The organism is Streptomyces sp. NPDC001204 (assembly GCF_053598035.1).
Genome location: NZ_JBSFJL010000010.1, coordinates 136673 through 193799, shown reverse-complemented (window position 1 = coordinate 193799; position 57127 = coordinate 136673). Strand labels below are relative to the sequence as shown.

Below are 57127 nucleotides of genomic sequence, written 5' to 3'. Positions count from 1 at the left end.
CAAGGGCCGCGGCCCTCGGAGGAGGTCACGTCATGTCCACCTCGGCAAGCCCCGCCTTCGACACCGACACGCTGCGCCGCGGCATCGAAGGAGACACGGCGGACACGCTGCTGTCGCTCTACGCGGACGACGCGGAGATCCGCATCGTCGACCGCGACACCCAGCCCAGCAACCCCAAGGTCCTGCACGGCCGGGACGAGATCGGCACCATGCTCCAGGACGTCTACGGCCGCGACATGACGCACCGGCTGGAGCAGTGCGTCGTGCAGGGCGACCATGCGGCGTACGTGGAGTCCTGCCAGTACGCGGACGGCGGCCGTGTCCTCGCGGAGTCCATGGTCTCGCTGCGCGACGGCAGGATCGCCGAGCAGATACTGATCCAGGCATGGGACGAATAGGCGGGAGAGCCGCGAGATTCCAGGTCAGCTCCCGTCTGACCTGGACCTTCTCGGCCGGCACCGGCCTGGGCCGGTCCCGCTCGGCCCGGTCGCGCCTGCCGGGCCCCACGACCGCGGTGTCCCGCCCGGCGTCCGCCGCGGCGCTCCGCTCGCTGCTGCGGGCGGCACGGCCGCGTCCGGGCCGTACGGCGGTGCGCGGCCTTCGACCGCGGCGGGCCGTGTCGGTTAGGGTGAGGCGGGGCCGTGACTGGCGCTGAGGTGGAGCACCACCGGGGAGCGGTCCACGCAGAGTCGTGAGCCGCGCGCCTGGGCAATTCCCCGAACGCCCAGGAGTGGACCATGTCCCAGGCCCGTCCGATGGACGGCACCGCGCTCGCCCGCCGTGTCGTCGAGGAGACCGCGCGGAAGGCCGCCGCACTCACCGAGCGCACCGGTACGACGCCCTGTCTGGCGACCGTGCTGGTCGGTGAGGACCCCGCCTCCGTCACCTACGTACGGATGAAGCAGAACCGCTGCCGCAAGGCCGGTATCGACTCCCGCCATGTGGCACTGCCGGCCGCGACCACCACCGAGGAACTGGTCGACACGCTGCGGTCGCTGTCCAAGGATCCCGCCGTGCACGGCATCCTGCTCCAGCACCCCGTCGGCGAGCACATCGACGAGCGGGCCGCGTTCGAGGCGATCGCGCCCGAGAAGGACGTCGACGGGGTCACCTGTGCCTCGTTCGCCGCGATGAGCTTCGGTCTGCCGGGGTTCGTGTCCTGCACGCCCGGCGGCATCCTGCGGCTGCTGGACGCGTACGACGTCGAGCTGCGCGGCCGGCGTGCCGTCGTGGTGGGCCGCAGCGCGATCCTCGGCAAGCCCGTGGGGATGCTGCTGCTCGCCCGGGACGCGACGGTGACGTACTGCCACTCGCGGACCGCGGACCTGCCGGCCGCCGTGCGCGAGGCGGACGTCGTGGTCGCCGCGGTGGGCCGGCCCCGGCTCATCCGCGGCGAGGACGTCAAGCCCGGCGCCGTGGTGATCGACGCGGGCTACAACCCGGGCAACGTCGGCGACGTCGACTTCGACTCCGCCGCGGAGCGGGCCTCACTGATCACTCCGGTGCCCGGTGGGGTGGGCCCGATGACGATCGCCACGCTGCTGGAGCAGACCGTCACGGCCGCCGCCCGGCAGCTCGGGGTATGACCGGCGTACCCGGACCGGAGCAGGGGTGCGACACCCCTCGGGTCGTTCACCGGTGGCGGGCGGCCGCGCGGCCATACTGGCCGTCGTGCGCGTAGCGATCATGACGGCGGGATCCCGGGGCGACGTCGCCCCCTTCACCGGACTGGGGCACGGCCTGGCTCTCGCGGGTCATGAGGTCACCCTGGTCACGCACGGATGCTTCGAACCGCTGGTCGCGGGCTCGGGCCTCGGTTTCCACCCGCTGCCGGTGGACCCGCGGGCCGAGTTGGAGTCCTCGCGCGGCCGGGGACTCCACCGCAGCGCCACCGGCCCGGGCAAAATGCTGCGGGCCGTGGGGCTGGTGCGCGCGGCCATCGCCCGGATGACGGACGATCTGATCGCGGCGGCCGAGAAGAGCGACCTGCTGCTGCTGGCAGGCTCGCTCGGGCCGGTCGGGCACGCCATCGCCGAGGCGCTGAACCTGCCCAGTGTGGGCGCCCATCTGCAACCCCTCTCCCCCACAAGGGAGTTCGCCCCTCCGCTGCTGGGCGGCGGACACTGGGGCGGAGCTGCGAACCGCCTCGCCGGGCACGGCGTGGACCTGGCCGTGGAGCGGGTCTTCTCGGCGGCCGTACCCGCCGTGCGGACCCGGCTGGGGCTGCCCGCCCGGGCGGTCACCGGCCGCCGCGTCCGCCAGGGGCAGCGCGGGCCGGTGTACCACGGCTTCAGCCCGCTCGTGGTGCCCAGGCCCCGCGACTGGCGCAGCGCGCTCCATGTGTGCGGGTACTGGTGGCCGTACGACCGTTACACCCAACTCCCCGAAGGCCTGTGGGACTTCCTCGACGCTGGTCCTCCGCCGGTCTACGTGGGGCTGGGCAGCGCCACCGTGCCCGACCCCGGGCGGCTCAGCGACACCATCGTGCGCGCGCTGCGCCGGGCCGGACTGCGCGGTGTGGTCCAGCGGGGCTGGGCGGGGCTGGAGGCGTCCGGCGAGGACATGCTGACCATCGGCGAGGTCCCGCACTCGGCCCTGTTCCCGCGGCTGGCGGGCGTGGTGCACCACGCCGGGGCGGGCACGACCGCGGCCGGGCTGCGGGCGGGCGTCCCCGCGGTGCCCGTGCCCGTCCAGTTCGACGAGGGCTTCTGGGCCGATCGTCTCGTCGGCCTCGGCGTGGCACCCTGCTCGGTTCCGCTGCGTGGCCTCACCGCGGACAACCTCGCCGCTGCCCTGGTCCGCGCCACCCGTGGCCACGGACACCGGGAACGGGCACGGTCCCTGGGCGCCCGGATCCGCGAGGAGAACGGCCTGGCACCGGTCCTGAACGCGGTCGAACAACTCGCCCGTTAGGTTCTGTCGCCGCATTCCCGTCGTCCGCCCGGAGGGCGGGCCGCGCGGCGTCCGGCGCGTGCGATCGCAAGGCGCCGGAGCGCCCTCGTGGCGGAGCCACGTCAGCGGTTCGGCAACGCGGCTGAGGGTCCCCCGGGTCCCCCTGCTCGAAGAGCTTGGCGGAGGGCGTGCCAGGCGTCGCACGGCGGACGGGAATGTGACGACAGGGCCTGGGGCCGCCGCCCTCCACCCGCCCCGGAGCTCCCCGGACGCCCGGCGGCAGGCGGCAGGCGGCCGCCCCGTCCGGGGTACGTCGCGACCCGGCGGGTACTCCGGCAGCGCCGAAGGCCGCCGGCGCTGCGGGCGGCCTCCGCGGCGTGACGCGGCGGCACGGGGCGCCACCTCTCCGCCCGCGCCCGAACCGCCACCACCGTGCCGCCCACCGCGTCCCGGACCCCGGCGGGTGGGTGCAGGATCGTGGGCGACGGCGGGCGGGCGGCCGTCATCGTCCCACCCGCTGTGTCAGGTTGAGCAGGTACTGCTTGCGGTCCAGTGGGTTGTGGTCGGTGCGTGGGCGTTCGGGGACCGTGTCGCCCGTGACCGGCGCGTAGTGGTCGAAGGCGCTCTCCAGGTCCCCCTCGCCGCGGGTCAGCCCCGGCAGGCGCTGCTCCAGCGCGTGCACCCGGGCGGCCGGGACGCCGCCCTCCAGGAGGCACACGGATCCGCGGGTGACGGTCGTCCGCGGCACGGCTCGCAGTGCGGACAGCACCGGCAGCATGGCGCCGAGCGTGTCCGCCGGGACCTCGGCGCGGAAGCGGTGCACCGGTTCGTGGACCAGCGTGCCGGCACGGCGCAGCGCCTCGATCAGCACCAGCGGGGTCAGGCCCCGGAAGTCGGCCCCGGTGCTGGACATGCTCTTGTCGAAGCCCTGGTGGGCGTGGCTCTGCCGGGGCGAGTAGCCGCAGTGGGTCAGGGTGACCGTGCAGTCGGTGACCTGCCAGCCGTGCAGCCCCTGCCCGAGGGTCTCGCGCACGGTGTCCTCCACCGCCTTGAAGAAGGCGTACGGCATCGAGCCCAGCTCGACCTCCAGACGGAAGTCCACCCCGGAGCCGGCCGGCGCGGGGTCGACGCGCAGCCCGACGGTGGCCAGGAAGGGGTTGCCGTCCTTCTTGTTGAACTCCGCGGCCGCACCCGTGCCCACCGGCCGCTCGACGCACAGCGGGGTGGTCTCCCGGAAGGTGACACACAGCCCGAACTCGTCGGCGAGCGTGGCCTGGAGGACCTCCTTCTGCACCTCCCCGTACAGGGACACGGAGGTCTCCTGCCGCGCCTCGTCGTGGCGGAGCCCGATCAGCGGGTCCTGTTCGGCCAGCCGGGTGAGTGCGAGGTGCAGGGTCCCGCCGCCCACGCCGGGGCCCGGTACGACGACGGTCTCCAGGGTCGGCGGCGCGAAGAAGTGCTCGTAGGCCTTGCCGGGCTCGCCGACCGTGTCGCCGATCCGGATGTCGGCCAGGCCCCGCAGTCTGGCGATGCGGCCCGCGGACACGGCGTCGGCGCGGACGTCCGTGCCGTGGTCGAACACGCCGATCGCGGTGACCCTGCCCTCCGTGCGGGCGTCGCCGTAGGGGACGCGGTCGCGTACCCGGAGGGTGCCGGAGAACATCCGCGCGTACGCCACCTTCTCCCCCGCGAGACCCCGCTCGACCTTGAACACGGTGGCCGAGACGGGCCCGTCGGGGTCGCCGCCCGCGGCGGGCAGCAGTTCCTTGACACCGCCGATCAGCGCGTCGACCCCGGCACCGGTGATCGCGGAGCCGAAGTACACCGGGTGCACGAGGGCCTGCCCGGTCTGGGCGGCGAGGGCGGCGCGCAGGCGGTCGGCGCGCAGGGTGCCGTCGACGTACGCGGCCAGCAGGCCGTCGTCGTGCTCGGCGAGGACATCCGGCGCGGACGGGCCGAGGCCGGGCACGAAGCGGGCCTCGCGGGCGCCGATTCCCGTCACCCGCCCCATGGGCACGACGGCCGGTGTGAGCCGCCGGGCGACGGCACTCAGCAGTTCCTCCTGCCGGGCGCCCCGCCGGTCGATCTTGTTGACGAAGAGCAGGGTCGGGATGCGCAGCCGCCGCAGGGTGCGCATCAGGACGCGCGTCTGCGCCTGGACGCCCTCGACGGCGGAGACCACGAGCACCGCGCCGTCGAGCACGCCCAGCACCCGCTCCACCTCGGCGATGAAGTCGGGGTGGCCGGGGGTGTCGATGAGGTTGACGGTCACGTCGTCGACCGGGAAGGAGACGACGGCGGACTTGATGGTGATGCCGCGCTGCCGCTCCAGCGCGAGGGTGTCGGTCCGCGTACTGCCGGCGTCGACGCTGCCGAGCGCGTCGATCACCCCCGCGGAGTGCAGCAGCCGTTCGGTCAGACTGGTCTTACCCGCGTCGACGTGCGCGAGGATGCCGAGATTGAGCAAGTGCACTGGGCGTCATGTCCTTCTTGATGGCGGGGATTCCTTCCGGGGTGGACATGGACGCTGTGCGCATGGGTGCTCCTCGTTCGGTGACGACGTGGTGACGTGCAGTGCAGCAGAGCCGAAGCGCCGGGGCAATGGATTAACGGTCAACGACGCCTGTCGCACCACTCGCCCCCGCTCTGACACGGTCATAGAGTGACGTACACCACACGGTCGACGATATTTCGCCCACCCACGCCCATACGGCCCCGGAGGGAACATGACCCATATCTCGGTCACGGTGGACGGCACGGCCTACGAGGACGACGTGGAACCCCGTCTGCTCCTGGTCCACTATCTGCGTGACCGCCTCGGACTGACCGGTACCCCGATCGGCTGCGACACCTCGAACTGCGGAGCCTGCACGGTCGAGTTGGACGGCGCGAGCGTCAAGAGCTGCACGGTGCTGGCCGTCCAGGCGGACGGCGGCGAGGTGACCACGGTGCAGGGACTGGCCAGGGACGGCGAGTGGACGGAGCTGCAGCGCGCGTTCCACGAGCGGCACGCGCTGCAGTGCGGCTACTGCACCCCCGGGATGATCATGGCCGCGCGCGATCTGCTGCGGGAGAACCCGCACCCCGGCTCCGACGAGGTGCGCAAGGCGCTGGAGGGCAACCTGTGCCGGTGCACCGGCTACCAGAACATCGTCCGCGCGGTGCTCGCCGTCGCCGAGGGGAAGACGGCCGCGGGCGAGCGGACCGGGTCCGCCCAGGAGGTGACGGCATGACCGACCAGGCCGTCGATCGCGAGGTGGGCAGGGCCCGGCTCCGCAAGGAGGACGCGCGGCTGATCACCGGACAGACCAACTGGACCGACAACATCACCGTCACCGGACTGCTGCACCTGGCCATCCTGCGGAGCCCCATGGCGCACGCCCGCATCGAACACATCGACGTCTCCCCCGCCCTCGAACGCCCCGGCGTCGTCGCCGCCTTCAGCGGCCGCGACCTCGCCGGGGCACTGGGGTCGCTGCCCTGCGCCTGGCCGGTCACCGAGGACATGGTGCTGCCGGACCATCCGCCGGTCGCGGTCGACGAGGTGCGCCACGCCGGTGACCCGGTGGCGGTCGTGGTGGCCCGTGACCGGTACGCGGCGGCCGACGCGCTGGAGGCGATCGAGGTCGACTACGAGCCCCTGCCGCCGGTCCTGGACCTGGAGGAGGCGCTCGCCGAGGACGCCCCGCTGGTCCACGCCGGCAAGGGCACCAACCGCGCCTATGTGTGGCCGCTGAGGACCGGCGAGGACTTCGAGGCGGTCGAGCAGCGCGCCGACATCGTCCTGCGCCGCCGCTACCGGCAGCAGCGCCTCATCCCCAACGCCATGGAGCCGCGCGCGGTCGTCGTCACCCCGCTGGCCGCCTCCGGGGAGTTCACGGTGTACTCGGCGACGCAGATCCCGCACATCCTGCGGATCATGCTCTCGGTGGTCACCGGCGTGCCCGAGCACAAGCTGCGGGTGATCGCCCCCGACGTCGGCGGCGGCTTCGGCTCCAAGCTCCAGGTGTACGGCGAGGAGGCCATCGCGGTCGAGGTCGCGCGCAGGCTGGGTCGACCGGTGAAGTGGACCGAGTCCCGCTCCGAGGGCTATCTGGCCACCCACCACGGCCGCGGCATGATCCAGGACATCGAGATCGCCGCGACCCGCGAGGGCCGGCTGCTCGGTCTCAAGGTGGACCTGATCGCCGACATGGGCGCCTATCTGATGCTCGTCACTCCCGGCATCCCGATCCTGGGCGCCTTCATGTACCCGGGGATCTACAAGATGGACTCCTACGAGTTCAACTGCACCGGCGTGTTCACCACCCGCACCCCGACCGACGCCTACCGCGGCGCCGGGCGCCCGGAGGCCACGTACGCCATCGAGCGGGCCATGGACGAACTCGCCGCAGAGGTCGGTCTCGACCCGGTGGAGGTGCGGCGGCGGAACTGGATCCGGCACGAGGAGTTCCCGTACGTCTCCATCGCGGGCCTGACCTACGACAGCGGTGACTACGAGGCGGCGACCGAGAAGGCGCTCGCCCTGTTCGGCTACGACGACCTGCGCGCCGAGCAGCAGAAGCGCAACGAGCGCGGGGACGGCGTGCGCCTGGGCATCGGCGTGTCGACGTACACGGAGATGTGCGGGCTGGCGCCGAGCCGGGTGCTGCGGGACCTGAGGTACTCGGCCGGCGGCTGGGAGGCGGCGAGCATCCGCATGCTGCCCACCGGCAAGGTCGAGGTGGTCACCGGTACCAGCCCGCACGGGCAGGGGCACGTGACCTGCTGGAGCCAGATCGCCGCGGACGTGCTGGGTGTGCCGTTCGAGGACGTCGAGGTGCTGCACGGCGACACCCTGGCGGCGCCGCAGGGCATGGACACCTACGGCTCGCGCTCGCTGGTCGTGGGCGGGTCGGCGGTGCACCGCGCCGCCGAGAAGGTGGTGGACAAGGCGCGGAAGGTCGCGGCGCACCTGCTGGAGGCGAGCGAGGACGACCTGGAGTTCAAGGGCGGCGTGTTCTCGGTGAAGGGCTCGCCGGAGGCGCGCAGGACCATCCAGGAGGTCGCCTTCGAGACGTTCACCTCGCACGACGTGCCCGACGGCATGGAACCCACCCTCAACTCCGAGTACCTGCTCGACCCGGAGAACTTCTCCTACCCGCACGGCACCCATCTGTGCGCGGTCGAGGTCGACACCGAGACCGGACAGACCCGTATCCGCTCCTACGTCTGCGTGGACGACGTGGGCCGGGTGATCAACCCGGTGATCGTCGAGGGGCAGGTGCACGGCGGACTGGCCCAGGGCATCGCGCAGGCTCTGTACGAGGAGGCCGTGTACGACGCGGAGGGCAACCTGGTCTCCGGCACGATGGCCGACTACCTGGTGCCGTCGGCGGCGGACCTCCCCGACTTCGTGACCGACCGGACCGAGACGCCCGCGGTCTCCAACCCGCTCGGGGCCAAGGGCGTCGGCGAGGCGGGCACGATCGCCTCGACGCCCGCCGTCGTCAACGCGATCGTGGACGCGCTGCGCCCGCTGGGCGTGCACGACGTACGGATGCCGTGCACCCCCGAGCGGGTCTGGGAGGCCGTGCGGTCGGCGCAGGCGCGGTCTGCGCAGAAGGAGGCCTCGGCATGATTCCCCCCGCATTCGACTACGCCCGCCCGGCCAGCGTCGACGAGGCCGTGCGCACCCTCGCCGACGCGGGCGAGGACGCGAAGGTGCTGGCCGGCGGGCAGAGCCTGCTGCCGCTGCTGAGGCTGCGGCTGGCCTTTCCCGAACTCGTCGTCGACATCGGACGGATCCCCGGGCTGCGCGGGGTCCGTGAGGACGGCGGCACGCTCTCCATCGGCGCGCTGACCACGCACCACGACGTCGTCCACGACCCGCTGGTGCGGCGGTACGCGGGCCTGCTGGCCCAGGCCACCGAGACGGTCGCGGATCCCGCCGTACGGCACCGGGGCACCCTCGGCGGCTCGCTCGCGCACGCCGACCCGGCCGGGGACCTGCCCGCGGTGGCGCTGGCGCTGGACGCCGAACTGGTCGCCGAGGGGCCGGGCGGGCGGCGCGCGATCCCGGCGCGCGAGTTCTTCGCCGACTATCTGCAGACCGCGCTGGCCCCCGACGAGCTCCTGGTGGAGGTCCGGGTGCCCAAGCGGGAGGGCTGGGGCTACCGGTACGAGAAGTTCCACCGGGTGGCGCAGTCCTGGGCCATGGTCGGTGTCGCGGCGCTGGTGCGGCGCGACGACGGGCGCATCGCGCAGGCGCGGATCGGGCTGACCAACATGGGCGCGACCCCGCTGCGGGCCGCCGCGGCGGAGGAGGCGCTGGCCGGTGCCGGGGACGCCGACGCGGTGGCGCGGGCGGCCCGGTCCGCGGCCGAGGGCACCCGGCCCTCGCGGGACGCGTCGGCCTCGCCCGAGTACCGGGCGCACCTAGCGCGGGTGCTGACCAAGCGGGCGGTCCTGGCCGCCGCCGGGATGGGGTGAGCGCCGATCACTTCCATCAACAGCCCGGAGCAGGTGCGCTCCCGTCTGGAGGAGACCGGCTACCTCGTCGACGACGGGCTCGCCATCGCCTGCTTCCTGGCGCTGCGGCTGCACCGGCCGGTCTTCTGCGAGGGCGACGCGGGCGTCGGCAAGACGGCGCTCGCCTCCGCCCTCGCCGAGGCGCTCGACGCGCCTCTGATCCGGCTCCAGTGCCACGAGGGGATCGACGCCTCGCAGGCGCTGTACGACTGGGACTTCCCCCGTCAGCTGCTGCATCTGCGGGCCGCCGAGGCCGCCGGGGTCAGGGACGCGGAGCGGCTGGAGCGCGAGCTGTACGACCGGCGGTTCCTGGTCGCCCGGCCGCTGCTGCGGGCCCTGCAGACCCAGCCGTCGGTGCTGCTGGTCGACGAGATCGACCGGGCCGACGACGAGTTCGAGGCGTTCCTGCTGGAGCTGCTGTCGGAGTTCCAGGTGACGATTCCGGAGCTGGGCACGCTGCGGGCCGAGGTGCCGCCGGTGGTCGTCCTGACCTCCAACCGCACCCGCGAGGTGCACGACGCGCTCAAGCGGCGGTGCCTGTACCACTGGTTCGACCATCCCGGCTTCGGCCGCGAACTCGCCATCGTCCGGCGCAGGTTGCCGCAGGTGTCGGCGCGGCTCGCGGAGCAGGTGACCTCGCTGGTGCAGGCCCTGCGCGCCGAGGACCTGCTCAAGCCGCCGGGCGTGGCCGAGACCCTGGACTGGGCGCGCGCCCTGGACGCCCTCGGGGCGAACGAGGTGGACGCGGAGCTGGCGGTGGCCACCCTGGGATCGGTGCTGAAGTACCGCGAGGACACGGACCGGGCCCGCGGCCTGGACTTCGCCGCGGTCCTCGCGGGACGGGGAGCGTGATCGCCGTGGCCGGGGAACGACGAGGACACCGCGAGGTACACGGAGCGGACGCCGCGGGACGCGGCACGGACACCGGGGCGGGCGGGCGCGGCGAAGACGTCGGTCCCGACGGGCCCGGCAGCCGAAGCGACGCGCCGGCCCCGCGGAAGCACCGGCCCAACACCCGCACCGACGGCCGCCGCCGCGCAGGGCACAGCACGGACACCGGGACCGGCAGGCATGGTGAAGGGCGTCGGCCGGAGGGCGATGCCGCGTTGCTGGGGTTCGCGCGGGCGTTGCGGGCTGCCGGGGTCGCGGCGGGCACCGAACGGCTGCACGCCTTCCTGCGGGCGGTGGACGCCCTGCGCCCCGGGCTGCGGACGGACGTGTACTGGGCGGGCCGGGTGACACTGTGCGGGGACCGGGACGACCTGGAACGCTACGAGCGGGTGTTCGCCGCGTACTTCGGCACCGACGGGACACCGGCCCGCCCGGCCCGGACCGCTCCCCCGCCCCGGCCGCGACCGGTCCTGCGGGAGGCGCCCGCCGGGTCGCGCTCCGGCCCGCCCGGAGAGCAGCGGCAGGGGCCGCCCACCGCAACGCTCGCCGGCTCCGCCGAGGTGCTGCGCCACCGCGACGTGGCGGAGCTGGACCCCGCGGAACGCGCACAGGTGCGCCGGCTGCTCGCCGCGTTCGCGCTGCGCGGGCAGCCGCGGCGCACCGCGCGGCGACGGCCGGCCCGGCGCGGGGACGTGGACCCGCACCGCACCGTGCGGGAACTGCTCCGGCTGGGCGGCGAGCCGGCGCGGCTGCGGCGGCACGCGCGCGAGGAGCGGCCGCGGCGGGTGGTGCTGCTGGTCGACGTCAGCGGATCCATGGGGCCCTACGCCGACGCCCTCCTGCGCTTCGCGCACGCCGCCGCCCGGGGGCGGCGCACGGAGGTGTTCACCATCGGCACCCGGCTGACCCGGGTGACCCGGGAGCTGTCGCACCGGGACCCGGACCTGGCCATGGCCGCGGTCGCCGAGGCCGTACCGGACTGGCGCGGCGGCACCCGCCTGGGTGAGTTGCTGCGGGAGTTCCTCGACCGCTGGGGCCAGCGGGGCATGGCGCGCGGCGCCGTCGTGGTACTGCTGTCCGACGGATGGGAGCGCGGCGACCCGCGCCTGCTCGCCGCCCAGATGCGGCGCCTGCACCGGCTCGCGCACCGGGTGATCTGGTCCAACCCCCGCAAGGCGCGCCCGGGCTACGCGCCGCTGGCCGCCGGCATGGCGGCGGCGCTGCCCAGCGTGGACGACTTCGTCGAGGGTCACAGCCTGGCCGCGCTGGAGCGTCTGGCGGCGGTGGTGCAGGGCGCCGGCACGGACGCGGCCGGCCAGGTGCCGGGGTCGTGGGAGAGGAGCTGAGCGTGCGGGACATTCTTCCGGTACTGGAGCGGTGGTACGCGGCGCGGGTGCCGTTCGGCCTCGCCACCGTCGTCACGGTCAGTCGCAGCGCGCCGCGCGACCCCGGTGCGGCGATGGCCGTGGGGCCGGACGACGAGGTGGTGGGGAGCGTGTCCGGCGGGTGCGTGGAGGGGGCGGTGTTCGACCTGGCCCAGGAGGTCGCGGCCGGCGGCGAGGCACGGGTGGCGACGTTCGGCTACAGCGACGAGGACGCGTTCGCGGTGGGGCTCACCTGCGGTGGTGAGATCTCCGTGCTGGTCAGGCAGGTGACCCAGGAGTCCGACCCGGCCTTCGGCGCGGTCGCCGCGTCCGTCGCCTCGGGCGACCCGGTGACCGTGGCGACCGTGGTGGACGGACCCGCCCCGCGCGGGGCGACGCTCGCGGTGTGGCCCGGCACGGTGGCGGGCACGCTGGGCGCGGCCGGCCTGGACGTGGCGGTGACCGCCGACGCCCGCGGCGAACTCGCCCTGGGCGCCACCGGGCTCAGGCACTACGGTGCGCGCGGCGAGCGCCGCGAGGACGCCGTCACGGTGTTCCTGCACTCCTTCGCCCCGCCGCCGCGGATGCTGGTGTTCGGCGCGATCGACTACGCGGCCGCGGTGGCCCGTATCGGCGCCTTCCTCGGCTACCGCGTCACGGTGTGCGACGCCCGCCCGGTGTTCGCCACGCCGAAACGCTTCCCGGACGGCGTGGAGGTGGTCGTGGACTGGCCGCACCGCTATCTGCACGGCACGGACACCGACGAGCGCACGGTGATCTGCGTCCTGACCCACGACCCGAAGTTCGACGTGCCGCTGCTGGAGGAGGCGCTGCGCCGGCCCGCCGCCTACATCGGCGCGATGGGGAGCCGCCGTACCCACCACGACCGGCTGGAGCGGCTGATCGACGCCGGCCTGACGGACGACGAACTCGCCCGGCTGCGCTCCCCGGTGGGCCTCGACCTCGGCGCCCGCACGCCGGAGGAGGTGGCCGTGTCCGTCGCGGCCGAGATCGTCGCGCTGCGCTGGGGCGGCACCGGTACGCCCCTGACCGCGACCGCCGGAGCCATCCACGCGACCGGCTCCGCCTGAGTACGAGGAGAAGTCATGGAACTGAACCACGAGTTCACCGTCCCCGTGCCGGTCGACGACGCCTGGCGGGCGCTCCTGGACATCGAGCGCGTGGCACCGTGCCTGCCGGGGGCCACCGTGCAGGAGTACGACGGCAGGACCGTGACCGGTTCGGTCAAGGTCAGGCTGGGGCCGATCACGGTGACGTACAAGGGGACGGCGGTCTTCGAGGAGCAGGACGAGGCGGCGCACCGGATGGTCCTCGTCGCCAGCGGCCGGGAGACGCGCGGGCAGGGCACGGCGCGGGCCACCGTCACGGGCACGCTTCAGGAGGGTGACGGCGGCACGGCGGTGGCGGTGCGGACCGATCTGACGGTGACCGGCCGTCCGGCGCAGTTCGGACGCGGGGTGCTGGCGGAGGTGGGGGACCGGCTGGTGGGGCAGTTCGCCGACTGTCTTTCGCAGCGGCTCGCCGAGACGCCGCCCGTGGGCGCCGGGGGCGCCGGGACGGAGGTGCGCGAGGAGCACGCGGCCCGGTACGCGGAGCCGGAGCCGGAGCCGCTGGATCTGCTGCGCACCGCCGGGGTACCGGTCGCCAAGCGTGCCGCCGTGGCGGTCGGCGCGGCCCTGGCGGTGGCGCTGCTGATCGTGGGCGTCCGCCGGCTCCGGCGCCGCTGACCGGACGCCACCGGGTGCGGTGCGGAGGGTGCCCGTGAGCCTCGATCAGTCCCTCGTTGCCACTGTGACCTGCTGTTCCAACTTGTTCCGGGTTTCTCGCGGGTTTTGCGGATTCGGTGGTGTGAGGCCGTGCGGGAGGGGTACGCGCGCCATCAACGGATGAGGCATGCATGGCCTCCGCAGCGCATGTGCCGCGCATCCCAGTGGGAAGGAGGTCCGTGAAAGCGCACACTCGTAGCGCCCGGGCCGCCGCCACGCATCGAGCGGCCCGGATCTCGCCGAGAAGTCGGAAACGAGAAAGGGAAGAGTGACCCCGGGGCAGCCCCTGAGTCAGGGGCTGCCCTCCTGTGTGGTCACGCCGTCCCACGCCATCGCGTGGCACGGGTACGTCACGGGGTGCGGCGTGGCAGCCGGTGCAGTTCTACGTCGGTCAGGCGGCCGCTGGTGACGGTCGCGGTCATGTAGGTGCAGTGGGGCTGGCGGCGGCGATCGGTCGGGGAGCCCGGGTTGAGCAGGCGCAGACCGGAGGGCGCGGTGGTGTCCCAGGGGATGTGGCTGTGGCCGAAGACCAGGACGTCGAGGCCGGGGAAGCGGGCGGCGCAGCGGGCCTCACGGCCCTGGGCCGGTCCGGTCTCGTGCACGACGCCGAAGCGCAGCCCGTCCAGGTCGGCCTCGGCCACCTCGGGAAGTCGGGCGCGCAGTTCGGGGCCGTCGTTGTTGCCGTAGACGCCGATCAGGCGGCGGCTGCGGCTCTCCAGCAGGTCGAGCGTGGCGGCGTCGACCCAGTCCCCGGCGTGGAGGACGACGTCGGCGTGCGGGAGTTCGGCGAGCAACCGCGGGGGCAGTTCCTTGGCGCGCTTGGGCAGATGGGTGTCGGACATCAGCAGCAGACGCACCAGGTCAGCGTACTGCGGGGCGCCGCGGCGGCGAACCGGCACGGATCTTCAGCCAAAACTGTTCAGTCCAGACTGGACAGTTCCGTCCGGTCGGCTCTACGGTGCTGTCATGGATCACAAGGCCGGCGAGGTACCGCCGGGCATCTCCGCCTCCGCCGCGCACGCCGCCCGCGACCTGCGGGTGGTGTTCAGCCGGTTGCGGCGCCGGATCCGTGAGGTCGCGCGGGACGAGGACCTGACCCCGCCGCAGGTGTCGGCGCTCACCCTGGTCGGCAAGCACGGCGCGGCCACGGCCAGCGCGCTGGCCGCCACCGAGGGGGTCCGGCCGCAGTCCATGGCCGCCACGCTCGCCGCCCTGGAGCGGCACGGGCTCATCCGGCGCAGCCCCGACCCCGAGGACGGACGGCGCCAGCTCGTCACCCTGACCGAGGGTGGCAGCGAGCGCATCGCGGGCGACCGGCAGAGCCGCGGGGAGTGGCTGACGCGGGCCCTGCAGGACCGTTACACCGAGGCCGAACGGGAGACGCTCCTGGAGGCCTTCGCCCTGCTGGAACGGCTGACCCGGCCCTGACAAGCACCACAGCCAGAAAAGCTCACCCCCGAAAGGCCTGCCCCCATGGCACTCACCGCACTCGACCCGCGCACCGCACTCGTCGTGATCGACCTCCAGGCCGGCATCGTCGGCGCGCCCACCGCCCCGCACTCCAGCGCCGAGGTGCTCTCCCGCGCGGTGGGGCTCGCCGACGCGTTCCGCGCCAGGAACCTGCCCGTCGTCCTGGTCCGGGTCTCCTTCGCCGCCGACTTCGGCGACGTGCCGCCCGGCCGCACCGAGGCGGTGCGCCCCGGTGGTGGCGCCCGTCCCGAGGGCTGGGACGTGATCGTTCCCGAGCTGGCGGGACACCCGGGCGACATCACCGTCACCAAGCACAACTGGGGCGCCTTCCACGGCACCGACCTCGATGTGCAGCTGCGCCGCCGCGGGGTGACGCAGATGGTGCTGGCCGGCATCGCCACCAGCATCGGCGTGGAGTCCACCGCCCGCGCCGCCCACGAGCACGGCTACCACGTCACCCTGGCCACCGACGCCATGAGCGACATGGACGCCGAGGCCCATCGGGGCAGTGTCGAGCGGATCTTCCCGCGCCTGGGCGAGACCGGCACCACCGCCGAGGTCCTCGAACTGCTGGCCAAGACGCACGGCTGACGCGGCGAGGCACCTCGCGCCGCCTCACCGACCGTCTCCCCGGGCCCATGACCCGGCGCTCGCCCGGACCCGGCGGTTCAGTCCTCACCCCGCACTATGTTCGACTCGTTGCCCGTGCGGTCCTTCTGGGGGCCGCCGCGGTCCTCGAGCGCGGGGAGGCAGGTGCGCACGCCCTCCTCCCGCGGACGGCGGGCCTGCGCCCAGCCCGTCTCGGGGTGCCGGACAAGGTGCTTCTCGCTGGTGTGCGCGGTCACGACGCCTCATCTTCCTTCTGCGTCAGGTGCTGTGGAGCGGCTCCCTCCGGAACACCGTGCTCCAAACGGTCCGAGTCCCCGGAACCGGTCCCGGCAAACCCTGGCCGGCACCCTGGCCCTGGTCACCCCCCGCCGGAGCCCCCACTGCCGAACGAACCGGCGGAGCCCCCGTCCCAGCGCGGGCGGGTCTGGTCCTCGCTGCGCCTGCTGCCGGACGAGCCGAGTTCGTGCGGGGTCAGCCGGCGGCCGGTCTCCTCGGCGCGGGGCACCTCGGCCGGCTCACGCCGCTGGCGCACCTCGTGGACCGGCCCGGACTCCGGCAGCGTCGGATGCTCGCCGCCCCGGGGAGTCCTCGACTCGCCCTGTTCGACCCTGATGCCCAGCCGGACGGCCCACACCAGGACCGCCGCGATCACCAGACCGCCGACGACGACGACGGCGATCCCGGCGGCCGAGCCGGCGCCGGCTGCTTCGTACCAGGTGGCGTTCATCGCGGGCGGGTACCCGGCCCCGCCGGGCCGATGCGTGCCGAGCCGGCGAGGGCGTGGCGCGGACCCGGTCGCGCGGCAGGGCGGTAGCCTCGCCGCCGATGACCGATACGTCCGCAACATCCGCATCCGCCGCCGAGCGGCCCGCCGCCCCCTCCCGCTCCTTCGGCCGGAAGCTGTTGGAGTGGGCCTCGACGACCGATCACAAGGTGATCGGCAGGCTCTACATGGTCACGGCGTTCGGCTTCTTCCTGCTGGCCGGTCTGCTGGCGATGGGGATGCGCGCCGAACTCGCCCGGCCCGGCCTGCAGTTCATGAACCAGCAGACCTACAACGAGCTCTTCACGATCCACGGCACGATCATGATGCTGCTCTTCGCCACGCCCATGTTCGCGGGCTTCACCAACGCGGTGATGCCGCTTCAGATCGGCGCCCCGGACGTGGCCTTCCCCCGTCTGAACGCCCTGTCGTACTGGATGTACCTCTTCGGCGGGCTCATGGTCGTCTCGGGGTTCCTCGTGCCCGGCGGCTCGGCGGCCTTCGGCTGGTTCGCCTACGCGCCGCTCAACAGCGCCTACTACTCCCCCGGCGCGGGCGGCGACCTGTGGGTGATGGGGCTGGTCGTGACGGGTGTGTCGACGACGCTCGGCGCGGTCAACTTCATCACCACGATCACCACCCTGCGCGCGCCGGGGATGACGATGTTCCGGATGCCGATCTTCACCTGGAACGTGCTGTTCACCTCGATCCTGGTGCTGCCGGCCTTCCCGGTGCTGACCGCGGCGCTGCTGGCCCTGGAGGCGGACCGGAAGTTCGGGGCGCACGTCTTCGACGCGGCGAACGGCGGGGCGCTGCTGTGGCAGCACCTGTTCTGGTTCTTCGGCCACCCGGAGGTCTACATCGTCGCGCTGCCGTTCTTCGGGATCGTCAGCGAGATCGTCCCGGTCTTCTCCCGCAAGCCGCAGTTCGGGTACCTGCCGATGATCGGGGCGACCATCGCGATCACCATGCTGTCCGCGGTGGTGTGGGCGCACCACATGTTCGCCACGGGCGCGGTGCTGCTGCCGTTCTTCTCGATCATGTCGTTCCTGATCGCGGTGCCCACCGGGATCAAGTTCTTCGCCTGGATCGGGACGATGCGGGGCGGCTCGCTGTCGTTCGAGACGCCGATGCTGTGGTCGTCCGGCTTCCTGGTGTCGTTCCTGCTGGGCGGGCTCAGCGGGGTGCTGATCGCCTCGCCGCCGCTGGACTTCCACGTGACCGACTCGTACTTCATCGTGGCGCACCTGCACTACGTGCTGTTCGGCACCGTGGTGTTCGCGATGTTCGCCGGCTTCTACTTCTGGTGGCCCAAGCTCACCGGGAAGATGCTGGACGAACGGCTCGGCAAGGTCCATTTCTGGCTGCTGTTCCCCGGCTTCCAGCTGACGTTCCTGGTGCAGCACTGGCTCGGCGCGGAGGGGATGCCCCGCCGGTACGCCGACTACCTGCCCGCCGACGGCTTCACCCTCCTCAACACGCTCTCCTCGGCGGGGGCGTTCCTTCTCGGCGTGTCCACCCTGCCCTTCCTCTACAACGTCTGGCACACCTCGCGCCATGGACGGCAGGTCACCGTGAACGACCCCTGGGGGTACGGGCGCGCCCTGGAGTGGGCGACCTCCTGCCCGCCGCCGCGGCACAACTTCGACGCCCTGCCCCGGATCCGCTCCGAGGCCCCCGCCTTCGACCTGCACCACCCCGACATCGTCCAGCGGGCGGAACTGGAGGGACGCCGATGAAGGTGGAAGCCCTGCTCTTCGGCGGCGTGGCACTCTTCTTCGGCGGCAGCGCCGCCCTGTACGGCGTCTGGTCGGGCGAGCCGGCCGGCACGGCGGCGCTGGTCATCGCATGCGGAATGGCGGCGCTGGTCTCCTTCTTCTGCCTGGTCCAGTACCGGCGCAAGGGGGTGCGCCCGCAGGACCGCCGTGAGGCCGAGGTCGCCGACGCCGCCGGACCGCTGGAGTTCTTCCCGCCCGAGAGCACCTGGCCGATCGTCACCGCGCTGGGCTTCTCGGTCAGCGCGCTGGGCGTGGTCTACGGGGTGTGGCTGTTCCTCATCGGTCTCGGGGTGCTGGTGCGGGGGGTGGCGGGGATGGCGTTCCAGTACGTGCACCGGGGCGAGTGACGACCGGTGCCGCCGGGGCTCCGGGACGGCGCGACCCGACGGCGCGGTGGTCGCTCTCGTAGCCCCCGGCGATGGACTGCCGCACCTCACCGGTCTCCTCGCCCTCGGCGAGGACCTCCTGTTCCCTGGCCAGCAGGGCGTGGCACAGGGCCCGGGTGACCAGGAAGGCGGCGACGGGGGCCAGCACGAGCGCGATCCGCAGCACCCAGGTGATCGTGTTCACGGAGACCCGGAAGGCGGCCGCGATGACGTCGTTGCCGCCCTCCAGCAGCAGCACGCCGTAGAACACGAGCCCGGACACGCCGAGGCCGGTGCGGACGGGGCGCTCCCGCGGCCGGTCGCACAGGTGCTGTTCCTGGTGCCACTCCCCCGTCAGCCACTGCTCGGCGAACGGGTACGCGTACAGGACGGCGAACAGCAGCCCCGGCAGGACCACCGCCGGCAGGAAGGCGTTCCACATGATCGTGTGCCCGGCCACGTTCGTCTCCCAGGCCGGCATCAGCCGCAGCGAGCCCTCCAGGAACCCGACGTACCAGTCCGGCTGGGAGCCCGTGGACGCCTGGTCCGGCTGGTAGGGGCCGTACGTCCACACCGGGTTGATCTGGGCGATCCCGGCGAGCAGGACCAGCACGCCGAAGACGGTGAACTGCAGGCCCAGCGAGGAGGCGGTGAACTGGGGGAAGAGCGGTTTGCCGCGCACGTTGCGGCCGCCGCGGCCCGGGCCGCGCCACTGGGTGTGCTTCAGGTAGAAGACGAGGATCAGGTGCACGACGACCAGCCCGATCAGGACGCCCGGCAGCAGCAGGATGTGCAGGCTGTAGAGGCGGGGGATGATCTCGTGCCCCGGGAACTGGCCGCCGAACACGAAGAAACTGGCGTAGGTGCCGATCACCGGCAGGGACAGCACGATCGCCTGGGCGATGCGCAGCCCGGTGCCGGAGAGCAGGTCGTCGGGCAGGGAGTAGCCCGCGAAGCCCTCGGCGATGGCCAGGGCGAACAGCGTGACCCCGATGACCCAGTTGATCTCCCTGGGCCTGCGGAAGGCGCCGGTGAAGAAGATCCGCAGCAGGTGCGCGCCGATCGCGGCGACGAAGACGAGCGCCGCCCAGTGGTGGGCCTGGCGCAGCAGCAGCCCGCCGCGGATGTCGAAGCTGATGCGCAGGGTGGAGTCGAACGCCTCCGACATGAGCACCCCGCGCAGCGGCGCGTACGACCCGGAGTAGGCGACCTCGCGCATGCCGGGCTGGAAGAACAGCGTCAGCCATACGCCGGTCAGGACCAGCAGGACCAGGCTGTACAGAGCGAGTTCGCCGAGCAGGAACGACCAGTGCTCGGGGAACGCCTTGCGCATCAGCCCGCCACCCTCGGACAGCGGCAGCCGGGCGTCCAGGAAGCCGGTGAACCGCTCACCGGGTCCGGCGCCGCGTGCGGGGCGCCCACGCCGTGCCGGGCTCACGGCTCCTCCGCTCCGCCGCCCTCGTCCCGGCCGCCTTCGCCCGCCTCCGGGGCCGACCGCGCGGCCCTCTCCACTTCGGTCTCGATCTCGGTGCGCGGCTTGCCCTCGTCGCTCGCGTACTCGCTCAGGGCGGCCTGGAGATCACGGGCCAGGTCGCGCCAGGCCCGCCAGGCCGTCTCGTACGTCTCGCTCTGCGTTCCGGTCCACTGCGCCTGCGCGGGCGGTCCGTAGTTCTGCCGCAGCTGCTCGACCCGGTCGTGTGCCTCGTCGGCCGCCCGCTGCTTGGCCACGAGCTCTTCGAAGGTGTGTGACACAGCCCAGGACCCTAAGCACGACCGGCGCACGCGGCAGTCCCGACCTGCCGGGCGGGGGCGCGGCGCACCCGTGTGGCGGGTCGCGGCGCCGCGTACGGTCTCACAGCGCCAGCTCGCTCCACACCTGCTTGCCGCCGCCGGCCGGCACGGTGCCCCAGGCCGCCGACATGGCCTCGACGAGGAGGATGCCCCGGCCGCCGGTGGCCTGCCAGCCGATGCTGGTCGGCTTGACCGGGGTGCGGGGCGAGGCGTCGGCGACGGCGACGCGCAGCCGCCGGTTGACCAGGGTGAGGTCCAGGCGAACCTGGCCGTCGGTGTGCACGAGGGCGTTGGTGACCAGCTCGGACACCACGAGGAGCACGGCGTCGGTGTCCTCCGTGACGCCCCAGGAACGCAGGGTGCGCCGGGTGAAGCGGCGGGCGTGCCGGACCGCTTCGGGCACCCGCCACACCGACCAGCTCTCCCTGAGCGGGCGTACGGCCATGCCGTCGTAGCGCATCAGCAGCAGCGCGATGTCGTCGTCGCGGCCCGCGCCGGTCAGCAGGACGTCGGCGACCAGGCCGAGGTGGGAGGGGTCGGCGGCGGCCAGGTCGTGGGCGAGTCGGGCCATGCCCACGTCGATGTCGGCGTCCGCGGACTCCACCAGGCCGTCGGTGGTCAGGGCGAGCACCGTGCCGGGTTGCAGCCGCAGCGGGGTCATCGGGAAGTCGGCCTGCGTCAGTACGCCGAGCGGGGGCCCGCCCTCGGCCTCCGCGATCTCGGTGCGGCCGTCCGGGTGGCGCAGCACCGGCGGAGGGTGTCCGGCGCGTACGCACCAGGCGGAGCCCTGCTCCATGTCGACCTCGACGTAGACGCAGGTGGCGAACAGGTCGGTCTCCATCTCCAGCAGGAGGCGGTTGGCGTGCGAGACCACCACGTCCGGCGGGTGGCCCTCGGCTGCGTAGGCGCGCAGGGCGGTGCGCATCTGGCCCATCAGGGTGGCGGCGCCCGCGTTGTGGCCCTGCACGTCGCCGATGACGAGGGCCACGTGGTGGTCGGGCAGCGGGATCACGTCGTACCAGTCGCCGCCGACCTCCAGTCCGGCGGTGGCCGGCAGATAGCGGGCCACCGCCTCGGCACCGGGCAGTTGCGGCAGACGGCTGGGGAGCAGGGTGCGCTGGAGCATGCCGACGAGTTCGTGCTCGGCGTCGAAGGCGCGGGCGCGCAGCAGGGCCTGCCCGGCCAGGCCGGCCGAGGCGGTGAGCAGGGCGCGTTCGTCGGGGCCGAAGTCGTGCGGGGTGTCCCAGCCGATCAGGCAGGCGCCCGCCATGCGGCCGGCCGCGGGCAGCGGCAGCACCGCGAGGCCGCCCGGACCGACGTCGGCGAGGGCCGGTTCGAGGGTGGCCCCGGCGGGCCAGATCTGGGCACGGCCCTCGCGCAGCGCGGCGGCCAGGGTGGGCATGGCCCGCACCGGCGCGTCCGGCCACTCGGTGCGCCACTGCAGGCGCCACAGCTCGGGCCAGGCGTCCGGTTCGGGCGGGTCGAGGACGGTGACGACGAGCCGGTCGTTCTCCAGCTCGGCGAGCGCGATCCGGTCGGCCCGCAGCGGTGCGCGCAGCGCGGCCACCACCGCCTGGCCGACGTCCCGGACGGTGCCCGCGGTCGCCAGGGCGGCGGCGAGCCGCTGGACGCGGGCGACGTCGTTGACGCCGGGGCGCAGCGTGGAGGCGTCGGCGACGGTGCCGACCAGGCGGGCCGGACGGCCCTCGCCGCCGGGCAGCAGCCGTCCGCGCAGCCGCAGCCACCTGGGCTGGCCGCCCGGTCGCAGGGCGCGGAACTCCAGCTCGCGCTCGCCGATGGACATGTGGTCGGCCTCGACCACGGACATCAGGGACGGCAGGTCCTCCGGCACGGTCAGCGCGAGCAGTGTCTCCACCTTGCCGTCGAAGCCGGGCCGGCCGATGCCGAACAGGTCCAGGATGCGGTCGCCGACCTCCACTCTCCCGCTGTCCATGGCGAGGCTGAACGCGTCCGGCGGCAGCTCCTCGCCCTGGGCGGCCTCCGCGGCGTCGGGGCACGCGACGGCCTCGGCGATCAGTTCGAGGCACGCGCGGCCCTCGTCGCCGAAGCCGCCCGGCCCGTCGGTGACGGCGAGCAGCACGCCGCCGTCCGGCCCGCGCAGGGGTAACGCGGCCAGGGAGAAGGCGTCTCCGGCCGGCATCCGCCGGGCGTCGGCGCAGCCGGCGAGTTCCTCGGGTCGCAGCCACACGGGCCGGCCGGAGCGGCGGGCGTCAGCCACGGGGGACCGTCCGGCCAAGGGGTAGCTGTCCCGCAGCCCGTACAGGGTCCGCGGGACGCCGACCGACTCGGACAGGCACAGCAGCTCGCCCGTCGCGGCACGGACGTAGACGCCGGCGAACGCGGCCCCGGTGAAGACCAGGGCCTGCTCCAGCACGCGGCGCAGCCGGTCGGCGGTCGCCGGTGCGGAGGTGAGCGTTCTGAGAGCGAGTTCGGCCCGCGGGGTTGTCGTTCTTCGTGCAGTAGCGCCCTCACTGACCACATTGGTCATTACAGCGTGTATCGGACGATTACGCAGCCCCTGTGACAGGTCCGGGAGTTCCGGGGTGGACGACGCCCGAAAGGTTCGAACGTGTGGCGGAGCGCGCGGTGGAGGGCGCGGCCGCCCGACGACCGATCGGCCCGGCCCTCCGCCGGGAGGGCCGGGCCGATCCACTGACCGGCGGGCACCGCCGGCCCGGCAGGCCGGTCGGTGGCGTGGGGGGAGCCGGTCAGCGGCCCGGGGCGAGCGGCTCAGGGGGTAGCCGCCCGGGGGCCGTTCAGGGGGTCCGGGTGCGTCCGGAGCCGTACGCGGGGCCGGAGTTGTGGCCGCCCGCGCCGGAATGGCGGTCACCCGCACCGGACGGGTCGGTGCCGGGCTGGCCGGCGTCGGGCTGCTGGTCGCCTGCGTCTCCGGCGTCGCCGGCCGCGTCCTCGCCGCCGCCGTCGCCCGCGCCGAGCGTCGCGCCCGTCGCCTGGAGCGCGGTGGTGACCGGCTGGAAGAAGGTCTCGCCGCCCCGGGTGCAGTCGCCGCTGCCGCCCGAGGTGAGGCCGACCGCGCCGCCGTCCTGTGTGAACAGGGGGCCGCCGCTGTCGCCGGGCTCGGCGCAGACGTTGGTCTGGATGAGGCCCGTGACGGTGTCGACACCGCCGGTCTCGCTCTGGAAGTTGACGGTGGCGTCGAGGCCGGTGACCGTGCCGTTGTGCAGTCCGGTGGTGCTGCCCATGCGGAACACCGTCGCGCCGACGGTGGCCTCGGCCGCCCCGGTGATCTCGACGCTCTGCCCGTTGCCGACGTCGACCGTGCTCGGCGCCTGCGTGTCCGGGTCGTCGTACTTGACGAGGGCGAGGTCGCTGCCGGGGAAGGTGGCCTGGTCGACGGTGGCCACCGGCGCGCCGTTCTGGGAGTCGGACCACTGCTCGGCCGCGACGCCGCAGTGCCCGGCGGTCAGGAAGGCGGGACTGCCGTCGCCCGCGGTGACGTTGAAGCCGAGGGAGCAGCGGACGGTGCCGCCCTGCGTCCGGGCGAAGACGGCGTCGCCGCCGGAGGCGAAGGTCTTGAAGGTGCCGGCGGCCTTCTTCAGGGTCGCCATGCCGGAGCCGAGGCCGCGGACGGTGGACTGGAGCCTGTTCCACCTGGCGCCGGTGACCGTGCTGTCGGCGGTGACCACGACCTTGTTGGTGCGCGGGTCCACGGCCCAGGAGGTGCCGGGGATGGTGGCCTCGGCCTTCAGGGTCCGGGCCGCGGAGTTCAGGGCGGCGGTGCTGTTGCCGACCTGGCGGACGGACGCGCCCGCCTTCTTCGCCCGGAGGGCCATGCCGGCGTCGCCGCCCGCCACGTTGACGACGAGCCGCCGTTCGGCGCTGTCGTAGTAGGAGCCCGCGAAGGAGTCGCCGAGCGCCGTGGCGAGCTGCGCGGAAAGGCCCGAGGCGTCCGCGGCCCTGAGGGTCCTGGGAGTGGCGTCGTCCGCCGCGCCGTCCTGGGAGGCGTTGGCGTTCGGGAGCAGCACCGCCGCCGCACCGAGCGCCACCACGCCGCCGGCCGCTATCGCGGCCTTGCGCTTCGGAATTCGCTTGTGACTCAAACTTCTCGACCTCCTGGGGACGGGGCCTGTACCGCCGTCCGGTGGCGGTTGGGGGACGCCTGGACGGCAGTTGGTACGCAGCGGGCGGGCAACGTGTTCAATCCCGATCGCCAACTCCCCACGGATCGTGCCGAACCGGCCAACTCCCCCACCCGACGGAGGCCGATGGGACGCTCCGCGACCGTACGGCGACGGTCGGTTGCGAACAGCAAGCGGAATTCCGGCTTCAGAGAATCTGCACATCGAATGCCCAACGAGGTCACGGCGGTCGGAGGATCTGCACAGCCGCGCGCCCCCGGCGAGGGCTTCGGGGCCCGGTTCCGGACGCACCGGCGCCAGGGCAAGGGAGGCGGTGCGCCGATGCGGTGCGGTGTGTGAAGAAGTCGCCGCCATGCCGTTGCCGAGCCTGCACGCTTCCCCGGTCGCATCGACAAGTGCCCTGGTGGGAGGCCTGGTTGAGTGGAATCGGCGGGCCGCACCGTGCTTACATCCATCGCAGCGCGGGACCCCAGCCGGGCGCTCGGGAAGGGGCCCGGTACCCGCGGTCGCGGCCGTCTTTCCCCAGAGAAGGCCGCTCCCCCCTTGTGAGACATCCATATGAAGGGACGTTCCATCATGAACCCCACCCCCCAGGTTGAGACCGCCGAGATCTCCGACGCCGAGCTCGACAACGTCTCCGGCGGTCTGTCCGTGAACGCTCTGGGCACCGCCACCGGCCTGGTGGACAGCGTTGTCCCGGTCTCCGGCGTGGTGAACACGGCCGTCGGCACGGTCGAGGGTGCCACCGGTCTGAGCACCGCCCCGGTCGCCAACCTGGTCGCCGGTCTCTGATCGCACCTCGTTGCCGCCGAGTCCCGGGACCGCACGCCGGTTCCGGGGCTCGCGGCTGCCGCAGGAAGCCATAACGTGCAGTTCCGACAACAGGCCCTCGCCAAGCTCCAGTCGCCGGAAGAACTCGACCTCCCGGTGCGGCTCGCCCGCCCCCAGGGATGGCTCGTCCTGTCCGTCACCCTCGTCGCCATGGCGGCCGCGTCCCTGTGGGCCGCGACCGGATCGATGGCGTCCACCGTCGGCGCGCCGGCCATCCTCACGCACGGGCAGGGCAGTTACGTCCTGCAGAGCCCGGTCGCCGGACAGGTCACCGCGGTCCTCGCCAAGGAGGGCGAACGGCTGCCCGCGAACTCGCCCGTGCTCAAGGTGCGTACCGGCCAGGGCGAGGAGACCGTGCGCACGGTGGCCGCCGGCCGGATCACCACGCTCGCCGCCACCATCGGCCAGATCGTCTCCACCGGCGCGGACGTCGCCGCCGTGGAGAAGGTCGCCCACGCCTCCGACCCGCTGTACGCGACCGTGTACGTGCCCGCCGAGAACGCCGCCGCCATTCCCGCCGGCGCCTCGGTCGACCTGACCGTCTCCTCGGTGCCCGCCCAGCGCTACGGCGTGCTGCGCGGCCATGTGAGGACGGTGGACCGGTCGGCCCAGTCCGCCCAGCGGATCGCCGCCTTCCTCGGGGACGGCCAGCTGGGCGAGCAGTTCACCCGGAAGGGCCGGCCCGTCGCCGTACTCGTCCGGCTCGACACCTCGTCCGCGACGGAGAGCGGCCTCGCGTGGTCGTCCGCCGGCGGACCGCCGTACCGGCTCGACTCCATGACCCCGGCCACCGCCTCGATCCGGCTGGCCGACCAGCGTCCCCTCGATTGGCTGCTGCCGTGACCACCACCCAGGAGACCCGCGGCCGCCGGCGCGCCGCCCGCCCCGGACGGCCCGTCCCCAAGGGGCGGGGCAGGACCGTCCGCACGCCCACCGTGCTCCAGATGGAGGCCGTGGAGTGCGGCGCCGCCTCGCTGGCCATGGTCCTCGGCCACTACGGCCGCCATGTCCCGCTGGAGGAGCTGCGCATCGCCTGCGGCGTCTCCCGGGACGGCTCGCGGGCGAGCAACCTGCTGAAGGCGGCCCGCAGTTACGGTCTGACGGCCAAGGGCATGCAGATGGACACCGCCGCCCTCGCCGGGGTGAAGGCGCCGGCCGTCCTCTTCTGGGAGTTCAACCACTACGTCGTCTACGACGGCATGGGCCGCCGACTCGGCCGGCGCGGGGTGTTCGTCAACGACCCCGGCAAGGGCCGCCGGTTCGTGCCCATGGAGGACTTCGACACCAGCTACACCGGTGTCGTGCTGGTGATGGAGCCCGGCGAGGACTTCGAGCGCGGCGGCCGCAAGCCCGGAGTCCTGGGCGCCCTCCCGGCCCGGATGCGCGGCACCGCGGGGACGATGCCGGCGGCGGTGCTGGCCAGTCTGCTGCTGGTCGTGGTCGGCGCGGCGGTGCCCGCGCTCGGCCGGACCTACATCGACACCTACCTGATCGGCGGCCAGACCTCGCTGCTGGGCGTGCTGTTCGCGTCGATGGGCGCGTGCGTGCTGCTCACCGTCGTGCTGACCTGGTTGCAGCAGGCCAACCTGCTGCACGGGCGCGTCATCTCCTCCACGCTCGCCAGCGCCCGCTTCCTGCGGCATCTGCTCCGGCTGCCGGTCACGTTCTTCGCCCAGCGCAGCCCGGCCGACCTGGTGCAGCGGCTGGCCTCCAACGACCAGGTGGCCGAGACCCTCGCCCGCGACCTGGCGGCGGCCGGAGTCGACGCGGTGGTCGTGGTGCTGTACGCGCTGCTGCTCTACACCTACGACCCGCAGCTGACGTTCGTCGGCATCGGCGTGGCCCTGCTGAACGTCGTGGCGATGCGGGTCGTCGTACGGCTGCGCGCCACCCGGACGGCGAAGCTGCGCGCGGACAACGCCCGGTTGACCAACACCGCCTACACCGGGCTCCAGTTGATCGAGACGATGAAGGCGACCGGCGGCGAGGACGGCTACTTCCGCAAGTGGGCCGGGCAGCACGCCGCCACCCTGGAGGAGCAGCAGCGGCTCGGGGTGCCGACCGCCTGGCTGGGCGTGGTCGCACCGGCGCTCGCCACCCTCAACAGCGCGCTGATCCTGTGGATCGGCGGAATGCGGGCCGTCGAGGGGCACATCTCGGTCGGACTGCTGGTCGCGTTCCAGGCGCTGGTGACCCGGTTCACCGCGCCGCTGACCCGGCTCAACGGCGTCGCGGGCCGCATCCAGGACTTCGCGGCGGACGTGGCCCGGCTCAAGGACGTCGAGAACTTCCAGGCCGACCCCCTGTACACCCGCCCCGGCGGCGGGGACTCCACCCGCCGGCTGCACGGGCACGTGGAGCTGGAGAACATCACCTTCGGCTACAGCCCGCTGGACAAGCCGCTGCTGACCGGCTTCGACCTGACCGTCGGACCGGGCCGGCAGGTGGCGCTCGTCGGCGGCTCGGGCAGCGGCAAGTCGACGGTCTCCCGCCTGATCTCGGGCCTGTACACGCCCTGGGACGGAGTGATCCGCATCGACGGGCAGCGTCTGGAGGACATCCCGCGCGGGGCGCTGGCGGCCTCCGTGTCCTTCGTCGACCAGGACGTGTTCCTCTTCGAGGGCACGGTCCGCGACAACGTGGCCCTGTGGGACCCGTCGATCCCGGACGACGCCGTGGTGGAGGCGCTGCGCGACGCGGCCCTGTACGAGGTCGTGACGCGCCGCCCCGGCGGCATCCACAGCGGGGTCGAGCAGGACGGCCGCAACTTCTCCGGCGGGCAGCGCCAACGCCTGGAGATCGCCCGCGCGTTGGTGCGCCGGCCCAGCATCCTCGTGCTCGACGAGGTGACCAGCGCCCTGGACGCCGAGACCGAGCGGGTCGTGATGGACAACCTGCGGCGGCGCGGCTGCGCCTGCGTGGTGATCGCGCACCGGCTGTCCACCGTGCGCGACAGCGACGAGATCGTCGTGCTCCAGCACGGCACGGTCGTCGAACGCGGCCGGCACGAGGAACTGGTGGCGCGCGGCGGCGCGTACGCGGCGCTGATCAGGGAGCGGTGAGATGACGACAGCCGGCGAGCCGGACCTGGTACTGGGGGCGCTCGGCTCCCTGGGCACACCGGTCGACTGCTCGGGCTTCAACCGGCTCGACCTGGCGGGCCCCCAGGAGCTGTGGCTGATCGCGGCCGGCGCGGTGGACCTGTTCGCGGTCGACGCGGCGGAGCAGGGGCACTGGCACCACCTGGGCCGGCTGGAGGCGGGCTCGCTGCTGCTCGGTCCCGTCGCGGGCCCGCGGCACACCCTGGTCGCCCGCCCGCTGCGGGACTGCGTGGTGCGCCGCATCGGGCTGCGCGAGCTGTACCAGCCGGCCGGCACCCAGACCTGGTCGTACGACGAGTACGGCAACCCCCAGTACGTGCCGCCGCAGACCAGCCCGCTGGAGTACGCCCTCGCGCTCGGCGTCGGCCGCGGCCTGTCCGTGCTGTTCCAGGCGCCCATGGCCGAGGAGCGGGCGGCGGCGCCCACGGACGACGACGTGTTCTGGATGCAGGTCCCGCCGGGCAGCGTGCAGTACGGGTCGCTGTACGGCGCCCAGGCCGCGGCCGATCTGCTGATGGACCCCGCCCTGTGGCAGAGCATGGTCGATCAGCAGTACCGGCTGCTGACCGCCCTGGACCGCTGGATCGAACAGCTGGAGCGCACCCACGAGACCCGGACGGCGGCCGGTATCAAGGCCGGTGAGGCGGTGCGCGCCCAGGCCGACCGGACGCTGCTGGCGTCCATCGGCCGGTCCTCGGCGGGGCGGCCCACGGCCGCCGACGCCGACGCCGGCTACGCGGCCTGCGAACTGGTCGCCCGGGCCGCCGGTATCACGCTGGCCGCACCGCCCCAGGCCGGCACCGAGAGCGACCGGCTGGACCCGGTGGAGCGGGTCGCCCTGGCCTCCCGGGTGCGCACCAGGGCCGTACGCCTCCAGGGCCGCTGGTGGCGGGAGAACATCGGTCCGCTGGTGGGCCACCGGGCGTTGTCCGGGACGCCGGTCGCGCTGCTGTGGCGGCGCGGCGGATACGTCGCCGTGCACCCGGCCACCGGGCGGGAGAACCCGGTGGAGAGGGCGAACGCGGAGGAGTTCGAGCCGCGCGCGGTGATGTTCTACCGGCCGCTGCCCGACCGCCGGCTCGGCCCGCTCGGGCTGCTGCGGTTCAGCCTGCGCGGTACCGGCGGTGATCTGCTGAACCTGTTGTCCGCCGGGCTGGTGACGGTCGCCCTCGGGGCACTGGTGCCCATCGCGACCGGCAAGGTGCTCGGCCAGTACGTGCCCAGGGCCGAGCAGGGCCTGATCGTGCAGGTGTGCCTGGCCGTGATCATCAGCAGTGTGGTGGCGGCGGCCTTCACGCTGCTGCAGAACCTGACCGTGCTGCGGCTGGAGGGGCGTATCGAGGCCACCCTCCAGTCGGCCGTGTGGGACCGGCTGCTGCGGCTGCCGACGAAGTTCTTCACCGAGCGGTCCACCGGCGAGCTGGCGAGCGCGGCCATGGGGGTCAGCGCGATCCGCCGGCTGCTGGCGGGGGTCGGCCCGGTGGTCGTCCAGTCGGTGACCGTGGGCGCGATGAACCTGGGGCTGCTGTTCTGGTACAGCGCCTCCATGGCGCTGGCGGCGCTCGGCATGCTCGTGGTGATCGGCGCCGTGTTCCTCGGGCTCGGGCTGTGGCAGGCACGGTGGCAGCGGCGTCTTGTGGTGCTCACCAACAAGCTGAACAACCAGGCCTTCCAGACGCTGCGCGGGCTGCCGAAGCTGCGGGTGGCGGCGGCCGAGAACTACGCGTACGCCGCCTGGGCGTCGCAGTTCGCGCACAGCCGTGAACTTCAGCAGAAGGTGGGCCGGATCAAGAACCTCACCACGGTGCTGGGCGCGGTGTACCTGCCGGTGTGCACGCTGCTGATGTTCATGCTGCTGGCGGGCCCGGCGCGCGGCTCGATGTCGGCGGCGGCCTTCCTGGCCTTCAACACCTCGGTGACGATGCTGCTGACTTCGGTCACCCAGCTGACCGGCGCCTTCGTCTCGGCGGTGGCCGCGCTGCCGCTGCTGGAGGAGATCAGGCCGGTGCTGGACGCCACGCCGGAGGTGCGCACGGCCAGTACCCGGCCGGGGCCGCTGTCCGGGGCGATCGAGGCGCGACGGCTGTCGTTCCGCTACACCGACGACGGGCCGCTGGTCCTCGACGACGTGTCCTTCGAGGTACGGCCGGGCGAGTTCGTGGCGGTCGTCGGACCCAGCGGCTGCGGAAAGTCGACGCTGCTGAGGCTGCTGATCGGGTTCGACCGGCCGCTGTCCGGCAGCGTGCTGTACGACGGTCAGGACCTGGCGGCCCTGGACCAGTCGGCCGTGCGCCGGCAGTGCGGGGTCGTGCTCCAGCACGCGCAGCCGTTCACCGGTTCGATCCTGGACGTCATCCGCGGCACGGAGCCGTGCACGGCCGAGGAGGCGATGGCGGCGGCCGAACTGGCGGGGCTGGCACGGGACATCGAGAGGATGCCGATGGGCCTGCACACGCTCGTCTCGGGAAGCGGCGCGGTCTCCGGCGGCCAGCGGCAGCGGCTGATGATCGCCCAGGCCCTGGTGCGCCGGCCGCGGATCCTCTTCTTCGACGAGGCGACCAGCGCGCTGGACAACGACACGCAGCGCACGATGATCGAGAGCACCCGCAAGCTGAACGCCACCCGCGTCGTCATCGCGCACCGGCTGTCGACGGTGCTTGACGCCGACCGGGTCGTCGTGATGGAGGACGGCAAGGTCATCCAGCAGGGGCCGCCCGCCGAACTGCTCGCGGACACGGGCGGGCGGCTGCACGAACTGGTGCGGCGGCAAATGGCGTGAGGGCCGGTCAGGGCCGTTCGGTCCCCGCACCCGGGCGGTTCAGTCCTGGCCCGGGACGGGCGCCCCGGAGGGGACTCCGGCGGCGACGTACGCCTCGTAGAGACCCTTCCACCGGGCGTGGACCCCGGCGTGCGGTCCCTCGAAGCGCTCGCCGCGCGCCAGGGCGTCCAGGGCGGCCAGGCAGACCTCCCAGCCGGCGCCGTTGCGGGCGGCGGTGTCCTCCGCGGCGAGGACGTCGGTGAGGGTGAAGCGGGTGTGCCGATCGTCGATTTCCTCGAGGTCGAAGTGGAGTTCGCTGTCGCCCCACTCGAGGGACAGGTGCCGGGGCGGGCCGACGGCGAGCACGGTGCCGGTGAACTCCTCCGCGCCCGTCTCCCCGCGGAAGGCGATGGTGCCGCCGGGCCGCAGGTCCATCTCGGCGCGGAACGGGAACCACCGCGCGAGTTCCCCGGGGTCGGTCACGAAGTGCCAGACACGATCCACGGGGTGGCCGTAGGCACGGGTGAAGCGCAGGGCGGGGCGGCCGTCGCCGAGCCGCAGAAAGGTGCCGGTGAGATCGACGGGCATGGGGATCAGTCCTTCGTCCGCTCGGAGGGGTCGGGCGTCGACGGAATGTACCGGCCCGGGCTCGTGCGCAACGCGTGGAACCGCCGGGCCGGGCGCGACGGCCCTCACTCAGAGGCACTCGGCCCGGGCACGCTCCGGCCGATGCCAGGGGGCTCCGCCGATGCCAGGGACCGGCGGGCGGCCCCACTCCGCCCGCCGGTCCCTTTGTGCGGAATCGCCCGGTCCCCGCGGCAGGGCCCGCACTCCCCAGTCACGGGACCCTTCAGGTGTGCGCGGGGAACGCGCGATCCCGGCCTCAGAACGCGAAGACGCTCGTCATCGAAGCGTTCTTCACGCACTCGTTGGCATAGGTGCGCTCGTAGGAGACGCGCCTGCCCTGCCAGACGCCCTGGGCCGTGACCACCACGGGGTTGTACTCCCTGGTGCACGCCACCCGGTCGTCCGCCGTCAGCGCGGCGAAGTCACCGTCCGTGCCGCGCAGTTCCGCGCACGCCTCGGTCGCGGCCGGGTGGGTGCCGAAGGACGCCGGCGTGCAGCTCAGGGTCACGGCGCGCTCCGGCGCGGCGTTCGCCGCGCCGACGCCGTGCCCCACGGTGAGCACCAGGGCCGAGGGGGCGTAGAGGCCGGCGGCGGCCGGTGCGGGGCCGGCGAGAGCCGGCGCCGTGAGGGGCCCGCAGACGGCGGCGGCCGTCAGGCCGAGGGTCACTGCCCAGCGCGCGGTGTTCCGCATCGTGTGCTTCCTTCCGCTGGAAGTCGTCGGGTGCCGGACCCGGCTCGGTCGGTGCCGGAGCGGCGTGCGGGAGTCTGCCGAGTCCGGGGCGGAAACTCACGTCGAACCCGCGGGTTTCGGTAACCTTGCGTATTGAATCAGTGGCGCGAAGTCACGGAACGCCGCGGCGACAACCCTTTGCCCATGGGCCCGGCGATCATCGGATCCGGTCGGATGGCCTGTTTCCCCGCGCTCGCCAATCGTCCTGAAACACTCCCGTTCCGCTCTCGGCGGACTTGTCCGCGACCCCTCGTGTTCATGTACGAGCCGCGTAATGGTCATTACATGATTACGACAGAGCAGCGAGAGAAAGTGCGCGGCTGGTTCGCCGGCCGCCTGCCGGACGATCTGTTCGAGGAACTGGTCGAAGTGGCGGTGGACCGCGAGGAGATCACCGTCATCGGCCGGATTCCCGCGCCCCGGCTCGCCGGGGACGCCGGGCCCGCGGAGCGGGAGGCGGCCGTCGAGGGCCGGGTGGGGGAGTTCCGGGAGCGCACCCGCGAGGACCGGATGGCGGTGGCCCGCGAGGCCGAGCACCGGTTCGGCCGGAAGGTGTCCTGGGGCGTGGAGTGCGCCGGGCGGCGCGCCCTGTTCACGCATGTCGCCGCGCCCGTCATGACCCGGCTGCGCCAGCCCGAGCGCCAGGTCCTCGACACCCTGATCGCCGGCGGCGTCGCCCGCAGCCGCAGCGACGCCCTCGCCTGGTGCGTGCGCCTGGTCCAGCGGCACACCGACGACTGGCTCGGCGAACTGCGCGCGTCGCTGGAACACGTACAGCGGGTCCGGGCCCAGGGACCCGATGCCCGGCCGGAGGACACCCACGTCGAGGACCCCCACGACGAGGAGGCTCACGACGAGGACACCCGCGGCCGGGGCACCCGCGGCGGGGAGGCGTGAACGGCGGGTGGAGGATTCATCCACCAGCGGCGTGAAAGATGGACGAACCGTCCTCTGGTGCGGCTCACGCACGGCGCCTTAGCGTCAGCGGACCCCCGAGGACGGTGCCCTTTTCCCGCCGCACACCCCGCGCCGGCGAGCGCCCGTCCACCCGCCGCGCCACCACGCGCTCCACCGCCGTCCTCCGATGGAGCCCCCATGTCCCCGCAGCAGTCACCGCAGGCCCAGCCGGCCGCCCCCTCCCCCGCCACGCCGTCCCTCACCGAGGTCGAGAGCCACGGCATCGAGCGCATCCCCGACGCCGACCGCTCCGCCAGGCCCCTGGACCTGTTCCGCATCGCCTTCGGCGGCGCGAACACCTTCTCCACCTGTGTGCTGGGCGCCTTCCCGATCCTGTTCGGTCTCTCCTTCTGGCAGGGCCTGGCGGCCACCGTCCTCGGGGTCGTCGCGGGAGCGCTGATCCTGTGCCCGATGGCGGTGTTCGGCCCCGTCAACGGCACCAACAACGCGGTCTCGTCCTCGGCGCACCTGGGTGTCCACGGCCGCGTGGTCGGCTCGTTCCTGTCGCTGCTGACCGCCACCGCGTTCTTCTCCATCTCGGTGTGGAGCTCCGGCGACGCCCTGGTCGGCGGCGCGCACCGGCTCTTCGGCCTGCCGCGCGGCACCGCCTCGTACGCCGTCGCCTACGCGCTGTTCGCCGCGCTGGTCCTCGTGGTCTGCGTGTACGGCTTCCGCTTCATGCTGTTCGTCAACAAGATCGCGGTGACCTCCGCGAGCGTGCTGTTCCTGCTCGGCGCGGTCGCGTTCGCCGGCGACTTCGACCCGGGGTACGCCGGGGTGTTCACCGCCTCGGCGGACGCGGCCACGCGGTCGATGTTCTGGCCGTCGTTCATCGGCGCGGCCCTGATCGTGCTGTCCAACCCGGTCTCCTTCGGCGCGTTCCTCGGCGACTGGTCGCGCTACATCCCGGCCGACGCCCCGCGCCGCCGGGTGGTCGGCGCCGCGTTCCTGGCGCAGATCGCCACCCTGCTGCCGTTCGTCTTCGGCCTGGCGGCGGCGAGCATCATCGCCACCAAGGCCCCCGCGTACGTGGACCCCGCCGCTCCGGACTTCGTCGGCGGGCTGCTCGCGATCTCGCCGAGCTGGTTCTTCCTGCCGGTGTGCCTGCTCGCGCTGATCGGCGGCATGTCGACCGGCACGACCTCCCTCTACGGCACCGGACTGGACTTCGCCTCGGTGGTCCCGTGGCTGTCCCGGGTCCGGGCGACCGTGCTGGTCGGACTCCTGGCCTTCGCGTTCATCTTCATCGGGCGGTTCGCGCTGAACCTGGTGCAGTCGATCTCGACGTTCGCCACGATGATCGTCACCTGCACCACGCCGTGGATGGTCGTGATGATGCTCGGCTTCTACACCCGCCGCGGCTGGTACGACCCGGACGCTCTCCAGGTCTTCAACCGCCGTCAGCGCGGCGGCCGGTACTGGTTCACACACGGCTGGAACTGGCGCGGCCTGACCGCCTGGTGGGTGTCGGCGCTCATCGGGGTGCTGTTCACCAACATCCCGGGGCAGTTCGTCGGCCCCCTGGGCGACGTGGCGAACGGCGTCGACATCAGCCTGCCGCTGTCGCTGGCGTCGGCCGCGGTGCTGTTCCTGGCGCTGCTGTGGCTGTTCCCCGAGCCCTGGGCGGTCTACGGTCCCGACGGTCCGCGGCTGGCCCGTGCCGTCGACGTCCCGGTGCCGCCCGTCACAGGGCCGGGCGCGCAGGACGGCGGCGTGGTGCCGGTGCCCGCCGAGGCCGGCTGACCGGTCCGGGAGGCGGCCCGCCGGCGCGGGCGGCCGTGCGCGTCGGCGGTGCGCGAATCGCGGAGCGTTGTCACACCCGCCCGGTACGTCGGCCGGCATGACTCACTTCGTGTTGGTGGCCGGCGCGTGGCTGGGTGCGCAGGACGGCGGCGTGGTGCCGGTGCCCGCCGAGGCCGACTGACCGGTCCGGGAGGCGGCCCGCCGGCGCGGGCGGCCGTGCGCGTCGGCGGTGCGCGAATCGCGGAGCGTTGTCACACCCGCCCGGTACGTCGGCCGGCATGACTCACTTCGTGTTGGTGGCTGGGTGCTTGGGCGTGGGACGCGGTCGTGCCCGGTCTGCGGGAGGCCGGGCACGACGTCCACGCCCTCACCCTCAGCGGTCTCGCCGAGAAGAGGGACGTGCCGGCCGGGCAGCGGACCCACGTCCAGGGCATCGTCGGCCACGTGGAGCGCCACGATCTGCGGGACGTCGTCCTCGTCGGGCACAGCTGCTCGGGCATCCCGGTCGGTCAGGCGGCCGAGCGGGATCGGTGACAGGCTGCGGCGCGTGGTGTTCGTCGACTCCAACGTGCCACTGGACGGCGAGGCGTTCGTGTCGGGCATCGGCGGCGACCGGGTCCGCCGGGAGCTCGACGCGAACGACGGCATCTGGCCGCCCCTCCCTCCGGACGACTGCGCCGGCCAGGAGCTGACGGACGAGCGGATCCAGCGCATCGTCACGAGGGCACCCCGCAGCCCGGCCCCTCGCTCACCGAACCGGCCGTGCTGGAGCGCCCGCTGGGCGAGCTGCCCGCGACGTACGTCAAGTGCCTGCTGGACGGGGCCGAGCCGATGCCCGTCGTGGCCCAGGCGCTGAAGAGCGAGCGCTGGGAACTGGTGGAGATGGACACCGGCCACTGGCCGATGTTCTCCCGGCCCGGCGAACTGGCCCGGATCCTGGTCGAGTCCGCGGCCTCGGACTGACGAGCGGGCGGTCCGCTCCCGGAGCTGCCGGCCCGCGCCTACCGGCCAGTATCGTCGGGTCACGCGCGTGACGGGCGACTTCGGGAGGGACGGATGGCGAAGCACTGGGCGGACTTCCAGTACGAGATCTATCTCAACGGCATGACGGGCGCGGTACCGCGGCTGCCCACCGACCTGACCCGCCTGGAGGAGCTGACCGAGCGGCGGCTCGGCCCGGGCCCGGTGGGCTATGTGGCGGGCAGCGCGGGCAACGGCAGTACGGCGCGGGCCAACCGGGCCGCCCTGGACCGGCGCCGGATCGTGCCGCGCATGCTCCGGGACGTCCACGCGCGCGATCTGGCGGTGGAGGTGCTGGGCCGGGCCCTGCCGGCCCCGCTGGCGCTGGCGCCGGTCGGGGTGCTGTCGATCCTGCACCCGGACGCGGAGCCGGCGGCGGCGCGTGCCGCCGCGGCGCAGGGCGTGCCGTTCGTCCTGTCGTCGGCCTCCAGTACGCCCATGGAGCGGGTCGCCGAGGCGATGGGGGACGCCGAGCGCTGGTTCCAGCTGTACTGGGCCAAGGACCGTGAGGTGACCCGGAGCCTGTTGAGCCGGGCCGGGGCGTCCGGGTTCAGCGTCCTGGTGGTCACCCTGGACACCCCGCTGCTGGCCTGGCGGCCCCGCGATCTGGACCAGGCGTACCTGCCGTTCCTGCACGGCGTGGGCACCGCCAACTACTTCTCCGACCCGGCCTTCCGGGCGGGTCTGGCGAAGCCGGTGCACGAGGATCCCAACGCGGCGGTGCTGCACTTCGTGGGCATGTTCGCCGACCCCGGCAAGACCTGGCCGGATCTGGCCTTCCTGCGGGAGAACTGGGACGGCCCGATCGTCCTGAAGGGCATCCTGCACCCCGATGACGCCCGCCTGGCCGCCGACGCCGGCATGGACGGCGTGGTGGTGTCGAACCACGGCGGGCGCCAGGTGGCCGGCTCCGTCGCGGCCGCCGACGCGCTGCCCCGGGTGGCCGAGGCGGTCGGCGACCGGCTGACGGTCCTGTTCGACAGCGGTGTGCGCACCGGGGACGACGTGTTCAAGGCGCTCGCCCTCGGTGCGCGGGCGGTGCTGCTGGGCCGGCCGTACGCGTACGGGCTCGGTCTGGACGGCCAGGCGGGCGTCGAGCACGTGATCCGCTGTCTGCTCGCGGAGTTCGACCTCACACTCGCCCTGACGGGACACGCCGGGCCGGCCACGGTCGGCGCGGGCGACCTCGTCGAGGACCCGGCCTGACCCGAGCCGGCCGGCCGTGGCCGCCGCCCGGACGCGGGCGGCGGCCACGGCCGCTCACATGGTGACGTCCGGCGGTGCGGCCCGGCGGGCGGACGGCGTGCCCGGCCCGGCGACCGACAGCGGCCCCGGAGTCACCGACGCGGAGTCGGCCGCCCAGCGCTGCGCGGCGGTGCCGTCGCCTACCTTGACGACGATGTCCGCGTCCGCCTGCGGCGAGGCGGAGGCCAGGGCGAGTCCTTCGCCCCAGCGGGGCTGCAACTCTCCCCGCGCGCCCACGACGTAGCGCACGTCGGGGCCCCGCTCGTCACCGGCCTCCGCGCAGGTGCCGAGGACGACCACGCCCGCGTCCGCGTGCGAGTCGAGGCACAGGCCGGGGTCGGCGACGCTGCGCAGCAGCCCGTCGTCCTCCAGCGTCCACCGCTGGCTCCAGGCCGAGGAGCACTCGGCCAGTGCGGTGGCCGCTCCGGCCTTCGGCTCGCCACGGACGGCCAGGCACAGGCCGGCCCCGATGTTGCGCAGCCGGGTCTCCTCGGTCGACGGGGACGGCAAGGCGGTGCCGGGTGCCGCGGAACCGCCGGACGGGGCCCCGGAGCCGGCGCCGTGCACCGTGTCCCGCGTGCCGGACGCGCCGGTTGAGGCGGCCGGGGCGGTGCCGTCGCCGTGCGACCACAGGCTGACGCCGAGCACGGTCGCGAGCAGGGAGGCGGAGACGAGGCCGAGGCCGGTGCGCAGCGCCCGGGACGACCGCGGGCCGCCCGGGGCGCGGCGGACCGGCGCGGCGAGCCGGGACAGCAGCCGGCGCCGGCCGCCTCCGGCCGACCGTCTCCCGCCGTGCCGGGCGGAGCCTTTCGTGCGCGCGGCGTGCCCGGCGCGGCCCGGGCGGGAGTCGAAGTAGCGGCGGGCGCCCCAGCCGAGCACCGCCTCGGCGAGCAGCGCGCCCGGTGCGTTCTCCACCTGGCCGAGCTGCCCGGCGGCGTCGCGGCAGTAGCGGCAGTCGTCCAGATGCCGCTCGACGTCCGGCAGCAGGGCGCCGCCGCGGCGGATCGGCACGTCGAGCAGCCGGTTGTAGAAGCGGCAGTCGTCGGTCGGCGCGAGGTCGCGGTGGGCGCGCACGCAGCCCTCGCGGAACTTGTCCCTGGCCTCCTCCAGGGCGCGGGAGGCGGTGTCGGGGTCCATGCCCAGCAACCCGGCCGGGACGCCGAGCGGTTCGGCCTCGACCTCGGTGTGCCACAGCAGGCACCGGGCGGCCGGGACGAGGCCCTCGAAGGACCGCTGGGCGAGCCGGCGGTTCTCCGGGACCAGGGTCGCGGCGGCCCGCATGCCCCGGCCTCCGGCGGGTTTGTGCAGCTCGGGCAGGGCGGCGGACACGCGGTCCTCGGCGGCCCACAGCCGGACCGTGTCCCGCACGGTCAGCAGCAGCCGGGGGCGCAGCGCGGTGCCCGGCTCGCCCAGGGTCAGCCGGTCGAAGACCTGGTGGAAGGCGGCCGAGGTCACCATGGCCGCGAGGGGCGCCGGGGAGGCGAGGCAGATCACCGCGTAGTCGTGGACCGGCTGCCAGTGGCGGGCGATCAGCAGGGCGACGCAGTGGCCGACTTCGTCGTCCGTGCTGCCGGTGAGCCGGGCGGCGAGGGATTCGTCGGACTCCCCAGGGATCCCGCCGGGCGGCGGGCTGGGAGGACGGGAGGGGTGGGGGGTGGGCACGAAGAGGCTTCCTTTGGTACGTACCTGTGTGGAGCGGGCCCGCGGGTCTGGCACACGGCCGGCGGACGAATCGGCTCGACTCCCCAACTGTCCCTTCAGGACCGGCCCTTGCCCACGCGCGGGCCGCTCAGCCTTGCACAGCTCATTGACACACAACAAGACATACCGACAACACGGGCATCATTGACGGAAATTCAGGAAGCGGGACGTCACCGGGCGCTGCGGGCGTACACCACCGAGCGGTGCGCGCCCACGCGTTCCCGTCGTTGCCGTGCGCCCCGTGTGAAGCACGCGCACACATCGGCCCCGCGCGCACGCTCCCCGCGCAACCGGCCCGGGAGTGCACTGATTTCGGCCTCTCCAGGGCCCGGCGCGGGACGGCGGCCATCCTGCGCGCGCCAGCCGCCGACCGTGTTCCTCCCGCCCCACGGCCGGCGGCCCCTGGGGCGTACGGCGAGCGGTGTCAGATCTCCCAGGAGCGCAGGCGGTCGGCGGCGCCGTAGACGTCGGCCTTGCCGGACATCAGGTCGCGGGTGAGTTCGACGAGCGCGCCGTAGGGCGGGTCGACGCCGACGCCGCTGACGAACATGTAGGCCACGGCCGTCGCGCAGGCGAAACGGGCGTTGGCCGACGGCAGGGGTTTGAGCACGGCGAGGGTGTGCAGCAGGGCGGCGGCCCGCCAGGCGGGATCCGAATTGACGCCGAGACGCGGCGGGTCGACACGGTGGCGGGCGACGGCGGCCACCAGGGCCGAGAAGTCGTCGACGGCGGGCTGGTCCGGCAGGACCTCCTCGTGACGCTGGAGCAGCCAGGGCACGTCGATGTGGATGACGGGGGTCATCGGTCAGGCTGCCCGCCCCTCGCCCTTCGTGGCTGTCTCGTCCTCGGGAAAGGCCGTCGCGAACTCGTCCGCGTGGGCCGTGAAGAACCGCCGGAAGGCCTCGGCGCCCTCCTGGAGGGCCCGGTGCCGGGCTATGTCCGCGGCGGCGGCCTCGCGCACGAGTGCCTTCATCGACGTGCCGCGTTCCTTGGCGATCCGGCGCAGGTCCTCGAGCTCGCGATCGCTGAACTCCACATTCAGAGCTGGCATGGTCCACACGGTACCGCCCGGGTACTTTCCCGTAAATATCCGCTGGTCACAGCGGCCGGACAGCGGTACCGAGAGACGGGTCCGCGGCAGTCTGGGCCGCGCGCCGCCGCGCCGCTGGGGACGCGGCGGCGCTCCTGCGGTCCGGCTCGCTCACCCGCGTCCGGGGTGAGCGGGCGGCCCGGCCTGCCGGCCCTGGTCCGCCGCGAAGGAGGCCATCCAGGCCAGCGCCGCGTTCCAGTTGATGGCCGTCTCGTTGGTCGACCAGGACTCGATGTCGTCGATGTAGCAGAACTGGCCCACGCAGCCCTGGAGTTTGCTCTGCGCGTACGGGTCCTGAATGCTGGAGTTGGCCCCGCCCGCGACAGTGCCCCTGGGCGGGTTCGGCAGGCTCGGCTCGAGCTCGTGGGCGTACCAGCGGCTGTGCTGGTTATGGGAGCTGACCGTGCCGTAGCCGGTGACGTAGGAGATGTTGAGGGCGTTGCGGCCCAGTATGTAGTCCATGCTCTGCACCGCGCCGTCGCGGTACTTGGTGGCGCCGTCGAGGTCGTAGGCGGCGGCGAGGACGCGGGCGTTGTTGAGGATCTGGCTGTTGGAGCCCCAGTCGTACATGTTGTTCGCGGGCGCGTACGGCATGCCGTAGGGCTGCGCCTTCAGTGTGGCGAGGTACTTGTCCGCGCCCTTGATCACCGATTGGCGCACCTTCTCCCGGCCGGACAGCTTGCTCGGGACGGTGGCGAGGTCGAGGCGGGCGGGCACCGCGGTGGCGGCCCAGTCGAAGCTGACGCTGCCGAAGATGTCGGCCGTGTGCAGGGGGGACTTGGTCACGTAGTCCGCGAACTGCCGCTCGCCGGTGGTGAGGTACAGCTCGGCGGCCGCCCAGTAGAACTCGTCGGTGGCGTTGTCGTCGGGGTAGGCACCGCCGCCGATGCCGTCGTCCGGGTCGGGGTGGACCGCGGGATGGGCGAGGGCCGCGGTCCAGGCCGTGCGCGCGGCCCGCAGGGCCTTCGCCGCGAACGCACGGTCGTACGGCTCGTAGAGGCGGGCCGCCTGCGCGGCCGTCGCCGCCAGGTTCAGGGTCGCCTGGGTGGTCGGCCGGTGCAGTTCGCGCTTCTGCGGGTCCTGGCTCGGCAGCAGCGGCAGCCCCGTCCACTGCTCGTCGTGGACCTTGCTGTGCGCCATGCCGGCCAGCGGCTTCCCGGCGGGCACCTGCATCTTCAGCAGGAACTCCAGCTCCCAGCGGGCCTCGTCCAGGATGTCGGGCACCTTGTTGCCGCTCTCCGGAAGGGCGAGCGTCCGGTCACCGAGGCTCGCGGGCCGGGCGGTGCGGGCGTGCAGGGTGCGCTCGTAGGTGCTCAGCAGTCCCCAGGTCGTGATGCCGCCGTTGACGACGTACTTGCCGTGGTCGCCGGCGTCGTACCAGCCGCCGGTGACGTCCAGCGTGTAGTCGCACAGGCCCGGCTGGCAGGGCACCTTGGCGTCGCCCTGGTTGGGGGCGGCGTTCAGGTGGCCGGCCGGGCGGGCGTAGCCGGGCCGCAGGTCCTCGCGGATCGCGATGCCGCTGCGCTGGGTGTAGTAGTGCTTGAGCGAGTCCAGGCGGAGCTGGTCGTAGACGTCGGCGCCGATGCCGAACGGGTGGCTCGTCTCACCGTCGGCGACCAGCGTGAAGCCCTTGCCGCTCCCCTTGTAGGCGCCGAAGTCGATCGAGTGCACCCTCTGCCCCGAGGAGACGTCCGTGCCCCGCGGCGTGCTCCAGCCGTGGGCGACGACGGTCCCGCGGGCGTCGCGCAGCCGCCACGGCAGCTTGGCGCCGGCGTCGGTGACCAGCGTGGCGTTCTTGGGGCCGCCGGGCAGATAGCCGACCTGGTTGACCCGCACCCGCGGCCCGGTGTCGGGCTCGTACACCTCCGGCGGGACGCCGCCGAGGAGCGACACGTCGTCCAGGCAGAAGCGCCAGGGGTCCGCGGTGCCGCCGAGCTGGAAGGCGACCTGGCCCTGGGTGGTGTCGACGGGGGACGTGAAGGTGTAGGAGTAGGCGTTGCCCGAGACGCTCAGCTGCGGGCTCACCTCGAACCAGGTGTCGTACGGCGCCACCGAGAGCCCCGCGAGCGCCCGGACGACATGCCCGTCGGGGGTGCCGGTCGCCGTGAACGACAGCCGGTAGGTCTCGCCCTTCACCAGGGTGATGTCGTTCTGTCCGACGGCGGCGTCCCAGCGGTTGGCGGTGCCGCCGGGCACGTCCGCGCACAGCCGGCCGTCGGACAGGCCCGCGGTGACGTTGCTGGTCGTCCACCACGGCTCGGTGGTGGTGTCGAAGGTGCCGTTCCTGACCTGCTCGACCTCGTCGGCCAGAGCCCGCGGGGCGGACGGCAGGGTGGTGAGGGCCGCCGCGAGCAGGGCTGCCACGGACAGCAAGGTGGTTCTGCGTCGTTTCACGTCTGAGCTCCTCGGAGGAGGTACGGGCGGCGCCCAGGGGAGCGCCTTCATGGGCGAAGGCACAGTGGGAGCGCTCCCAAGGGCGAAGGCACCATGCTTGTTGCAGCCATGACATCCGTCAACGGTCCCGACGGGACGTGTTGCCTCCCGGGCCACCGACACGGCCCTGCCCGCCGGACGGCGGGCCCGGCCTTCCCTCCGGGGCGCCGACGCGTCCGTCCCCTGCGCCGGCGCGCCGCAGGGCGGGCCCGGCCGCGTGACCGCGTTCGACCGGCAGGGGGGTCGCCGTCCGTACGGCGCCGGTACGCACTAGGCTGGAACGGAAGTGACGCACCTGTTCACTGTGAGTGTGCGCGATGGAGTGGCGACGATGAGCCCCGTGTATCCGTTCGACGATGCCGCCACGGCTCGGGCCGTCGTCGACGAGCACGGCGTCCTCGTCGAATGGAACGAGGGCGCGCGCCGGCTGCTCGGCTGGGCGCCCGAGGAGGTGCTGGGCGAGCGGGCCGCGACCCTGCTGGCCGACCGCCCGGACACCCGCCTTCCCGACGAGCCGCGCTGGAACGGCACGCTGACCGTGCGTCACCGCGACGGACGTGCCGTGCCCGTCTGGGTCCTGGCCCACCATCGGCGCCCCGAGGACGGCGGCAACTGGCTTCTGGTCACCCCGCTGGAGGGCGGCGGTCCCCCGGACCCCGACGACCCGCTGGTCCGGGCCGAGCTCATGCAGTCCCCCTGCGCCGTGGCGATCTACGACGAGCGGCTGCGGCTGCACGGGATGAACGCCGCCATGGCCGACGTGCTCGGGGTGCCGGCCGATCGGCTGCGGGGCCTGCGCCTCTCCGAGATCGGCGGCCGCCGGCAGAGCGAGGACTTCGAGCGGCACATGCACCGGGTCCTCACCACCGGCCGGGGGAACGACGTGCGGACGTATGTGCCGATAGGCGGCGACGGCCAGGTGACCGCCTGGCTGGCCCGGATGTCCCCGATCACCGACCCGCAGGGACGGGTGCGCGGGGTGTGCGTCGCCGCGCACGACTTCACCGAGCAGTACCGGGCGCGCGAACGGCTGCAACTGGTCAACGAGGCGAGTGTCCGTATCGGCACCACCCTCGACGTCGCACGGACGGCGCAGGAACTCGCCGACGTCTGCGTCCCGGCCCTCGCCGACTTCGTCAGCGTCGACCTGCTGGACCCGCCCGAGCACGGCGGGGAACCGCTCACCGGGCCGGTGACGATGCCGGTCGTGCTGCGCCGGGCAGCCCACCGCTCCGTCAACGCGGGCAGCCCGGAGGCGCTGGCCGTCGCCGGGCGGACCGAGCCGTACCCGGCCACCTCCCCACAGGGCGCCTCCCTGGTCACGGGCCACTCCGTGGTGATCTCCAAGGAGTCGGGTGACCTCGAGAAGTGGCTGTCCTGGGACCCGGTGCGCCGCCTGCACTCCCGCGAACTCGGCGTCCACGCCACGATGTCCGTGCCGATCCGGGCCAGGGGCGTGACCCTCGGGGTCGCCGTGTTCACCCGGTTCCGGCAGCCCGCCCCCTTCATGCCCGACGACGTGCTGCTGGCCGAGGAGGTCACGGCCCGCGCCGCCGTCTGCATCGACAACGCCCGGCGCTACTCACGCGAGCGGGAGACCGCCCTCGCCCTCCAGCGCAGCCTGCTGCCGCGCAGCCTGCCGCGGACCGCCGCGGTGGAAGCGGCCTCCCGCTACCTCCCGGCGGCCCGGGCCGGGGTGGGCGGCGACTGGTTCGACGTGATCCCGCTGTCCGGGACGCGGGTCGCCCTGGTCGTCGGGGACGTCCTCGGGCACGGCGTGCAGGCCTCGGCCAGCATGGGCCGGCTGCGCACCGCCGTGCGCACCCTCGCCGACATCGATCTCGCCCCGGAAGAGCTGCTCACCCATCTGGACGACGTGGTGGCCCGGTTGTCCGCCGAGGCCGGGGCCGAGGGACGGCCGGGCGAGGTCGGCGCGACCTGTCTGTACGCGGTGTACGACCCGGTCTCCCGGCGCTGCACGCTCGCCCGCGCCGGGCACCCGCCGCCGGTGCTGGTCCCGCCGGACGGCCCGCCCCGCCGGGTGGAGCTGCCTTCCGGTCCGCCGCTGGGCCTGGGCGGGCTGCCGTTCGAGAGCGTCGAGCTCCAACTGCCGGAAGGCAGCCTGCTGTCCTTCTACACCGACGGACTGGTCGAGAGCCGCGAGCGGGACACCGACGCCGGGCACCGGCTGCTGTGCGAGGCGCTGGCCGCCCGCAGCGGCTCGCTGGAGGAGACCTGCGACCGCGTCCTGCACACCCTGCTGCCGGCGGGCGGCGCCTCCGACGACGCGGCGCTGCTGCTGGCCCGCACCCGCGCCCTGCCGCCCTCCCAGGTGGCGACCTGGGAGATCCCCGCCGACCCGTCACTGGTCGCGCCGGTCCGCAAGCAGGTCGTCGACCGGCTCGACGACTGGGGGCTGAGCGAGGCCGCGTTCACCGCCGAACTGGTGGTCAGCGAGCTGGTCACCAACGCGATCCGGTACGGCACCCCGCCCATACGGCTCCGGCTCATCCACGACGAGTCGCACCTGACCTGCGAGGTGTCCGACACCACCCACACCGCTCCGCACCTGCGCCGTGCCAAGACCTGGGACGAGGGCGGCCGCGGCCTGCTGCTGGTCGCCCAGCTCACCCGGAGGTGGGGCAGCAGGCACACCGCCGAGGGCAAGACGATCTGGGCGGAGCTGGGCCTGCTCGACGACGAGTGAGCCCGGCCGGGCCTCAGGACCCGTCGGCCAGCCAGGGCCGCACCCGCCGGCGTGCCTCGTACAGCCGCGACTTGAGCGTGCCCAGCGGGATGCCCGCCCGCTCGGCGGCCTCGGCGTACTCCAGCCGGCAGATGTCCCGGTACACCAGCGGAGCCACCAGGTGGGGATGCTCCCGCTCCAGCCGGTCCAGCGCCTCCAGCAGGTCCACCCGGGAGCCCGCGATGACGCTCGTGGTGCGCGGGTCGGCGTACTGCGCAGGCTCGATCCGCGCGGGCTGCTCGGCGGCGCGGCGCTTGAGCTCCCGGTACTTCTGGCGGCAGCAGTTGGCGACGACCGTGTAGAGCCAGGTGCCGAAGCGGCTGCGCCCCTCGAAGGAGGTGATCCTCCGCGCGATCTGGAGCAGCACGTCCTGCGCGGCCTCCTCGGCGTCCTCGCGACAGGGCAGGAAACGCCCGCAGCGCCGGACCACCTCGGGCCGGACCTGCTGGAGCAGGGCCTCCAGCGCGGTGCCGTCACCGGCGGCGGCACGGCGGGCGAGGTCTTCGAGCGGCACGGCGTTCTGCACGACAAGGCCCCCTTTGCGTCGATCCCGGGGCAGGCATGATAGTCGCATGCACTCCCTCGAGCGGATCGGCCGCTACCGGCTCGAACGGCGCCTGGGCACGGGCGCCTTCGGCACGGTGTGGCTCGCCCACGACGACGAGCTCGAGGCCCCCGTGGCCGTCAAGGTCCTCGCCGAGAACTGGTCCCACCGCCTCGACGTGCGCGAGCGGTTCCTGGCCGAGGCACGGCTGCTGCGCAGGGCCGGCTCGTCCCGGGTGGCCCAGGTCTACGACATCGGTGAACTGCCCGACGGCAGACCGTACTTCGTCATGGAGTACGCCGACGCCGGCACCCTCGCCGACCTGCTCGACGCCGGTCCGCTGCCGGTGCCGGAGGCCCTGCGGCTGACCGCGCTGGCCGCCCGTTCCGCCCACGCCCTGCACGAGGCGGGCATCGTGCACCGGGACGTCAAGCCGAGCAACGTGCTGCTGCGCACCGCGCCGGACGGCAGCCGCCGGGTGCTGCTCGCCGACCTCGGGCTCGCCAAGAGCCTGGCGCAGGCCTCGGGGCTGACCCTGGCGGCGGGTTCGGCCGGGTACCGGCCACCGGAGCAGGCCGGGCCCGGCGCGGGCATCGACGCGCGGGCGGACGTCTACGGACTGGGCGCGGTCGGCTACCGGCTCGTCACGGGCACGGTGCCGGCCGAGCCCGGCGCGGTGGTACGGCCCGAGCGGCTGCGGCCGGGCCTGGACCCCGGTGTCGCCCGGGCCCTGATGCGGGCCCTGGAACCGGACCGGGAGCGGCGCTGGCCCACCGCCGAGGCGTTCGCTGACGAGCTGGAACGGCTGGCCTCGGCCCCGACGGCCGCCGTCCGCCCGCGCGGGCGGTCCAGGACCTTCGCGCTGGCCGCCGCCGTGGCGGCCGTCGCCGTCGCCGGGGCCGCCTTCGCCCTGGTGAACCGGCCGTCCTCGGCGTCCGGCGTGGGCGTCGAGGACGCCACCGGCCGGATCGCGGTGCGGGTGCCCGACGGCTGGGGGCGCCAACTGCGCGACTCCGGCTGGGATCCCGCGGCGCTGGGGCTGCCCGCCGGGCACGAGCCGGGGCTCGCCGTCGCCGACGACCTGACCCGGTGGCAGGACCTCGGGGCCGACGTGCGCGGGGTGTTCGCCGGACTGAGCGAGCACGGCGACGTCACCGCCCGGGTCGACACGCTCGGCCACCCGGGCTGCCACTACGACGGCGCCCGCGCCTACACCGGCGGGCGGTGGCACGGCCGGATCCGGGCCTGGAGCGACTGCCCCGGCGGCGGCCGGCTCACGGAGACCGCGCTGGTCCCGGCGGGCGGCGGGCAGCCGCAGCTGTACGTGCAGATCCGTCAGCACGGCGGCGGCGACGCGACCGACCGCGTACTGGGATCCCTGCGCGTCACCTGACCCCGTACGAGGTCGAGCAGCTCGACCCCGTCCGGGTGAGAGCCGCCCGGCCTTGTACCGGTGAGAGCTGCTCGAACTCGTACGGGTGAGAGCCGGCCGGCCTCGTACCGGTGAGAGCTGCTCGAACTCGTACGGGTGAGAGCCGGCCGGGGTCCGCGCGGGAAGAAGTCACCGGGAGAAAAGGTGCGGCCGGCCGCGAACTTTTCGCCCGGTCCGTGCATCGGACACTCAGGACGGCGCACCCGGCGCCGTAGGCACGCGGTCACCGCGTGCGAGCGACCCAGGAGTGTGGAACATGGCGCACAAGTCCCCGTCCGCCCGCCGGGCGGCCCTGCTCGTCGGCGCGGTCGCCCTGCTCGGCCTGCCGCTGACCGCCTGCGGCCACAACAGCGGCACGAGCGGTGCCCCGCAGAAGGTGTCCGGCACCGCCGCGCCCGCGACCGGCGGCGCCACCGCCGGGACGGCACCCGGCACGGCTCCCGCCACGAGCTCCGCGCCCAGCGGCGCCGCCGCGCCCCCGAGCGGCACGGCCACCGGCTCCGCCCCGGGCACCGTCCGGCACACGGGCGGCACCCCCGCCCCCGCCACGAGCACCCGCTGTCACACCTCCGAACTCAGGGCGTCGGTGGGCCGTGAGAACCCGGGCGCCGGGCAGGAGAACTTCCCGGTCGTCCTGACGAACACCTCCGGCCGCACCTGCACCGTGCACGGCTATCCCGGCGCCGCCTTCGTGGACGCCTCCGGCAGGCAGCTGGGCCCGGACCCGAAGCGGTCCTCGGGCACCCCCACCACGGTGACGCTGAAGCCCGGCCGGAGCGCCTGGGCGGGGCTGACCTTCTCCAACCCCGGAGTGAGCGGGGCGAGGACGGCGACGCCCGCCTCGCTGATCGTCACACCGCCGGACGAGCGCGACCACCTCACGGTGAAGTGGACGGCCGGCCAGGTGCCCGTGGGCGGCAACGCCTCCTCGGTGTTCCTGACGGTTCTCAGCCCCGGCACCGAGCCCTGACCGGTACCGTCGGCGGCGCTCTCCCGCGCAGGTCCGGCACGGCCCTTTGCTTTGATGGGCGGGCACCATCGGTCACGTCCTGAGGAACACCGCTCTGAACACCCCGCTGGCCGAGGCCCTCTCGGTCGTCCTGCTCGTCGCCGTGCTCGCCTGGGCCGTCGTCCGTCCCTTCGGCTGGCCCGAGGCGGTCATGGCCGTGCCCGCCGCCGGGATCGCCGTCGCCACCGGCGCGATCCCGCTGGACCACGCGCGGGCCGAGGCCGACCGGCTGGGACCGGTGGTCGGGTTCCTCGCCGCGGTGCTGGTGCTCGCCCACTTCTGCGACGTGGAGGGGCTGTTCCATGCCTGCGGGGCATGGATGGCCCGCCGGGCGCGCGGCCGCCCGGTGCGGCTGCTGACCGCCGTGTTCGCGCTGGCGTCCGCCATCACCGCCGTGCTCAGCCTGGACGCCACGGTCGTGCTGCTGACGCCGGTCGTGTTCGCCACCGCCGCCCGCACCGGCGTACGGCCCAAGCCGCACGTCTACGCCTGCACGCATCTGTCCAACACGGCGTCGCTGCTGCTGCCCGTCTCCAACCTCACCAACCTGCTGGCGTTCGCGGCGAGCGGGCTGAGCTTCACCCGGTTCGCGGCGCTGATGGCGCTGCCGTGGCTGGTGGCGATCGGAGCCGAGTACGTGGTGTTCCGGCGCTTCTTCGCCCGCGACCTGGCCGCCGCGGTGCCCTCGCCGCGCACCTGCGAGACGCCCGAGCTGCCGCTGTTCGCCCTGGTCACCGTGGCCTGCACGCTCGCCGGGTTCGTCGTCACCTCCGCGTTCGGCGTGGCACCGGTGTGGGCCGCCCTGGCGGGGGCGCTGGTACTGGCCGGGCGCGCGCTGCTGCGGCGCAGGGCGAGTGCGCTCAGCGTGGTGCGGGCGGCTGCTCCGTCCTTCCTCGCCTTCGTCCTGGCCCTGGGCATCGTGGTCCGCGCGGTGGTCGACAACGGTCTCGCCGGTGCCCTCGGGCACATCCTGCCCGGCGGTACGGGACTGCCCGCGCTGCTCGCCGTCGCCGCGCTGGCCGCCGTCCTCGCCAACCTGATCAACAACCTGCCCGCGGTGCTGGTCCTGCTGCCGCTGACCGCGCCGACCGGGCCGGGGGCCGTCCTCGCCGTGCTGCTCGGCGTCAACATCGGCCCGAACCTCACCTACGCCGGGTCGCTGGCGACCCTGCTGTGGCGGCGGATCGTGCACCAGCACGAACACGGTGTGGACCTCAGGGAGTTCACCCGGCTGGGTCTGCTGGCCGTGCCGGCCGCGCTCGTGCCGGCCGTGGTGGCACTGTGGGGGGCGCTGGCGGTGCTGTGACACGGAAGGAGGCCGACCGGATGCGTGTGATCACCTGGCTGGTGGAGGGCACCTGGCCCGCCTGTGTGGACGCCGTGCGCACCCATGCTCCGCACGCGTCCGACGTCGTCCTGCTGCACGTCAGCGGGCCGGAGGTGCCCGCCGTGGCGCACGGGGCCTTCGCCGGGCTGCTCGGCCGCGGCCATGCCGAGCGCGACCCGGGCGACCTGCTGACGGACCTCGGCGGTACGTCGGCGGCCGAACTGCTCGAGGCCGCCGCGGCCCGGCTCGGGCGGCCGTGCACCCGGATGGAGCGGCGCGGGCGGGTGGAGCGCGAGGTGGTGGCGGCCGCGCAGGACGCGGACCTGCTGGTGCTGGCCCGCGACGGCGACCGTGAACGGCTCGGCCCGCACAGCCTGGGGCCGGCCGCGCGGTTCGCCGTCGACCACGCGCCCTGCGCGGTGCTGCTGGTGTGGCCGGAGGCGGCGCCGGACCTCACGACGATGCCCCCTCCCCCGCCGCCGCACCACCGCTGACGTCCTTCAGCGGCCGCCGCCGTGGCGGTGGCGCCGGTTCCGGTCGTCCCACGAGCAGGGGTGGCCGTGGGAGGAGCAGCTGTCCGTCGCGGACGGCTCGGCGCTGCCGGCCGTGGGCGACGGGGTCGTCCGGGGCGCGCTGCGGGCCTGGGCGGGCGTCTCCGCCGGTTTCGCGGGCTCCGACGGTCCGGGGCCGGGCCGGGCCGACGAGCCGCCGTCCAGGTCCCAGTTGACGACCTCCATCTGGAGCTCCGGCGCGGAGGAGTCCATCGCCCAGCGCTGGGTGTCGTTCTTCGCGCGGGTCTTGAGCACGAGGGCGCCGCCGCCGTCGGTGGCGGCGGGCGTCAGGGCCAGATCCTGGTCGAAACGGGGTACGAGGGTGCCCTGAAGGGTGAAGTCGTAGCGGATGTTCCTGGCCCCGGGGCCGGAGCCGGCCACGCACGGGGCGAGCCGTACCGAGTAGCCGAGGTGGGAGTCCAGGCACAGGCCGGGCGCGGCGCCGCTGCGCAGCAGGCCGTCGGTCTCGTACACCCATTGCTGGCCGGGGGCCGAGGAGCAGGCCGCCAGCTCGGTCTCCGCGCCTTCGGCGGCCTTCTCACCGACGACGTCGACGCACAGTCCGGACGCGGCGTTGTGCAGCCGTCCGCGCAGGGTGCCCCTGGCCGCCGTCCCGGCTCCGGTCCAGGACGGTCCGGAGGCCGAGGCGCCGGTGCCGGGCGGCCCGGAGGGCTTTCGTTCGGCGCGTGTGGGGGTTCCGTCCCCGGAGCCGAGCACCGCCCACAGCGTGAGCGGCAGCACGACCAGCCCGCTCACCGTCGCCACCGCGATGACCAGGTTCCGCTGCCGCGCCCGCCGCGCCGCCTTCCGGGCCGACCGCCCCCGCGTGGCCGCACGGCCCCCGGTCGTCCCGCCCGCCGACGCCACCCCGTCCCCCGGTCCCGCTGCCGCGGCGCCGCGGCCGGCCGGAACCGGCTCCGCGTCCGGCGTCGGCGCCCTGCGATCGGCCCCGGTACCGCGACCGGCCGGTGCCGCTTGCGAGGCCGGGCCGACGGCCGCGGTGGCGAGCGGCGGGGCGGAACCCCAGGGCTCGGCGGCGGCGGGGGCCGCGAAGGGCGCGGCGGCGGACATCTCGGGGGCGGGCCTGCCCGCCGGGTCGGTACCGAGGGTGCCGCCCGGACCCGGACCGTCGGGCCGCCCGGCCGGGTAGGCCTGGCCGGCGGCCACCGGACCGGACGGATCCGGCGCGAAAGGCTCGCCCCCGTCCGGCGTCTCCGGCCACCCCGACGCGAACGGCTCTCCCACGGCGGACGCGACCGGCCCCGACGCGGCGGCGGGCGCGGGGGGTTCCGGTTCCGTCGCGGCCGAGGGGCCGGCCAGGCGGGAGGCACGGTAGGCGCGGGCACCCCAGCCGAGGACTCCCTCGGCCAGCGCGCCGCCCAGGTCCGCGTTGAACTGGGCCAGTTGGTCGGCGGTGTGCCGGCAGTGCGTGCAGCCGGCCAGGTGCGTGCGCAGATCGGGGTCGACATGGACGCCGCCGCGCCGGTAGGTCACGTCGAGCAGCCGCAGGTAGAGCAGGCACTCCTGCCGGGGTGCGACCTCGCGGTGCACCTGGAGGCACTCCTCGCGCAACCGCTCCCGGGCCCGCCCGAGTTCGACGCGCGCGTCCTCCTCGTCGAGGCCGAGCAGGCGGGCCGGGACGGCGAGGGGTTCGGCGTCGACCTCCGCGTGCCACAGCAGGGCGCGGCCCGTCTGCGGCAGCCGCTGGAACGCACGGGACAGCAGACGCCGGTCACCCGGCGGCAGCAGCCGCGCGGCGATCCGCTCTCCGTCGGCGCCCGCGGCCCTCAGCTCCGGGTGCAGCATCTCCTGGCGGTGGTCCCCGCTCCACTCCGCCGCGATCCGGCGTACGGTGACGAGCAGTTGAGGCCGCCAGGCGGCGGTCGGCCCGGCCTGCCGCAGGGACTCGCCGAACAGGCGGGTGAAGGCCGCGGTGGTGAGCATGCCCGCGGGATGCGGGCCGTCGGCGCACAGCCGTGCGTAGGCGAAGGCCGGCTCCCAGTGCCGGTCGAGGAGTTCACCGACGGGCAGCACAGCGGGCGAGGTACCCGTCCACTTCCGCAGTTCGGCGCTCAACTGCTCGTCCGTGGTACCGAACGGACCGGGTGACGTGGGGGAATTGGACGTGCCCGGGTCTTTCACGGCCGCATTCCTCCATACACACCGCGGATTTGGTCCGTACCAAAAAATCCGTCCCAGAAAGGCGTGTCGGCATCTCGAACGTCCACCGCGCAGAGGGTGGACCCATGACCTGCTCGCCGACTGGCCACACCTTTGCACAGGCCAGCGGCGAGCAACAAGGGATCACGCGGTTTTGTGCATAACGCTCCCGCCGCCCTGTGTTGACGAATTGTCAATTCTCGCGGATGGAATGCGATTACTGACCGATGCACAGGGCAATTGCCGCCCTCAGTGACCGCTGACGGCGTGCGGTGTGTACGGCCCTTCCAGCTCCTCGGCCTCCTTGTCGCTCAGCTCCAGTTCGACCGCGGCCACCGCGTCCCGCAGGTGCTCCGGCCTGGACGCGCCGACGATCGGCGCCGTGACCGTGTCCTGACGCAGCAGCCAGGCGAGGGCGACCTGGGCGCGCGGGACCCCGCGGTCCCCGGCGACGCGGGTGACGGCCTCGACGATGCCGCGGTCGCCCTCCGTGTAGAGCCGGCCGCCGAAGGCGTCGGTGGCGCTCCGCCCGGTGGTGGTGCCCCAGTCCCGGGTGAGGCGGCCGCGGGCCAGCGGGCTCCACGGCAGTACGCCGACGCCCTGGTCCGCGCACAGGGGAAGCATCTCCCGCTCCTCCTCGCGGTAGAGCAGGTTGTAGTGGTTCTGCATGGAGGCGAACCGGGTCCAGCCGTGCAGCAGGGCCGTGTACTGGGCCTTGGAGAATTGCCAGGCGTACATCGAACTCGCCCCGATGTAGCGGACCTTGCCCGCCCTCACCAGGTCGTGCAGCGCCTCCATGGTCTCCTCGACCGGCGTGTGCGGGTCCCAGCGGTGGATCTGGTACAGGTCGACGTAGTCGGTGCCCAGCCGGCGCAGGCTGTGGTCGATCTCCGTCATGATCGCCTTGCGGGACAGTCCGCCGCCGTTGGGTCCCGGCCGCATCCGGCCGTGCACCTTGGTGGCGAGCACGATGTCGTCGCGGCGGGCGAAGTCGCGCAGCGCGCGGCCGACGATCTCCTCACTGGTGCCGTCGGAGTAGACGTTGGCCGTGTCGAAGAAGGTGATCCCCGCTTCCAGCGCCTGCCGGATCAGCGGGCGTGACGCCTCCTCGTCGAGGGTCCACTCGTGCGTGCCGCGGCCGGGCACCCCGTAGGTCATGCAGCCCAGACAGATCCGCGACACCTCGAGGCCCGTCGAACCGAGCCTTGTGTACTGCATCGTTGCTGCTCCTGTCCTTGGTGCGGTCGCCGGTCACGAGCCGGGACGGCCCGCGGGCGTCCGCGTCGGAAACGTGTCCAGCAGGTCCAGTGCCCGTTCCCAGCCGAACTCGGGCCGGCCGCCGTCCCGCGCCGGTTCGCCGGAGAACGGCTCCCCGAAGCGGACGCCCATCCCGCGCAGGCGGGCGAGGCTCTCCCGGTAGGCGGGGTGGGCGGCGAGGGTGTCGGACACGCACGGCAGGACCACGACCGGGACGCCCAGGCCGTACGTCTCGCACAGGGTGCCCAGGGCGAGCGTGTCGGCGGTCCCGGCGGCCCACTTGTTGAGCGTGTTGAAGGTGGCGGGCGCCACGACCACGGCGTCCGGCGGCGGGAACGGGCGCGGGTCGGCCGGCGTGCGCCAGGCCGACCGTATGGGGCGGCGGGTCAGCGCCTCGACCCCGGCGGTGTCGAAGAAGCCGCCCATGGCGACCGGGGTCGCGATGACACCGACCTCCCAGCCCCGTTCCTGCGCGGCGGTGATCAGCTTGCTGACGCCCTCGGCGATGCCGGCGGCACAGACGACGACGTAGAGGAAGGGTTTCCCGGACGCTGTCCCGGACTTCGTCCCGGGCGTTGCCCCGGAGGGCTTCTGGGCCTGTTCGCTCACCCGGGAACCCTAGTCAATCCTCCTCCGCCGGGGCCACGGGGCGGCACGGCGGGCAGCCCGGCCCACCGGTCCGCCGCGTCCCGCGGCGGACCGGTGGCCGGCGTGGCCCGCTACTCGTCCTCTGACAGCGTGATGGCGCCCACGGGGCAGGCCCGGGCGGCCTCCCGGACCATCGGGTCGCCGGCGCCGTCCTCCCGGCCGGGCAGCAGGGCGCTGAAGCCGTCGTCGTCCTGGGTGAACACACCCGGAGCGGTCAGGGCGCACTGTCCGGCGCCGATGCAGCGGTCCTTGTCGATTTCGATGTGCATGACGGCAGCCTCTTACCAGCTGACGGGGAGTTCCAGCATCCCCTGGATGGTGTCGCCGGGTTTGAAGGGGATCTCCTCCGGCGGGGCGGCGAGCCGGAGTCCGGGCAGCCGTTCGAGGAGCGTGCGCAGGGCGATCTCCAGCTCGGTACGGGCCAGGTTCTGGCCGAGGCACTGGTGGATGCCGAAGCCGAAGGCGACGTGATGGCGGGCCGAACGGTGGAAGTCGAGGGTGTCGGGCGCCGGGTAGACCTCCTCGTCGCGGTTGATGACGGAGGTGGAGAAGACCACGCCCTCCCCGGCCCTGATCGTGGTCCCGGCGATCTCGATGTCCTCGGTGGCCTGCCGCAGCAGCCCGTCCGCGATGGACAGCATCCGCATGAGTTCCTCGATCGCGTCCGGCAGCAGCGAGGCGTCGGCGCGCAGCTCGGTCAGCCGGTCGGGGTGCAGCAGGAGCGTGTAGGTACCCAGGGAGATCATGTTGGCGGTGGTCTCGTGACCCGCGACCAGGAGGATCATCGCCAGCGCGGTCAGCTCCTCGCGGTCCAGCTCACCCTCGTGCAGCCGCTGCTGGACGAGTTCGTCCAGCAGGCCCTCGCCGGGCTGCCGACGCTTCTGGTCGATCAGCTCCTCCAGGTACTCCGCCAGCCGGTCCCGGGCGTCCTGTGTGTCCTCGGCCGTCGGTCCGCGCAGCAGCCGCCTCGACTGCTCCTCGAAGAACTCGTGGTCGGCGTAGGGCACACCGAGCAGGGCGCAGATCACCATGGACGGCACCGGCAGCGCGAAGGCGCGCACCAGGTCGACGGGCGGTCCCTGCGCGATCATCGCGTCCAGCAGTTCGTCGACGATCTCCTGGATGCGCGGCCTCAGTTCGGTGGCGCGCTTGAGGGTGAAGCTCGGGATCATCATCCGCCGCTGAGTGCGGTGCTTGGGGTCGTCGACGCCCAGGAGCGCCGGTTTGCGGTCGCGGACCGCGGCGAAGCGGGGCGTGGTGGCCGGGAAACCCGAGCGGGTGCGGTCCGTGGACAGCCGGGGGTCCACCAGCAGGTCTCGGGCGACGGCGTGGCCGGTCACGAGCCAGGCCGGGCGGCCGTCGTAGAGCCGGATGCGGGCCAGTGGCCGGGCGGTGCGCAGCGGGTCGTACCCGGTGGGCGGGTGATAGGGGCAGGCCCGGTCCTGGGGGAAGGAGACGGGCTCGGACAGTTCGGTCAGGTCTGTCATGGAAGACCTCGCAGACGAAGGATGCGTCGTGCCGATCTTCATTAGATGCCCGGGGCACCTAGGGCACGACATGAAGTTCGGCCAGATCGGGGACCTACGACATCTGGCTGGGAACCACCCATTCCGCATCGTAATTCGGTTGCCGCCGAAACGGCGCGGGATACAGGATCCGGCCATGTCCACGACCGATGTGCTCCCGCCGCTGCCGTCCGCCGCCGAACTGCCCGCGCGGTCCCAGCAGCAGCCCGGCCGTCCCCGGAGGCCCGGTCCGCCGCGGTCGTGAGCGCCGCGCTCGTCGCGGGCCTGCTCGCGGGCTACGGCATCGCCGTGCCCGTCGGCGCCGTCGCGACCCATCTCGTCACCCTGACCGCCCGTACGTCCCTGCGGACCGGTGTGTGCGCCGCGCTCGGCGTGGCGACGGCCGACGGCCTCTACGCCCTGCTCGCCACGCTCGGCGGCTCGGCCCTGGCCGCCGCGCTGCGGCCGGCGCTCGTGCCGCTGCGCTGGGCGTCGGCCCTGCTGCTCGCCGCGCTGGCCGTCCGGGGCGCGGTCGGCGCGGTGCGGCGGTACCGCGGGCACCGGCTCGCCGCCCGGGCCGCCCCGCCGCCGCCGAGCCCGGTCCGTGCGTACCTGGCGCTGCTCGGTCTCACCCTGCTCAACCCCACCACGCTGGTCTACTTCGCGGCGCTGGTGCTCGGCACCCGCGGCACACAGGCCGCGCCCCCGTCCCAGCAGGCGGTGTTCGTACTGGCGGCCCTCGCCGCCTCCGCGAGCTGGCAACTCCTGCTCGCGAGCGGCGGCGCCCTGCTCGGCCGCGCCCTGACAGGCCCCCGGGGACAGCTGGTGACGACCCTGGCGTCCAGCACCGTGATCACGGCCCTGGCGCTACGAATGCTGCTGCCACCGGGATGAGCGACCCGCCCACGGTGCCGCCACGAGGACGCGACCCTACTGCGAGGGACGCGTCCCGCCCACGGGGGATGCCGGCCCGGGGGGCGAGGTCCGCCCACGGGGTGGCTGGCCGTGTGCCCAAGGCGGAACGCGGTCCTCTTGCACGGGACAAGGTCCGCCCGCAGAGGACGCCGTCCCGCCAGGCAACGCGGCTCGCCCGCACGAAACGAGACCCGCCCGCAGGGGCGCCGTGTGCCCGCGGGGCGACGCGGTCGGCTGCAGAAGGACGCCGTGCGCCCACGGGGGCACGGCCCCCGGACGGAACGAGACCCGCCCACGCGGCACACGGCCCGCCCTCGGGGAGACGCTCCCCCGCCCGCGGAGGACGCCGTGCACCCGCGAGGCGACGCGGTCGGCTGCAGAAGGACGCCGTGCGCCCACGGGGGCACGGCCCCCGGACGGAACGAGACCCGCCCACGCGGCACACGGCCCGCCCTC

The 57127-nt window shown here is 73.8% G+C and carries 47 protein-coding genes, 1 pseudogene and 1 riboswitch; of the genes and pseudogenes, 28 read left to right on the top strand and 20 right to left on the bottom strand.

Features of this window, described 5'->3' with window-relative positions; genetic code table 11:
- The first annotated feature begins 32 nt into the window (after window positions 1-32).
- From ACWC91_RS16950 to ACWC91_RS16940, 3 genes are all read left to right on the top strand, one after another.
- Entirely contained in the window at window positions 33-398 is a 366-nt protein-coding gene (locus ACWC91_RS16950) for a nuclear transport factor 2 family protein (protein WP_225076615.1), read from the top strand.
- 233 nt (window positions 399-631) lie between these two features.
- A riboswitch (ZMP/ZTP riboswitch) is annotated at window positions 632-717 on the top strand.
- A gap of 20 nt (window positions 718-737) precedes the next feature.
- Entirely contained in the window at window positions 738-1586 is an 849-nt protein-coding gene (locus tag ACWC91_RS16945; RefSeq protein WP_225076616.1) for a bifunctional 5,10-methylenetetrahydrofolate dehydrogenase/5,10-methenyltetrahydrofolate cyclohydrolase, read from the top strand.
- A gap of 100 nt (window positions 1587-1686) precedes the next feature.
- Window positions 1687-2913, top strand: a complete 1227-nt coding sequence (locus tag ACWC91_RS16940) for a glycosyltransferase (protein ID WP_225076851.1) — start codon at window positions 1687-1689, stop codon at window positions 2911-2913.
- 481 nt (window positions 2914-3394) lie between these two features.
- On the opposite strand, the gene ACWC91_RS16935 is transcribed toward ACWC91_RS16940, so the two are convergent.
- Window positions 3395-5365: a GTP-binding protein gene (locus tag ACWC91_RS16935; protein WP_450643541.1), complete on the bottom strand. Its 1971-nt coding sequence runs from the start codon at window positions 5363-5365 to the stop codon at window positions 3395-3397.
- Between the two features lie 253 nt (window positions 5366-5618).
- Between ACWC91_RS16935 and ACWC91_RS16930 the strand changes: the two genes are divergently transcribed.
- The 7 genes from ACWC91_RS16930 to ACWC91_RS16900 all read left to right on the top strand — a co-directional run bounded on the left by ACWC91_RS16930 (window position 5619) and on the right by ACWC91_RS16900 (window position 13405).
- Window positions 5619-6125: a (2Fe-2S)-binding protein gene (locus ACWC91_RS16930; RefSeq protein WP_225076618.1), complete on the top strand. Its 507-nt coding sequence runs from the start codon at window positions 5619-5621 to the stop codon at window positions 6123-6125.
- Window positions 6122-8512 (top strand): xanthine dehydrogenase family protein molybdopterin-binding subunit, encoded by a 2391-nt coding sequence (locus tag ACWC91_RS16925; protein WP_225076619.1) that lies wholly within the window; start codon window positions 6122-6124, stop codon window positions 8510-8512. Before ACWC91_RS16930 ends, ACWC91_RS16925 begins: the two co-directional genes overlap by 4 nt.
- A complete protein-coding gene (locus tag ACWC91_RS16920; protein WP_225076620.1) occupies window positions 8509-9363 on the top strand; it encodes an FAD binding domain-containing protein in 855 nt (284 codons plus the stop codon). The genes ACWC91_RS16925 and ACWC91_RS16920 overlap by 4 nt, the downstream gene beginning before the upstream one ends.
- 6 nt (window positions 9364-9369) lie before the next feature.
- A complete protein-coding gene (locus ACWC91_RS16915) occupies window positions 9370-10254 on the top strand; it encodes an AAA family ATPase (protein WP_376500466.1) in 885 nt (294 codons plus the stop codon).
- A 254-nt stretch (window positions 10255-10508) separates the two neighbouring features.
- Window positions 10509-11639 carry a vWA domain-containing protein gene (locus ACWC91_RS16910; RefSeq protein WP_450725944.1) on the top strand — a complete coding sequence of 377 codons (1131 nt, stop codon included), beginning with the start codon at window positions 10509-10511 and terminating at the stop codon, window positions 11637-11639.
- 2 nt (window positions 11640-11641) lie between these two features.
- Window positions 11642-12748: an XdhC family protein gene (locus ACWC91_RS16905; RefSeq protein ID WP_225076622.1), complete on the top strand. Its 1107-nt coding sequence runs from the start codon at window positions 11642-11644 to the stop codon at window positions 12746-12748.
- Between the two features lie 15 nt (window positions 12749-12763).
- The gene (locus tag ACWC91_RS16900; RefSeq protein ID WP_225076623.1) at window positions 12764-13405 is read left to right on the top strand and encodes an SRPBCC family protein; all 642 of its coding nucleotides are present in this window, start codon (window positions 12764-12766) and stop codon (window positions 13403-13405) included.
- Between the two features lie 389 nt (window positions 13406-13794).
- Here the strand turns inward: ACWC91_RS16900 and ACWC91_RS16895 are convergent, their stop codons facing one another.
- Complete coding sequence (locus ACWC91_RS16895; RefSeq protein ID WP_225076624.1) at window positions 13795-14301, bottom strand: metallophosphoesterase family protein; 507 nt, start codon at window positions 14299-14301, stop codon at window positions 13795-13797.
- Window positions 14302-14410: 109 nt separating this feature from the next.
- Between ACWC91_RS16895 and ACWC91_RS16890 the strand changes: the two genes are divergently transcribed.
- Both ACWC91_RS16890 and ACWC91_RS16885 read left to right on the top strand, forming a co-directional pair.
- Complete coding sequence (locus ACWC91_RS16890; protein WP_225076625.1) at window positions 14411-14872, top strand: MarR family winged helix-turn-helix transcriptional regulator; 462 nt, start codon at window positions 14411-14413, stop codon at window positions 14870-14872.
- A gap of 45 nt (window positions 14873-14917) precedes the next feature.
- Entirely contained in the window at window positions 14918-15505 is a 588-nt protein-coding gene (locus ACWC91_RS16885) for a hydrolase (RefSeq protein WP_450643435.1), read from the top strand.
- Between the two features lie 77 nt (window positions 15506-15582).
- On the opposite strand, the gene ACWC91_RS16880 is transcribed toward ACWC91_RS16885, so the two are convergent.
- Window positions 15583-15759 carry a hypothetical protein gene (locus ACWC91_RS16880; protein ID WP_172632754.1) on the bottom strand — a complete coding sequence of 59 codons (177 nt, stop codon included), beginning with the start codon at window positions 15757-15759 and terminating at the stop codon, window positions 15583-15585.
- A 122-nt stretch (window positions 15760-15881) separates the two neighbouring features.
- The gene (locus tag ACWC91_RS16875; protein ID WP_225076627.1) at window positions 15882-16250 is read right to left on the bottom strand and encodes a DUF6479 family protein; all 369 of its coding nucleotides are present in this window, start codon (window positions 16248-16250) and stop codon (window positions 15882-15884) included.
- Between the two features lie 98 nt (window positions 16251-16348).
- On the opposite strand from ACWC91_RS16875, the gene ctaD reads away from it, so the two are divergent.
- On the top strand, window positions 16349-18025 hold the full coding sequence (gene ctaD / locus ACWC91_RS16870; protein ID WP_225076628.1) for an aa3-type cytochrome oxidase subunit I: 1677 nt from the start codon (window positions 16349-16351) through the stop codon (window positions 18023-18025).
- Window positions 18022-18411 (top strand): cytochrome c oxidase subunit 4, encoded by a 390-nt coding sequence (locus ACWC91_RS16865; RefSeq protein ID WP_225076629.1) that lies wholly within the window; start codon window positions 18022-18024, stop codon window positions 18409-18411. The genes ctaD and ACWC91_RS16865 overlap by 4 nt, the downstream gene beginning before the upstream one ends.
- On the opposite strand, the gene qcrB is transcribed toward ACWC91_RS16865, so the two are convergent.
- The 4 genes from qcrB to ACWC91_RS16845 all read right to left on the bottom strand — a co-directional run bounded on the left by qcrB (window position 18341) and on the right by ACWC91_RS16845 (window position 24302).
- Window positions 18341-19867, bottom strand: a complete 1527-nt coding sequence (gene qcrB / locus ACWC91_RS16860) for a cytochrome bc1 complex cytochrome b subunit (protein ID WP_450643436.1) — start codon at window positions 19865-19867, stop codon at window positions 18341-18343. The genes ACWC91_RS16865 and qcrB overlap by 71 nt on opposite strands.
- Window positions 19864-20181, bottom strand: a complete 318-nt coding sequence (locus ACWC91_RS16855) for a hypothetical protein (RefSeq protein ID WP_450643437.1) — start codon at window positions 20179-20181, stop codon at window positions 19864-19866. The genes qcrB and ACWC91_RS16855 overlap by 4 nt, the downstream gene beginning before the upstream one ends.
- 100 nt (window positions 20182-20281) lie before the next feature.
- Window positions 20282-22729, bottom strand: a complete 2448-nt coding sequence (locus ACWC91_RS16850; protein WP_225076631.1) for a SpoIIE family protein phosphatase — start codon at window positions 22727-22729, stop codon at window positions 20282-20284.
- A 268-nt stretch (window positions 22730-22997) separates the two neighbouring features.
- Window positions 22998-24302 carry a S1 family peptidase gene (locus tag ACWC91_RS16845; RefSeq protein ID WP_450643438.1) on the bottom strand — a complete coding sequence of 435 codons (1305 nt, stop codon included), beginning with the start codon at window positions 24300-24302 and terminating at the stop codon, window positions 22998-23000.
- A 615-nt stretch (window positions 24303-24917) separates the two neighbouring features.
- Between ACWC91_RS16845 and ACWC91_RS16840 the strand changes: the two genes are divergently transcribed.
- The 4 genes from ACWC91_RS16840 to ACWC91_RS16825 all read left to right on the top strand — a co-directional run bounded on the left by ACWC91_RS16840 (window position 24918) and on the right by ACWC91_RS16825 (window position 31052).
- Window positions 24918-25133, top strand: a complete 216-nt coding sequence (locus ACWC91_RS16840; protein WP_141355458.1) for a type A2 lantipeptide — start codon at window positions 24918-24920, stop codon at window positions 25131-25133.
- Between the two features lie 75 nt (window positions 25134-25208).
- Window positions 25209-26015, top strand: coding sequence for an HlyD family efflux transporter periplasmic adaptor subunit (locus ACWC91_RS16835; RefSeq protein WP_450643439.1), 807 nt, complete (start codon window positions 25209-25211; stop codon window positions 26013-26015).
- On the top strand, window positions 26012-28234 hold the full coding sequence (locus ACWC91_RS16830; protein WP_225076634.1) for an NHLP family bacteriocin export ABC transporter peptidase/permease/ATPase subunit: 2223 nt from the start codon (window positions 26012-26014) through the stop codon (window positions 28232-28234). Before ACWC91_RS16835 ends, ACWC91_RS16830 begins: the two co-directional genes overlap by 4 nt.
- 1 nt (window position 28235) lies before the next feature.
- Entirely contained in the window at window positions 28236-31052 is a 2817-nt protein-coding gene (locus tag ACWC91_RS16825) for an NHLP bacteriocin export ABC transporter permease/ATPase subunit (RefSeq protein ID WP_450643440.1), read from the top strand.
- A 39-nt stretch (window positions 31053-31091) separates the two neighbouring features.
- On the opposite strand, the gene ACWC91_RS16820 is transcribed toward ACWC91_RS16825, so the two are convergent.
- On the bottom strand, window positions 31092-31619 hold the full coding sequence (locus tag ACWC91_RS16820; RefSeq protein ID WP_450643441.1) for an SRPBCC family protein: 528 nt from the start codon (window positions 31617-31619) through the stop codon (window positions 31092-31094).
- A gap of 295 nt (window positions 31620-31914) precedes the next feature.
- A complete protein-coding gene (locus ACWC91_RS16815) occupies window positions 31915-32349 on the bottom strand; it encodes a subtilase-type protease inhibitor (protein WP_450643442.1) in 435 nt (144 codons plus the stop codon).
- A 324-nt stretch (window positions 32350-32673) separates the two neighbouring features.
- Here ACWC91_RS16815 and ACWC91_RS16810 point away from each other — a divergent pair, with 324 nt between their 5' ends.
- The 4 genes and pseudogenes from ACWC91_RS16810 to ACWC91_RS16795 all read left to right on the top strand — a co-directional run bounded on the left by ACWC91_RS16810 (window position 32674) and on the right by ACWC91_RS16795 (window position 37314).
- Window positions 32674-33285 carry a hypothetical protein gene (locus tag ACWC91_RS16810; protein WP_376500406.1) on the top strand — a complete coding sequence of 204 codons (612 nt, stop codon included), beginning with the start codon at window positions 32674-32676 and terminating at the stop codon, window positions 33283-33285.
- 198 nt (window positions 33286-33483) lie between these two features.
- Complete coding sequence (locus ACWC91_RS16805; RefSeq protein ID WP_450725942.1) at window positions 33484-35088, top strand: purine-cytosine permease family protein; 1605 nt, start codon at window positions 33484-33486, stop codon at window positions 35086-35088.
- A gap of 300 nt (window positions 35089-35388) precedes the next feature.
- Window positions 35389-36051: pseudogene (locus ACWC91_RS16800) on the top strand (alpha/beta fold hydrolase).
- 93 nt (window positions 36052-36144) lie between these two features.
- On the top strand, window positions 36145-37314 hold the full coding sequence (locus tag ACWC91_RS16795; protein ID WP_225076640.1) for a lactate 2-monooxygenase: 1170 nt from the start codon (window positions 36145-36147) through the stop codon (window positions 37312-37314).
- A gap of 54 nt (window positions 37315-37368) precedes the next feature.
- Here ACWC91_RS16795 and ACWC91_RS16790 read toward each other — a convergent pair whose 3' ends face one another.
- The 4 genes from ACWC91_RS16790 to ACWC91_RS16775 form a co-directional block, all read right to left on the bottom strand.
- A complete protein-coding gene (locus tag ACWC91_RS16790; RefSeq protein WP_450725940.1) occupies window positions 37369-39015 on the bottom strand; it encodes an RICIN domain-containing protein in 1647 nt (548 codons plus the stop codon).
- Window positions 39016-39478: 463 nt separating this feature from the next.
- The gene (locus ACWC91_RS16785) at window positions 39479-39856 is read right to left on the bottom strand and encodes a toxin Doc (protein WP_225076642.1); all 378 of its coding nucleotides are present in this window, start codon (window positions 39854-39856) and stop codon (window positions 39479-39481) included.
- A 3-nt stretch (window positions 39857-39859) separates the two neighbouring features.
- The gene (locus tag ACWC91_RS16780) at window positions 39860-40105 is read right to left on the bottom strand and encodes a hypothetical protein (RefSeq protein WP_225076643.1); all 246 of its coding nucleotides are present in this window, start codon (window positions 40103-40105) and stop codon (window positions 39860-39862) included.
- A gap of 150 nt (window positions 40106-40255) precedes the next feature.
- Window positions 40256-42538 carry a glycoside hydrolase family 9 protein gene (locus tag ACWC91_RS16775; protein WP_281157436.1) on the bottom strand — a complete coding sequence of 761 codons (2283 nt, stop codon included), beginning with the start codon at window positions 42536-42538 and terminating at the stop codon, window positions 40256-40258.
- A 370-nt stretch (window positions 42539-42908) separates the two neighbouring features.
- Here ACWC91_RS16775 and ACWC91_RS16770 point away from each other — a divergent pair, with 370 nt between their 5' ends.
- Window positions 42909-45284: a SpoIIE family protein phosphatase gene (locus ACWC91_RS16770; RefSeq protein ID WP_450644174.1), complete on the top strand. Its 2376-nt coding sequence runs from the start codon at window positions 42909-42911 to the stop codon at window positions 45282-45284.
- A 13-nt stretch (window positions 45285-45297) separates the two neighbouring features.
- On the opposite strand, the gene ACWC91_RS16765 is transcribed toward ACWC91_RS16770, so the two are convergent.
- On the bottom strand, window positions 45298-45849 hold the full coding sequence (locus ACWC91_RS16765; protein ID WP_450644173.1) for an RNA polymerase sigma factor: 552 nt from the start codon (window positions 45847-45849) through the stop codon (window positions 45298-45300).
- Window positions 45850-45895: 46 nt separating this feature from the next.
- Here ACWC91_RS16765 and ACWC91_RS16760 point away from each other — a divergent pair, with 46 nt between their 5' ends.
- The 4 genes from ACWC91_RS16760 (at window position 45896) to ACWC91_RS16745 (ending at window position 50129) form a co-directional block, all read left to right on the top strand.
- Entirely contained in the window at window positions 45896-47260 is a 1365-nt protein-coding gene (locus ACWC91_RS16760) for a serine/threonine-protein kinase (RefSeq protein WP_225076647.1), read from the top strand.
- 295 nt (window positions 47261-47555) lie between these two features.
- A complete protein-coding gene (locus ACWC91_RS16755) occupies window positions 47556-48269 on the top strand; it encodes a DUF4232 domain-containing protein (protein ID WP_225076648.1) in 714 nt (237 codons plus the stop codon).
- Between the two features lie 142 nt (window positions 48270-48411).
- Complete coding sequence (locus ACWC91_RS16750; RefSeq protein ID WP_450644170.1) at window positions 48412-49614, top strand: arsenic transporter; 1203 nt, start codon at window positions 48412-48414, stop codon at window positions 49612-49614.
- A gap of 20 nt (window positions 49615-49634) precedes the next feature.
- Window positions 49635-50129 (top strand): universal stress protein, encoded by a 495-nt coding sequence (locus tag ACWC91_RS16745; protein ID WP_225076650.1) that lies wholly within the window; start codon window positions 49635-49637, stop codon window positions 50127-50129.
- A gap of 6 nt (window positions 50130-50135) precedes the next feature.
- On the opposite strand, the gene ACWC91_RS16740 is transcribed toward ACWC91_RS16745, so the two are convergent.
- The 5 genes from ACWC91_RS16740 to ACWC91_RS16720 all read right to left on the bottom strand — a co-directional run bounded on the left by ACWC91_RS16740 (window position 50136) and on the right by ACWC91_RS16720 (window position 55738).
- On the bottom strand, window positions 50136-52328 hold the full coding sequence (locus tag ACWC91_RS16740) for a ricin-type beta-trefoil lectin domain protein (RefSeq protein WP_450725938.1): 2193 nt from the start codon (window positions 52326-52328) through the stop codon (window positions 50136-50138).
- A 267-nt stretch (window positions 52329-52595) separates the two neighbouring features.
- The gene (locus ACWC91_RS16735; RefSeq protein ID WP_225076652.1) at window positions 52596-53564 is read right to left on the bottom strand and encodes an aldo/keto reductase; all 969 of its coding nucleotides are present in this window, start codon (window positions 53562-53564) and stop codon (window positions 52596-52598) included.
- Between the two features lie 33 nt (window positions 53565-53597).
- On the bottom strand, window positions 53598-54212 hold the full coding sequence (locus ACWC91_RS16730) for a flavoprotein (protein WP_225076653.1): 615 nt from the start codon (window positions 54210-54212) through the stop codon (window positions 53598-53600).
- 110 nt (window positions 54213-54322) lie between these two features.
- Window positions 54323-54520 carry a ferredoxin gene (locus tag ACWC91_RS16725; protein ID WP_225076654.1) on the bottom strand — a complete coding sequence of 66 codons (198 nt, stop codon included), beginning with the start codon at window positions 54518-54520 and terminating at the stop codon, window positions 54323-54325.
- A gap of 12 nt (window positions 54521-54532) precedes the next feature.
- On the bottom strand, window positions 54533-55738 hold the full coding sequence (locus ACWC91_RS16720) for a cytochrome P450 (RefSeq protein WP_450645056.1): 1206 nt from the start codon (window positions 55736-55738) through the stop codon (window positions 54533-54535).
- A 279-nt stretch (window positions 55739-56017) separates the two neighbouring features.
- Between ACWC91_RS16720 and ACWC91_RS16715 the strand changes: the two genes are divergently transcribed.
- On the top strand, window positions 56018-56650 hold the full coding sequence (locus tag ACWC91_RS16715; protein WP_450725936.1) for a LysE family transporter: 633 nt from the start codon (window positions 56018-56020) through the stop codon (window positions 56648-56650).
- Window positions 56651-57127: the final 477 nt, after the last annotated feature.

Bases quoted from the DNA above. Each gene is read 5' to 3' on its own strand.
- ACWC91_RS16850 (WP_225076631.1), bottom strand. From the start codon at position 22,729: ATGACCAATGTGGTCAGTGAGGGCGCTACTGCACGAAGAACGACAACC.
- ACWC91_RS16890 (WP_225076625.1), top strand. From the start codon at position 14,411: ATGGATCACAAGGCCGGCGAGGTACCGCCGGGCATCTCCGCCTCCGCC.
- ACWC91_RS16885 (WP_450643435.1), top strand. From the start codon at position 14,918: ATGGCACTCACCGCACTCGACCCGCGCACCGCACTCGTCGTGATCGAC.
- ACWC91_RS16945 (WP_225076616.1), top strand. From the start codon at position 738: ATGTCCCAGGCCCGTCCGATGGACGGCACCGCGCTCGCCCGCCGTGTC.
- ACWC91_RS16900 (WP_225076623.1), top strand. From the start codon at position 12,764: ATGGAACTGAACCACGAGTTCACCGTCCCCGTGCCGGTCGACGACGCC.
- ACWC91_RS16820 (WP_450643441.1), bottom strand. From the start codon at position 31,619: ATGCCCGTCGATCTCACCGGCACCTTTCTGCGGCTCGGCGACGGCCGC.
- ACWC91_RS16755 (WP_225076648.1), top strand. From the start codon at position 47,556: ATGGCGCACAAGTCCCCGTCCGCCCGCCGGGCGGCCCTGCTCGTCGGC.
- ACWC91_RS16815 (WP_450643442.1), bottom strand. From the start codon at position 32,349: ATGCGGAACACCGCGCGCTGGGCAGTGACCCTCGGCCTGACGGCCGCC.
- ACWC91_RS16735 (WP_225076652.1), bottom strand. From the start codon at position 53,564: ATGCAGTACACAAGGCTCGGTTCGACGGGCCTCGAGGTGTCGCGGATC.
- ACWC91_RS16760 (WP_225076647.1), top strand. From the start codon at position 45,896: ATGCACTCCCTCGAGCGGATCGGCCGCTACCGGCTCGAACGGCGCCTG.
- ctaD (WP_225076628.1), top strand. From the start codon at position 16,349: ATGACCGATACGTCCGCAACATCCGCATCCGCCGCCGAGCGGCCCGCC.
- ACWC91_RS16745 (WP_225076650.1), top strand. From the start codon at position 49,635: ATGCGTGTGATCACCTGGCTGGTGGAGGGCACCTGGCCCGCCTGTGTG.
- ACWC91_RS16930 (WP_225076618.1), top strand. From the start codon at position 5,619: ATGACCCATATCTCGGTCACGGTGGACGGCACGGCCTACGAGGACGAC.
- ACWC91_RS16940 (WP_225076851.1), top strand. From the start codon at position 1,687: ATGACGGCGGGATCCCGGGGCGACGTCGCCCCCTTCACCGGACTGGGG.
- ACWC91_RS16805 (WP_450725942.1), top strand. From the start codon at position 33,484: ATGTCCCCGCAGCAGTCACCGCAGGCCCAGCCGGCCGCCCCCTCCCCC.
- ACWC91_RS16780 (WP_225076643.1), bottom strand. From the start codon at position 40,105: ATGCCAGCTCTGAATGTGGAGTTCAGCGATCGCGAGCTCGAGGACCTG.
- ACWC91_RS16825 (WP_450643440.1), top strand. From the start codon at position 28,236: ATGACGACAGCCGGCGAGCCGGACCTGGTACTGGGGGCGCTCGGCTCC.
- ACWC91_RS16795 (WP_225076640.1), top strand. From the start codon at position 36,145: ATGGCGAAGCACTGGGCGGACTTCCAGTACGAGATCTATCTCAACGGC.
- ACWC91_RS16725 (WP_225076654.1), bottom strand. From the start codon at position 54,520: ATGCACATCGAAATCGACAAGGACCGCTGCATCGGCGCCGGACAGTGC.
- ACWC91_RS16720 (WP_450645056.1), bottom strand. From the start codon at position 55,738: ATGACAGACCTGACCGAACTGTCCGAGCCCGTCTCCTTCCCCCAGGAC.
- ACWC91_RS16950 (WP_225076615.1), top strand. From the start codon at position 33: ATGTCCACCTCGGCAAGCCCCGCCTTCGACACCGACACGCTGCGCCGC.
- ACWC91_RS16785 (WP_225076642.1), bottom strand. From the start codon at position 39,856: ATGACCCCCGTCATCCACATCGACGTGCCCTGGCTGCTCCAGCGTCAC.
- ACWC91_RS16925 (WP_225076619.1), top strand. From the start codon at position 6,122: ATGACCGACCAGGCCGTCGATCGCGAGGTGGGCAGGGCCCGGCTCCGC.
- ACWC91_RS16920 (WP_225076620.1), top strand. From the start codon at position 8,509: ATGATTCCCCCCGCATTCGACTACGCCCGCCCGGCCAGCGTCGACGAG.
- ACWC91_RS16770 (WP_450644174.1), top strand. From the start codon at position 42,909: ATGAGCCCCGTGTATCCGTTCGACGATGCCGCCACGGCTCGGGCCGTC.
- ACWC91_RS16865 (WP_225076629.1), top strand. From the start codon at position 18,022: ATGAAGGTGGAAGCCCTGCTCTTCGGCGGCGTGGCACTCTTCTTCGGC.
- ACWC91_RS16810 (WP_376500406.1), top strand. From the start codon at position 32,674: ATGATTACGACAGAGCAGCGAGAGAAAGTGCGCGGCTGGTTCGCCGGC.
- ACWC91_RS16875 (WP_225076627.1), bottom strand. From the start codon at position 16,250: ATGAACGCCACCTGGTACGAAGCAGCCGGCGCCGGCTCGGCCGCCGGG.
- ACWC91_RS16840 (WP_141355458.1), top strand. From the start codon at position 24,918: ATGAACCCCACCCCCCAGGTTGAGACCGCCGAGATCTCCGACGCCGAG.